Origin of the sequence: Aeromonas allosaccharophila (assembly GCF_000819685.1) — a bacterium.
Taxonomy (GTDB): domain Bacteria; phylum Pseudomonadota; class Gammaproteobacteria; order Enterobacterales; family Aeromonadaceae; genus Aeromonas; species Aeromonas allosaccharophila.
This window is the reverse complement of sequence record NZ_CDBR01000079.1, coordinates 1-57671: the sequence shown is the minus strand read 5'-3', so window position 1 is coordinate 57671 and position 57671 is coordinate 1. Positions and strand designations below refer to the sequence as shown.

Sequence of the window (57671 nt, the reverse complement as noted above, 5' to 3'; positions counted from 1 at the left end):
TAGATTTAAAATTACTACCGTTAGCACTGCCCCATAGACAGCATCATTTATTATTACCCTGGATGGACATATATTTTTCATCTAATTGTGCAGAGAATCCAACTATTAATGATTTCAGCCCGAAATGGAAGGCCGTTTCAGCAGTGGTTCTCGTCTGAACATTAAATGCCTCCTGTAATAATGGTGGCACAGCGTCCATCACTGTATTGTATTCTGTCGGGTTTGTGGCTTGCTCTTCCAATACTGCACCCAGCGTAAAATGGCTGATAGATTGCAGAATGAAAAGAGCCTCCTCGACCGAAAACCCTGCATCGCATAGACAGCGTAGTTGCGCCTCTGCTTGTTCAAACTGGGGGGGCGTAGGAGAGGTCCCTATGTGCAATCGGGCTCCATCACGATGGACCAATAATGCTTTACGGAAACTCAGAGCATTTTCCTGGAGAAACTGCTGCCAACTCTCAGTCGGTAACGGTACTGAACGGGTGTGATGCTTCGCCAGTATTGCCTCTGAAAGCATGTTCATAAGGGTCTGCTTGTTGCGCACGTGCCAATACAGAGTCGGTTGCTCAATTTTGAGGGACTGCGCCAGCTTACGCGTAGTCAGGCCCTCTAGCCCTTCTCTGTCCAGCAGGGTGAGCGCCATTGAAATTACGTCGTCCAAGCTTAGTCGTGCCATCACTATCTCCTTTCGCTGTTGACAATCTATCACTGATAGAGTTACTTTTCAAACCCTATCACCGATAGAGAGCGTTAACTATGAACCGCACTGTGATGATGGCACTGGTCATCATTTTTTTAGATGCCATAGGGATTGGCATAATTATGCCTGTCTTACCGGCGTTATTACGGGAGTTTGTTGGAAAGGCTAATGTTGCGGAGAACTACGGTGTTTTATTGGCGCTGTATGCAATGATGCAAGTGATTTTTGCCCCTCTTCTCGGCCGCTGGTCAGATCGCATAGGTCGTCGCCCTGTATTATTACTTTCACTTTTAGGTGCAACACTGGACTACGCATTAATGGCAACAGCCAGCGTAGTGTGGGTGTTGTATCTGGGACGCTTAATTGCTGGTATTACCGGTGCGACTGGAGCTGTTGCAGCCTCAACAATTGCCGATGTCACACCTGAGGAATCCAGGACACATTGGTTTGGTATGATGGGTGCCTGTTTTGGTGGCGGTATGATTGCTGGACCAGTCATTGGTGGTTTTGCAGGTCAACTTTCGGTACAGGCACCGTTTATGTTCGCTGCTGCCATTAACGGGCTGGCATTTCTGGTCTCCCTATTCATTTTACATGAGACCCATAATGCTAATCAGGTTAGTGACGAGATAAAGAATGAAACAATCAATGAAACCACATCCTCCATACGCGAGATGATCTCCCCATTATCGGGATTGCTAGTTGTCTTTTTCATCATTCAATTGATTGGCCAAATCCCTGCAACATTATGGGTTTTATTCGGAGAAGAGCGCTTCGCATGGGATGGCGTAATGGTCGGTGTTTCATTGGCTGTGTTTGGGCTTACACACGCTCTGTTTCAAGGACTTGCTGCTGGTTTTATCGCTAAACATTTGGGAGAACAGAGAGCTATCGTGGTTGGCATCTTGGCTGATGGCTGTGGCCTACTTTTATTGGCAGTCATTACGCAAAGCTGGATGGTTTGGCCAGTTGTGCTGTTACTCGCTTGTGGTGGCATAACTCTTCCCGCTTTGCAGGGAATTATATCTGTTCGTGTCGGTCAGGTAGCACAGGGACAATTGCAAGGGTTGCTGACCAGTTTGACACACCTCACGGGTGTAATCGGTCCACTTATTTTTGCATTTTTGTATAGTGCAACCCACGAATCTTGGAATGGTTGGGTGTGGATAGTTGGATGCGGATTGTATGTAGTTGCACTGACTATACTGAGGTTTTTCTATCCCGGCAGGGCAGTCCACCCGAAAAATCAGAGCAATTCACAGCCATTTCTTTAAATGGTAATGGTAACTGAATGCCCCCAATTCCTAGACGTGAAACCGACCGTTGCACAGCATCAGAAATTGTGAATGTAACACATTGGACTACTACGAGAACCTACAATGCAAGCCATATTATTTGAGTAGTATTAACGCTACTCCATAACGACTGTCGCCATACTGAAAGTATGGTAAACAGAATAAAGAACTGTCCTCCACAATTGCAAGCCACCATGCCAATCTGTCAGCGCATAATGCCCATTATGTTTAATTGCAGTGTTTGCTTAGCAAAATGGTCACTTCGCAGCCAAATAGTAAATTAGCGCCAGTTTTACACCCTCAGCCGAAGCTAGTCTGGGCCTGATTAGCGTGAAAGTTTATGACAAATCGCTGGTGAGTTTGACTCAGCGAGGAGGCCACTCTGATTTACTCCAAGAAAAGCCATCAAGCGGGTATTTTGATCGGTTTAACTCAATGACCCACCCGCTACCGGCAGACGCGAACGCCAGTTGATAGCCCTGCTCGGGCGAGATGCCAGACGGCAAAGCGGAGACTGAGCGAAAGCTTTCGTCATCAGATGACACCTCTCACCGGTTGACACACGCCTGCGTTGCCGATGCCAGAACCTAATCGGCTCAAAAAGGCCTAGATAATGAGCCGATTAACGTCACTAATCGGCTCATCGCCAAATCAGGTCCTGATTCGTCACAAAAGCGCCAACGCTTTCGTCGACGGCCAACGAAGTGCGCCAAACTAGGTGAGATCCCAATGAACTCTTGAGTGATGGATTACATTGGGCCCGACAACGTTCACGACCATCATCAACAGAGCCCATATGGAGACAACTGGCTACATGAATCGTGCTAACCACGCTCTCACCGCTAGCAGTTCATCTGTGACCGATGTTCTTGCATCCCTCGATATGCCTCGCAATAGGCTGGCGGCTCATCAGCACATTGTTGCCGGAGTCTCCCCTGAGGTCGTCATCAAGTTGGTTGCCCTGCTAGGGTCGGACACTCGTACTGTTTGTGCGATGATCGGCATTCACCGTGATGAGTTGAGTCGCCAAATCAGGCGGGGAGTTCACCTATCTCCCGCTCAGGGAGATCGCCTCTACTGGGTTGTACTAGCGCTGGAGGCTGTCATATCCCTGTACAACGGCGATATTACCAAGTCATTACGATGGCTCACTCGACCAGCCTGGGGATTTGGGGGTGAAAGGCCCGCTGAGGTGCTCACCTCACCGATGGGCGCTCAGGCGGTTATCGACCTTGCAGGAGGAATTGAACACGGCGTCCCTTATTGATTCACCCGTACATGTCATCGTTTATACCAGAACGACCCCTTTCAACCGCTTGCAGCGTGTCGAATCGCCCGCTTAAGCCCAAACGAATCCATTAACATGAATGGCCAGTATTTCCGAAGCTATTTTGACGCAATCAAAACTCAAGGTGACGAAGCTCTTCGTAGTCAAACTGCCCATCCCTGAGGAGATGAATGATGACCTCGCCTTGATCTAGTTCAAGCGCATTTAACATGTTCTCAAGGACCCCGCAGGTATAAAAAGTCATGCCATTTTCCCCATCAAATGGCAGCCAGTAATCATTACCAGATGACTGTTTCCATACTAGAAAGTCACCCTGTCTTGCTATCGTTGATAGGGTTCCAGTTCCGCTGGAAAGTCGCCATCTGTCATCTTGTCGCCAAGATGCAAATATTTTGAATACGCCAACTCGCTCCTCCTTTTCATCTGGTGGGATACGCAATACCACCCACCCCTCTGGTGTAACTTTCATACCACGGCTCCTTTCATAGCGCAGGATAAATTAGGTTCTTGGACAACCTGCTGTGACGGGCAGAATGCAATTATTCCCATGCAACACGAGAGTATCTGTTGTCTGATTGCCGTTGGGCGCAGGCTGGCACGCTCCTGCGTGAGCCGACGGGTCTCAATCGCTTCATCGTTAGATAAGCTCCTGATTTCCTTCAACTCGCCCAAAGTGGTCCGGATCGGCGGGTTGATAGTCTTCCGCGAACAGGTTTTGCAACCGATGAGCCTGCCTCAGGTTTGCCAACGCTTCGAAAAAACAGGTTTCGCAAAGATGCACCTGATATTGCGCACCATCGTGCTGCGAACCATACCCCCAGCGCGCTGCCAGCGTGCCGAACTCCTGCGTACCAATGGTGGTTGTCGTGCTACTGCCACAGACATCGCAGAGAATATCGACGACCTGCGTGGTGGGGACGATGGCTTCGACTTTCATGGCAATACTCCTCGTGTTGACCCCTGACAGCCGTGCCTATATCGACGGCAACCATCAGGGTTTGGCATGCTGGGCTGCGTAAGCAGCGACAAGTCGCACAGCCAGCGCATAGCTGAGCGGTAATCTAGCTTTGTATTTCCTGAGCCAATCCGGTTTGCCAAGCGCACGCTCCAGGGCTGACAATGATCTTGCCTGTGCGGCCAGCTGCCCAAGTCGTGCAGCCAGTTCCAGATCCCGTTGTGCCCAATCCACGCTGGGATGGTGAACAGCCCGTTTGGGAGCGGGCAACTGCTGATACAGCCAGACGCGATCATGCTGATAGAGCCAGCTGAATGCCGTTCGGCACGCCTGCTCGATGACACCGCGACTGGCATGGACATGCTGTGCCAGATATGTCGTCAATGTATCGCGGTGCTCACGCAGCTTGCGCACTCTGCCCAAATGCCGCCGCCAATCAGACAACCCCTGATGGCTCTGAATGATGGCTTCGACCGCACCGACTGAGACGCCATGGCAATGGGCGATCTGCTGTCGGCTTACCCCCATGAACGCCTGCCGCCATATCCCCTGCGCCACTGCCGCAGTGATGCGCTGGATTCGGTGTTCGACGGGGTGGTTGTGTCGCAACGCGAGTTGCTTGATATAACCGACACTGTAACCGGTGTGGCGGGCGATCTGGCGCATGGAGAGCGGCTCTGCCAACCACCTTAGCACTGCTCGCTCGGCGGCTTGCGCGTCACGCGCTGGCGGCACAGGCAACACCTGCTGCGCCTCGATGGAGAAGAACTCCGCTGGGCTGCGACTCACAAACGCCATCAGCATCACATGTTTCAGGTAGTGGTGACTGCGGTCACCGTGCACCAGCCCCGAGACGTATCGATAGTTGGCCAGTCCCGGCGGCACTATCGGCGTTATATCGGCAAACAACCCCTGCCAGAACTCCGTCATGGCCTGCAACAGGGCCTGGCTGCGCAGATGGCCTCGGGCCGTCAGATAGCCCTGTTGCCCGAGCCATCGCTGGTACAGCTCCGCTAGCGACTCCGTTGGTGACTGGACGCACAGATGCCGATGCAGAGCGGTGATATATGCAGAGAGATAGATTTCATGTGCGGATGGTCGTGATGGTTCACAGGGTATCGCGGGATCCGGCAGGAACAATCGGCGGTCGATGCCGCCTGCACCGGCCACCAGGGTATGCAGACGCAGCTGGTGCGTTTCACAGGCGGTGACCCCGTACAGTTGGTGCGCCGTATGCCAGTAGCCGCAACCCACGACCTGTTCATCCCCCCGCAGGCAGGCGGGACACCATTTAAGGCAGACACCGCCAAAATGTAGTTTGCTGGCGGCCTGCCCTGACAGGGCGATGATCCCCCTCCCCTCACCCAGCATGGCGGCCGCTAGGGCGTGGACTTGGGATTGCTCGTCCAGCGCGAAGGCATAGAGCGGGAAGCCCGTGCCATAGTGCAGCAGGTATTGCGGATCCACTCCAGCAGCCTGGGCAGTAACCTCAATATGGCCTGGCAATACCGGATGCAACCGAATGGCAGGACGATGGAACAATCGTTCACAGAAGCGGTTTCGGTCACTGTAGGCAGAATGTACGAAACACTGGCTAACCCAGCTGTAGGCTGATTCGCCAGGAATATAGGTTGGGCTCACTGAGGTCAACACCGCTCACCCCTCAGATCCCAGGAGCCCTACCAGATCGATACCTGCATGCTGCAATAGCAGAAGGTGGGCCAGAGGATGCAACGGATCTCGGGCTGACTGCTCATGATAGCCCCGTGCATTACGCAGTTGGGGGGGTAACTGCCAGCCCTGACCGATCCGTCCAGAGTTGATGAAATACGCAGCCAATGTCTGGGGATCGCTCTGCGCATCCATCTGCTTGAACCACATATTGATCGCTTTAATACTCTTGACCGTGCGCATCGCCTCGCCCGATATCCCCATCGAATCACTCACCAACTGGGTCAGCGAGCGTAGGGTAAGTGCGCTGGCGGAATGGGCCAATACCAGCGACGCTAACTCGATCTCGCGCATCGGCTCGGTAAAATGACCATCATATCCCCCCACCCAGTGGCCGCACTGTGAGCAGAGGTTATCGTAGGGAGGGATGGGTTGTTCCGACAACAGCGTGGCGGTAAAACCACAGCCTGCGCAGCACCCGGACAAGCCGAGTTGATGTCGATGACAATGAAACACCCCTGGCAACTGATGATCCCGGTGGTAATACGGCATGCCATGGATCTCGTGATCTTCTGCGATACAGCCTGCGCACCAGCGCCAGTGTCGGTGCTGTATATTATGTTGGCCGGTCACCCTCAGCCGGAGCGGCGTATGACCCGCCAACGCTGCCACCACGCTCCCTTGCTCGTGCGGAGTCAGGAAGGGGGCTAAATAATTGCCGACAGAGTGATCCTGCCACGCACGTTGAACGTCTCGTGCCCGAAACTGGGTATCGAGGGTAGGATCGTCGGGGTGACATAAACGGTGAGGGCGGATTTGTGGGCTGCTCAGCCCCAACGCCCGGGCCGTTGCTGTAAACGTTCCGTGCGTGCTCAACACATGCATCCGGCCTACCACCGCCCCCAGATGTTCGCCCGGTAGCAACTCCAATCGATGCAGGATCATTTCGGCTTACCTGTATCCAGGTGATACCCAAGCTGGCCTAACAATAATTCCGGCGATAACTGTTCCAATGTTTTCTGTTGTTTTACATCTATTTTCTGCGACTTATTGCTGAGCTTAACATCACCTTGCAGCAGATGAGTTCCAGACTGTGGTTGCACCTGCTGAGCGACCTCATGACCACTCGCCACCGATTCCAGTATGAGCATCGGTGAGAGATCCTCAAATTGGTAATAGGCACCATTACGCAATGCGGTCAGCGCAGGATTGAGTATTCTAAAATCGCGATTAAAGCAGCGATCCAATGCAGCTATCGAGAGATCTTGATCTTGAGGTTTCAAATGGGTCAGATACGAAAGCGTGACCCGCACTAGGCTAGTCGCAATAGCTGGAATACCTGCGCTTAAATAATGAATGTGCTGGCGCAACACGTCTTCCGAGGTTGTCTGGTTTTTCAGCAATCTAGTCTGGCAGATCAGGCGAATAAAGCGGTGCCAAAATGAGCTTTCGAGGTCACAACTCACCAATTGCATAGAACCATTTTTGGTCGCTCGGCGAGTGAGCGTCATCTCGCTTTCAAATAATTTCATCGTGGCCAGCGTCCCGACAAACATCAGTGGTATACCAACTCGATTGAATAATTCCTCCAGAAATTTCATGGTGGTTTTTTCGTTGTTGCTGATCACCTCACTCTTGGCCGACTTGGCCAGATTCTGTGCTTCGTCGAGGATCAACAAACCAACCCCATGGCTGATAAACGCCTTTTGCACCACCGAAATCAATTCATTGACAGATCTACCTCGATGCGCATGACTGTAATCCTCGCCAGTGACTGCATCCAGCGATTCCAACAAGTTCAGTAGTAATGCCTTTTGGCCACGGCGATCATGTACCTCGATATACAGATAGGTCACCTGTATTCTGTTAATAACAAACTCGTTGCCATGGTGATCCGTATAATCACCATGCTCTATCGTCTGTGGGATCTGCCTGCAAATCTGCTTTACCATCGTGGACTTTCCACGTCCACTCAGTCCCAGCAGTAACAGGCTGTATTGAACCGACAACTCCAGTTCCAATACATGTGCAGCCTTCCACGGTTCAGCCTTATCACGATCAATCGCAGCTAATATCCGACGTACATCAGCCCCAACTGGGTTGCGTCGAACATACCCGGCCTCGATCATCCGTCGCATCTGGTCGTATAAACGGTACGCCTCATCTGGAGATGTATAAACCGCCGCCAGTTGGTCAATGGCAGTACGGATAAAATATGAATGTAGCGATTCATCTACCCCGCTAAGATCTAATTCATAGTGAAAAGGAATCTCACAGTTCGCATAAAACTGTGCCGAAGAGAGTGGCATACCTAACCCCTCAATATAGGGATTACCACGATAACTCACATTGGGGTGTGCAAAATATTTCGGTTCCGCCATGGTTACTTTTCCTGAACTGTGAATATTGTTGGATCAGTGAGATCTTGCTGGCCTATCGCCGATAATGGTCGAGGATTTGTATCTAGCTGAGCGACAGGAACCAATTCGGCAACAATGGACTGCCCCTCCCGATGTCGTTGCATGGCAGCATCTATCATTTTGCGATCTTTCATGCCGCCTTGAATGCTTTTGGCATTGCTTTTTATATGCCGCCTGATACTGGCCTGTATTTGTTTATCCTGTTTATCGAACTTTTGTACAAGTGCGACTCGCTCACTGAACTCGCGCTCCTTCATATTTGCGAGACGTTCCTTAGTGATTTCCTGCTGTCGCATGACATTCTCCCAATTATGATTTTTATAGGCCTCACTCCGGTCATTAATATCCAACTGGATAACATCGCCCAATACCGCATCTTTAAGCCATATATAATTGGTGGTGACATCTGAGTAGCGAATTTTAATCTTAAACCTACCAAGATTCCTGGCTTTATCCAGATAGTTCCTACGAACAATTTCATTGCAACTATAGTACAAGCCTCTAAAATAAATGCCCTGTGACATAACCGTTGCCTCAGCCTCGGGCAATAATGCAAAACGCAGCTTATCTGCGGACACTCTGGAACCTATGACAGCTTGCTTTAGCCCCCAATTCCAGACATCACGAGGAGTAAAACCAACACCATCTCGTGACATTTCAAAGTTTTGAGAATTAATACTAGCGCGATTATTATTCAAAAAGAGAATAGTATTTATCAAGCGGTTCATAAAGTCGCTGTAACTATACAATGGTTTACGAGACGGATGTTGGTCCTCTTTTTTCGGCACTTTCATCACTTTTCCTGCATGAGGTGGTATTGCCATTTCTTGCAGTAAATGGAAGCTTTTTTCGACCGTGCCTTTCATATCGCCACGGTGGAGTGCATTTAAATTTGCGGCCTTGATGCCGATTTGGCCTTGCAATATTGCAGTAATATTGTTATCCGAATTTTCAGATCCCCGATCCATCGTTAACTCACGACATACTTCTTGGCAGGGCCATTCAGACTCCTTTATATCAACGCCATACTCCCGACAGAAATCAATTTTATTACTCATGGCATTAAAAAGAGCCTGACTGGCACCATGCCAGCAGGGATTGCCAAATCCCACATGAATTCCAACAATCATGGTACTATACGTATCAACAACCAAATATATTGTAGGTCGTCCAATACTCACTAATTCATCTTGTGAATATTCATCACGAATATAAATGTCGGCAATGGTACTATCTATTTCATACCGATAAGTTGGTCCGCGCAGCCCTTTTTTAGCCACACCAGGTTTAGCCGCATGATCTCGCGCATAATTAATGCTACCAACTCGCTTTTTGATAAATGTTAGTTTATCGATACATTTCATTAATTGTCGTTTGAATGAACGGGGAGAAATCAAGTGATCTTTTGGAAGTAATACTTTCACTGATTCTGATACTTCACCATCTCCAACACTTTTTGGACTCAATTCGACAGATGCATAGGTCATACAATAGTCTAAATATAATTTAGAGAGAACGACTTCCTCTCCAGAGCGAATCGACTTTGAGAATAAATCAATGTTTTTAATGTCCTGCTGGGTAATACCTCGATAAGGATTGCCGTAATTAGTTTCACGTCCTCTTTTTGAGGCCAGACAGATTTTCCCATCGTCCAACTTAATAGTTTTAGTTGGTAGTTGATGATTCAAACCACACTCGTAATATCGTGGCAATAGTGAATTTTTCATCCCTCCACATTTGAAATAGCGATTCAAACAACTGCTTACATATTTTTTACTACGACCTGACTGAATTATGAGTTGTTTCAATATGCCGTTTGATTCACCATATAGATAACGATGTTTAAGATCTGGATCTACTATCAGTGGTTTGATAGTAGCAAGACATTGATCTCTTTTATCAATCCATCTAGGATCAAAAGCTGAATCTGGTTGATAGAATATCTCTGGAAAATCATGATCTGCAATAGAAACCCTAGCAGAATTTATATCAGACTCGACATGTTCCAAAGAAATAAAAAATGGGCGCTTAGGTGAGTCAGTCAACAAATCTGATACAGCTATTAACCTGTTATCCAGACAGATATCAACAATAAGCAACTCGGATTTATTTTTTGTGTTAGATACAATTTTTTGGTTAATTCTCATGAGACCCTCGCAATGCGGGAAGAGGGTGGTATAACTCAATACGCTGTGTCAAATCCATATCAATACGACCGGTATATACTGCATGTTGGAATAAGCAAACAGCATGCCTCTCATCAATGTTCATCTCTTGAGCGACCAGCAAGGCTAACATCCTAAGTGTGGATAAGGGTGCCATAATCATGTGATTTTTAAATTTTAAAACTACATGATCATAAAGATCTGCTGAAACTTGGAGAAGATTTTTTGAATCAAAACACTCCCGCAAGAACTCTACATTGTAGATAAATGTAGCATCAAAATCTTTCTCAGTTACCATCACAAAATCGATATTTTCAGCACGCCAATATTCAAGGGCAATTTTCTCTTTTGCTCGTGTTCGATTAACGACTCGAGGATTGGTGATGGCAGGATCCAGAGCATCGGAATATTTATAGCTGTACGCTGTCAATCGCGCGTTGCCACTATCGGATTGCCTCAACACTAAAAAATCCTGAGTCATGGTTTTGGCTGGAATACGACCACCATGATTGCCCCTCTCTTTGTAATTACCTGGATGGACAATGTTCAGAGAGGCAGCAATTTCTAGAGTTTTATGCAGGGGCAGCGGGTACTGCTCCAGAATATCGATAACCGTTGGGTCATGTTCGAAGTAAAAAAATGGGCGTCGCTCACCACGGCTGAGCAGATGATGCTCACGTTTGGTCTTGTGACTATACACAATCTGACCCTGCCCATGGGTATGGGACTGTCGCACTGTGACCCAGGGCCGATACCCCCAAGCCTGGATGTCTCGGTTGTATCGCTCCGTTTTGGCGATTTCCGCATCTGTGATAATTGGCTGCTTAACCATCTTTTGTTTCATGACCGCTCCTATCTGACTTGCATACAACCTAGTCAGCAGGCAGGGGATCGTCAACAACAAGAATGAACGTAAGATGTTGTTTTATCTTATTTATTTTTATAAATATTAACTGATGATGCTGCTGTGGTGAAAACTCCACACGTATTGAATTTTTATATTTCCCCTTTAAAAACAAAAACTTACCTATATGCGCATAAATACACACAACAGTGCATATTTATTTTTATAAATAATAAGTACAAGTTTTTTATTCCAATTTAGATATAAGAGGACAACTGATATAGAGCATGATTCTGAGGCTATCGATTGTTCTGCACAGAAAAAATGGCCTTTTCGGCCATGAGAGGGATCCTTTGAGGATCAGTAGAAGGCATCAGTACCAAAGAAACAGCCCGGCAAGGGTAACCTGCCGGGCTGTGGGAGTGACTGACGATCAGATAACTCACGCCAACAATCGAGCCGCCATCCCATCCAATCGCTCTTTTGTCTTTTCCCAGCCTGGCATCACTTGGCTCATCAGCCGAAACGACTCGCTGTGGTTGTGCTCGGCAATGTAGCAGAGCTCGTGCAGGATGACGTAATCGATACACTCGCGAGACGCTTTGACGAGGTGTGGGTTAAGCGTGATCCGGCCATGGGGGGAACAGCGCCCCCACAGGGGGATGATGCGAATAAGCCACCAAACACAATGCCATGCCTTTATAACAAGTTGAATTTTAAGGACTAAAAATTTCAATTTTATTGTAGAGGACACTTATTCGCACCCTCCTTAGCTGGTCAGGGCACGGTGCTCAACCGATTAGAGGTATTACCCAAGTGAAACTGCGAAGTCATTCCATTTCAAATGTCCGATATTCACCTGATTCATGATCATATACTTCTACCTCTGCACCACTACCACTAGACTCTACGCTCTCAACATCCGCTGAACGATACTCTCCATAATCATGGTCATAATATTCAATTTCCTCCCCAGCTCTTACTAAATTACCGCTTTCAATCTCAATGTCACTCCCAGAATCATTGTCAACACCTTCCCATGCATAAATATTAGAAGACATTATTGCAGCAAAGAAAGCTAGAGTGATTGTTATTTTTTTCATCTGTAATCCTTTTTAAATTAAGTTAAGAATGCCCGGATGACTCACTGAATTTGAATACCCAAACTTGTGAGTAAGGAGGTCGTCAGTGTTCCCGTACTACTTAACCTGTTATCACTCTGATAGCGTTTTATCTGGGCGCGGGTTTTCGGGCCAATCTTGCCATCGATAATACCTACATCATAGCCTTTGGTGAACAGTGCTAATTGCACCCGCATGACCAGATCCATCATGGCGCTATCATTGGCTGTCAGCCGTCTGGCTGGTGAAGTGACTTCGAGAGGGGCCTGCAAGCTTTGGTTAAGGCTGTTTACACTGCTGCCATATGCTCGCGAAGGCACAGCGACAGGGGCCGAATAGGTCGAGGTGCCGTAGCCTGAGTAGTGAGAACGATGACTGGAGTGCGAGCGATGTGAACTGTGCGAGCGATGTGAACGGTGGCCTGCATAGAGGTTGTTCACATCCATGTTCAACGAGGCTTCCATGTTGGGCAAGTTGTCTAAGTTCAACTGATTGAAGGCGTCATCGGAGAGATGCGCTTCGCTAGCCGTGACCCCATGCCCACTTAGCACACCCAGACCCAGTACACCCCAACGCTGCAACGTGGACATTAGTTTTTTCATAACAAATTTATTACTCCAATATAAGAGTCATCATCAACACTACATAATGATTTAGTTAAAACACCCGACTTGTGATCAAGGTTCGACGCAAAGAAGCCACAGCAGACTGCCTTCGAAGCACAATCGTCACAACCTTGCGGGAATCCATTTTTCCAGTCGGAAATACTTTGCGCGGCAAAATCGCGCAAACTCAGCGGCAAGTGACAATGCGGAATATTGTAAAGGCAGTACTGCACATTATTCATTTTCAGGGTATTCATGGCAGAGCTTAACGCGGGCAAATGCTCAGCAATGGGAGAGTACACCGTAGCGTAATTTTGCTTGGCAAAGCCCGTAAATTCGATCCCCATAAGGGCAACAAAAGAGACAAACGATAAATTTCTGACAATAAACTCACACAGCGCTTCGATATTTCTGAGTACATCTTTCGTCAAGACGATCCGCAGTTCGATGGACTGTTCAATCGTTTTTAGGTGATAGAGGCCGTTGATGGTCTGATTGAATGCCCCGCGAGACTGCACATGGTAATCGTGATCGCGGGCCATTGCCCCATACAATGGGACACCCCATAGCACCCGCTCATGCCCAATCTGCTGAATCTCATCGATCAGCTCCCTATTACTCAGGTTTTTTCCATTGGTCAAAATATGAAGCTGGGTTTGCGGCAATTTCTGGTGGCAATGGGTCAGAATTTTCAAAAAATCCGCCCCTAACGTCGTCGGTTCACCGCCGCTGATCCCCAAAGTGCGCGGCTCATCGTCCAACAAATCAATGATGTCCAGTGCATCATTCACCCGCCACGCGTCATCCACATTTTTCGGCGGCTGCGAGCACATGATGCAGAAGTTATCGCACCGCTCTGTCAAGAACAGTGAGTTGGAGTCACTGCGCTGCTTGTAGGCGATATACACGGCATCCGTTAACGTCACAATGATGTCGCCATCGTCAAGGCGCTCACCTTCCTCGGTGACGTGAATGATTTGACCGTCAAAAAGCGGGGTTGCATGGTCATAAATGACAATAGCCCCCCACTTGATGGAAAGCAGGGCTTCGCCTCTATATTGCCCGTCGGGGTAGATCAGGCATAACTCGTCCGGTGATCTTCCTGTGGCGATGTAGCTATCAACTGTCGTTACCCGCAACGGGCGGCGAGTTGTAGAGGGATAATGAATGACCGCTCTTAATTTCAGTTTGAAGCTCATCGCTCACTTACCCCTTGTGACCCATGAAGTGAATACATCCTTGTTCTCTTCAAGGAGGCTGAACAAGTGGCGATACAACGGTTTCTGCTTATTGCAGAAGTCATTCTTAGCCCTGTGTCCACCCAAGTCGCCAGTACGGGAATAGTTCTGGATGGGGTTGGCACCACAGTAGGGTAAATAGGCGCAATAGGCGCAAGCCGGAAGGGATTCGGCCACCCCGCTCATCAATATCTCACCCATCACATCCGACGAAATCAGCTCCACATAGGGCGCCTCTACTGAGCCCAAACAGAATTTGTTATCGCCCATGTCATAGAGCATTCGGGCTTCATCGGACGGGTATACATAGCTGTTGTAGTGATAGACCAGCACCCCGGTGCCATCGCCACAGGGCGAGCGCAGATCCACATAGCCCACCGCACGTCCGGTCAGCATGTTGTTCAGTGCCAAGGACGCCGTGACTTCATCTAGGTAGTAGCCTGCTTTATTGATATCGATGATGTATTGCAGGCTCTTTTGATAAAACGCGAAATACTCGGCAGAGGTATAGCTGACCTTGCTTTCCCTTTTGACGGCAAAGCCATACATGTTGAGCGGCCGCAAGAATATCGAATGGAAGCCATGCTTCACATACTCATCTACGATCTCCTGGTGAAAAGGTAGACTGTCTTTGGTGATGGTGGTCATGGCGGCGATGGCCTCATCGCCAATGGCCTCTCTCACCTTTCGAATACCCGCAAGGGTACTTTGATAGCTATTACCACATGAGGATGGCCGATTTTTGTTGTGTAGCGCTTCTGGGCCATCCAGCGACGTTGAGATCTGAATACTGTGGAGCTTGATAAAATCCAGCATCTCATCGGTAATGTATTGCAGGCTAGTGGCAATGACAAACACGAGGCTCTTGCCATGCACACTGTTTTTTTCGTGAGCGTAGTCCACGATAAATTTAATTAAATCGAAGGCGAGCAAAGGCTCACCTCCCTGAAACTCAATGGTGATGCGCTGGTTGGGTGATTCGAACACCCGATCTACCGCATTTCTGGCCGTCTCTTGTGACATGTCGTGCTGTGACGATGTCACTGATTTGCGGCTCGCCTGACAATACTCGCAAGAATTTCCACAACGCAATGTGATCACAAAGATATGCAGTCCCGGCCCGCCACTGAGGAAAGATTTGCGCTGCCTGTATTTGGCTGATAAACAGCGCAGTGCATACGAATCCTCAGAACCTGCCAAGAAACTCTTTCGTTTTAACTCTTGATATAACTCAGTGTCAGTTGGCAGTTCGCCAGCCACCAATTCTTGCAATTCTCGATCCTGAATAAATGAAAATTCACCAACTGCATTGACGATGAGTACTTCATCTTGACTCAAGCGTTCAAAGTTAAAAGGAAACAGTGTATAGTCTTTATCTTTGTCAGCAAAATAGGCTTTATTCTTAAATTTATTTCGCATCAACCGGTTCGCTCCATGCTTCACGCAGCGCAGCACACACCAACGCCTCTTTCACTACCTTCGTTTTTTCCTCAATCACTACCCGCAACTCGTGGTCAATCAGCGCATTTTTAAATTCAGCCTCAAAGTCGCTGGCTATCGGAGTGGTATCCAATGCCGCAACAGTAATGAAATACATTCCACTTTTCATTTGAATTTCGAAATTAAAATTACCTGCAAACCCGTAACAAGTTCGCAATATGGCATCTTTACTGAAAAAAGGGTCGATAATTACGATCATGATTACACTCAGGAAATACATATGAGGAAAACAAAGAACTCTTCAACTATACCAAAAATGAGGTATCGAAGTGAATTTTCAAGTTAGGATTTTTTAGATTATCTAAGCTATGCTTGCGTTAGCTCAATGTTTAGGTGCAATGCCCACGACGGAACATCGCATACTTAGTGTTGTGAATGGCTGATGTTGTTACCATTATGTGTTGGTGAGTTGCTTTACCCCTTCATGTGCCTATCGTTGGCCCTCCTTCGGTACCCAGATTATCCTTTGGCACCATGCCGGTGCTTAGCCCGATAGGGAAATTTGAGTAATAACGCAAACTTTTGTATAAAGTATACCGCGCCCTTGATATATGAATGCTACTGATCTACTAACGACGGTCTAATAAATTCTTAATTTGTAATTTAATTACGTTTTATCAAACCAAGCATAAAAAAGGCCCTGCTATTGCAGGGCCTTTTAGTTTCCAACTTAAATGGTCGGTTTCCAACTTCAATGTCACGGTATCCAACTTAAATGGTCGTGATCAGCACGCCACTTACTTGGCGTAATCCTCGGTCGGGATACAGGCACAGAACAGGTTGCGATCGCCGTAGACGTCGTCGATGCGATTCACTGACGGCCAGAGCTTGGCTGCACGTACTGCGTCGGACGGGAAGACCGCCTCGGCGCGGCTGTAGCCACGAGCCCACTGCTCGTCCATCACGTCATCCTGGGTATGGGGCGCGTTGGCCAGCGGGTTGTCGGTCAGGCTCCACTGCCCCTCCTGCACCTTGGCAATCTCGGCGCGGATGGCGGTCATCGCCTCGACGAAGCGATCCAGCTCGCGCTTGGATTCGGATTCCGTCGGCTCGACCATCAGGGTGCCCGCTACCGGGAAGCTCATGGTCGGCGCGTGGAAGCCGTAATCCATCAACCGTTTGGCCACGTCCATCTCGCTGATGCCGGAAGCCTCCTTGAGCGGACGGATATCCAGAATGCACTCGTGGGCCACCCGACCGTTGCGCCCGGAATAGAGCACCGGGAAGGAGTCCCCCAGCTTCTTGGCCAGGTAGTTGGCGTTGAGGATCGCCACCTGAGTGGATTTCTTCAGCCCCTCGTCACCCAGCATGGCGATATACATCCAGCTGATGGGCAGGATGCTGGCCGAGCCGAACGGTGCGGCCGACACGGCGCCGTTGTTGCGGCTCTCCTTGTCGGTCTTGACCACGGCGTGACCGGCCACGAAGGGGGCCAGATGTTTCTTCACGCCGATGGGGCCCATGCCCGGGCCGCCACCGCCATGAGGAATGGCGAAGGTCTTGTGCAGGTTGAGGTGAGAGACGTCCGCCCCGATAAAGCCCGGCGCCGTCAGCCCAACTTGCGCGTTCATGTTGGCGCCGTCGAGGTAGACCTGACCACCGTGCTGGTGAACGATGTCGCACACCTCCTTGATGGTCTCCTCATACACCCCGTGGGTGGAGGGGTAGGTCACCATCAGACAGCTAAGCTTCTCCCCCGCCTCGGCGGCCTTGGCACGCAGGTCGTCGAGATCCACGTTGCCGGATTTGTCACAGGCGGTGACGATCACCTTGAGCCCCGCCATCTGGGCAGAGGCCGGGTTGGTGCCGTGGGCAGAAGCCGGAATGAGGCAGATGTCGCGATGCCCCTCGCCGCGGGACTCGTGGTACTTCTTGATGGCCAAGAGGCCCGCGTACTCGCCCTGCGCACCGGAGTTGGGCTGCATGCAGACCGCATCGTAACCGGTCACTTTCACCAGCCAGTTTTCGAGGTCGGCCAGCAGCAGCAGATAGCCCTTGGCCTGGGCCAGCGGAGCGAACGGGTGCAGCTTGCCAAACTCGGGCCAGGTGACCGGGATCATCTCGGCGGTGGCGTTGAGCTTCATGGTGCAGGAGCCGAGCGAAATCATGGCGTAGTTGAGCGCCAGATCTTTGGCTTCGAGACGGTGAATGTAGCGCAACATCTCGGTTTCGGAATGGTACTTGTTGAACACCTCGTGGGTCAGCACGGCGTCGGTGCGCAGCAGATCCTGCGGGATGGCATGATGGGCCTGAGCCGCCTTGTCGAGGGCCTCGATATCCAGTCCATGGCTTTGACCGAGGAACAGATCAAACAGTTCGGCCACATCGCCGCGGGTGGTGGTTTCAGAGAGCGACACACCTACAGCGCCGTCCAGATCCGCACGCAGGTTGATGCCATTGGCTTCAGCCTTGGCAATGAGTGCCGCTTTATCTGCCGTCAGCACGGTCAGGGTATCGAACCAGCTGGCGTGCTTGAGGGCGACACCCTTGGCCTTGAGGCCGAATGCCAGAATGGTGGTGAGACGGTGCACGCGGGAGGCGATGGTTTTCAGCCCCACCGGGCCGTGGTAAACGGCGTAGAAGCTCGCCATGTTGGCCAGCAGCACCTGGGCGGTACAGATGTTGGAGTTGGCCTTCTCGCGGCGAATATGCTGCTCGCGGGTCTGCATCGCCATACGCAGCGCGGCCTTGCCGCGGGCATCTTTGGAAACGCCTATGATGCGGCCCGGCATGGAGCGCTTGTAGGCATCGCGGGTGGCGAAGAAGGCGGCGTGGGGGCCACCGTAGCCCATGGGCACACCAAAGCGCTGGGCGGAGCCCAGCACCACGTCGGCACCCAGCTCACCCGGGGATTTGAGCAGCAGCAGGGAGAGCAAGTCGGCGCTGACGCAGGCCAGCCCTTTCTGGGCCTGTACGGCAGCAATCAGGGCGCGCAGATCTCTCACCTCACCTGTGGTGGTGGGGTACTGGAACAGGGCACCGAACACCTCTTCGCTCACCGCATCGCTCGCGGCGCCAACCGCCACGTCGAAACCGAAGTGAACCGCGCGCTCCTTGACCACGTCGATCACCTGCGGGTGCACGTCATCGGCCACGAAGAAGAGATTGGATTTGGACTTGGCCATCCGCTTGGCCAGCGCCATCGCCTCGGCGGCGGCGGTCGCTTCATCCAGCAGGGAGGCGCTTGCCAGATCCATGCCGGTCAGATCCAGCGTCAGCTGCTGGAAGTTGAGCAGGGCTTCGAGACGGCCCTGCGCCAGCTCGGGCTGGTACGGGGTGTAGGCGGTATACCAGCCCGGGTTTTCCAGCACGTTGCGCAAAATGACGTGGGGCACATGGGTATCGTGATAACCCATGCCGATATAGCTCTTGGCAATCTTGTTCTGGGCGGCATAGCCCCTGAGCTTGGCCAGCGCCTCCACTTCGGTCATGCCGGCACCGATGCCGAGCGGGCCCGGCAGGCGAATGGCGGCGGGCACGGTCTGGGCAATCAGATCGTCCAGACTCTCGGCCCCGACGGTCGCCAGCAGCTGGCGCAGCTCTTCCTCGCCCGGGCCGATATGGCGGCGGACAAAATCGTGTTTTTGTTCGAGTTCAAACAGTGACTGGGTCATTTCCCTATTTCCTAGTAAATAAGTCCTGGCATGACATCCTGATAACCAAGACCTGATGTTCCTGATGGTCGGCTGATACCGACTCCACTCATGTTCGCTATGCCGCAGCCAAGAGAGCACGGCACTGGATGCTCGCTGGCACCCCGGGGATCACCCTGTAAACCGAACGCTAGCTAACCCCCAACACGCCGGATACGAGTGACTTCACCCTGCTGTCGACTCCGTCGGCAGCCATACAAAAGGGCCCCGCACGTTGGTGCAGGGCCCGGGGTATTACTCTTCGTCCACCACGTTCTGGTAGCCTTCGGCATCCAGCAGGTTGGCAAGCTCGCTCTCGTCATCGAGCTTGATGCGGAACAGCCAGCCAGCGCCGTAGGGGTCGGAGTTGACCAGCTCGGGGCTCCCTTCCAGCTCTTCGTTGACGGCGATGATCTCGCCGCTCACCGGGCTGTAGATGTCGGAGGCCGCCTTGACCGACTCGGCCACGGCGCAGTCGTCACCGGCACTGACCTGCTTGCCCACTTCCGGCAGCTCGACAAACACCATGTCACCCAGCAGCTCCTGGGCGTGCTCGGTGATACCGACCACGGCCTCGCCGTTGGCTTCAACACGGATCCACTCGTGGGAAGTGGCATATTTCAGTTCGCTCGGGATATGGCTCATTTGTGCTTCCTTTGATCTTTGAGTCGCGTTTAAAAACGAATATGAAAAGCGATGGGGGAGGCACAGTCCTCCCCCAAGACGGTATTAAACCAGCTTCTGGCCGTTACGGACGAAAGCGGGCTTGGTGACCTTCACGGTGACCAGCTTCTTGCGGATCTCCACCTCGGCCAGTTCACCGATATCACGGGGCACCCGCGCCAAGGCAATACTGTAGCCGAGGGTGGGGGAGAAAGAGCCGGAGGTGATCACACCTTCCCGCTTCTCACCGTTTGCCGCGGTGAAGGTGACCGGCATACCGGCACGCAGCACCCCTTTCTCTTCCATCACCAGACCCACCAGCTTGGGCTGGTTGCCCGCCGCTCTCTGTGCTTCCAGCACGTCGCGGCCGATGAAGTGGCGATCGCTCGGCTCCCAGGCGATGGTCCAGGCCATGTTGGCGGCGAGCGGAGAGATTGACTCGTCCATATCCTGACCGTAGAGGTTCATCCCTGCTTCGAGGCGCAGGGTATCGCGGGCACCGAGGCCGCACGGGGCGACGCCGTTATCCAGCAGTGCCTGCCACAGCTCGCAGGCTTTCTCTTGCGGCACCACGATTTCATAACCATCCTCGCCGGTGTAGCCGGTAGTGGCGATAAAGAGATCGCCAGCCTGCACGCCGAAGAAAGGTTTCATCCCTACCACGGCGGTGCGCTGGGCGGCACTCAGCACAGCAGTAGCCTTGACCTTGGCGTTGGGGCCCTGCACCGCAATCATCGCAAGCTCGGGACGCTCGGTCACTGTGACATCGAAATCGATGGCGTGATGGCGGATCCAGGCCAGATCTTTCTCACGGGTAGCGGAGTTGACCACCAGCCGGTAGAAGGTATCGGTCAGGTAATAGGTGATGAGGTCATCGATCACGCCGCCTTCCGGATTGAGCATGCCACTGTAGAGGGCCTTGCCGGGGGCAGTGAGTTTGGCCACGTCGTTGGCCAGCAGGTGTTGCAGAAAGGCTTTAACCCGTTCGCCGGTCAAATCGACGATGGTCATGTGGGAGACATCGAACATACCGGCATCGCTGCGCACCGCGTGGTGCTCTTCCAGCTGGGAGCCGTAGTTGATAGGCATTTCCCAACCGTGGAAGTCCACCATCTTGGCGCCGGCTTCCAGGTGTTTGGGATGCAGTACAGTAGTCTGGATCATCGCATTCTTTCCTTAGCAAAAAGCCTTTTCGCTTTGGCGACCACCCTTGCGACCCGCGCCACCGCTCTGACTGCACTGTGCGCAGCAAATAGCGACCGGATCCAAAAGTGTGTGCTCGCTCCTGCCCTTGCCAGGCAAGAGGGATTCCTTGAACGGAGCGGATTATATGACAAGCAGGCGAGCGTGCCGCTCAAAAAAAACTAATCCCCTCCCGTAAAACTGACTCCAGACACTAAGATAAATGCAGTGATAAAAACAGCCATAAGCCGACTCAGGCGAGATTAAATTTTGATTTTTACCGTTTCGTCACAATTTGCAGAAAAACGTTTCGCTCCAGAGCAAAATTAAAGGCTGACACCCAAAACGGGTCATCAGCCTTGTCGGATTACTTTTGTTGTCAAAAACGGCGAGTAATATTAGTTTTTTTCACCCTTGGCCTGCATGGCACTGCCCTTGGTCGCCGCAACAGCCCAGTCAGGACGGGCCAATGCGGGTAGCTCGCCCTCCAGCCCCATGGCTGCCCGGATCACTCCCTCCTTGAACGGCGTCAGCAAATTCGCCGCGCGCAATCCGACGCCTCGCACCAGCTTCTTGAGCGGGTTGGCACCGCTGAACAGCCGCTTGATCCCTTCCATTGCCGCCAGCATGCGAGCCGCTTCGCTCTTGCGCCAGCGCTCGTAGCTGCGCAGGTTGGCGAGCAGGCCGATATCCTCGCCCGCGGCATGATTCTGCAAGATCTGCTCCGCCAGCGCGGCGGCATCCAGCAGGCCGAGGTTGACCCCCTGCCCCGCCAGCGGGTGGATGGTGTGGGCAGCATCCCCCACCAGCACCAGCCGCTCACGGGCAAAGTCGCGGGCATAGCGGGCGGTGAGCGGAATGGCGCTACGCGGCCCTTCCACCTTGCACAGACCGAGCCGGGCATCGAAGGCAGCGGTGAGCTGGCGATTGAACTGCTCGTCATCGCAAGCACAGAGCGCCTCGGCGCGAGCAGCGGGCAGCGACCAGACGATGGAGCAGAGGTTCTCCTGCCACAGCGGCAAAAAGGCGAGCGGGCCATCCGGGGTGAAGATCTGGCGAGCAACAGCTTCATGGGGTTCGGCGCAGCGCACCGTCGCCACCAGGGCGTGGTGACCGTAATCCCAGCTGGTAAGCGGAATATCGGCCTGACGGCGCACCCAGGAGTGGGCGCCATCGGCAGCCACCACCAGTTTGGCCGAGATGGCCTGACCATCTTCAAGGAGCAGCAAGGCACCCGCCGGGCCGCTCTGCAGGCTCTTCGCTCTGGCGGGGGTCTGCAGCTGGATATTGCTGGCACCTTCAATGGCATCAAGCAATGCCAGCTGGATCACCCGATTCTCAACGATATGGCCGAGGTTGGCCTGACGCAGGCTAGCGGCATCGAAGTCGATATGGCCGAAACTGTCTTGCTCCCACACCGCCATCTTGTCGTAGGCCTGCAGGCGGCGCGCTGCAATGCCATCCCAGGCGCCGACATGGCGCAGGATCTGCTGGCTGGCCAGGCTCAGGGCGCTGACCCGGTTGTCAGCCACCTCCCCCAGCTGCGGGTCGGGCAGTTGCCCCTCCACCACCAGCACCTTGAGGGCGCTATGTTTAAGGGCCGCAGCGAGCCCCAGCCCCACCATGCCGCCACCGACAATCACCACATCCACATTTTGCATCTGCATCATCTCATCCTTTCAGGGCTGACCGGCTGGCCAGCGAGGGGACGCCCGCAGGCATCGCCTCTTTATTCAATAGGTTTTGATCAACGAATGGCGGTCACCATCTTCCGGTCGACATGTTCCGCTCAACATGCGCTGGCTAGTTGCCGCACACATCGGCGACAAAGCCCAGGGTGCGCGAGGCAAGCGGTGCCTTGAGGCACGGGAGCCGCCCCATCAGGGTGAGCGCCAGATTGCGCCCTGCCACCAGCGGATCGTGACCATTGGAGAAGAACTGGGCCAGCGAGGAGGTAAGCCAGACGGTCTGCGCCTGATCGCGCTGGCGCTGCTTCCAGTAGCCGTTCAGCACCTTGAAGCTGCCGATATCCTCCCCCTCTGCCAACGCCTTGGCTACGGCGCCGGTAAGCAGATCCAGATCCCGCATCCCGAGGTTAAAGCCCTGTCCGGCAATCGGGTGCAGGGCGTGGGCGGCATTGCCCACCAGCACGGTACGCTGGGCCAGCGGGTAGTCGCAGGCGGTCAGAATGAGTGGATAGACGTTACGCACGCCGCATCGCTCGAAGCGACCGAGCCGCCAGCCAAAGGCCTGCTGCAGACGGGCAAGAAACGCCGCCTCATCTAGCGCCATCAGCTCATCCACCTCATGCTGCCCGACGCTCCATACCAGCGAGGAGAGCCCCTCCTGCATCGGCAACAGGGCCAGCGGGCCCCCTTCGGTAAAGCGCTCGAAGGCGCGTCCTGCAGGGTCTTGCGCCGTTTTGACGGTGGCGATGATGGCGTGCTGCTCAAAGTCGTGACGGGTCACCGGCAACTTGAAGTGCTGACGCACAAAGGAGTTACCGCCGTCTGCGGCCACCAGCAGGCGGGTCTCAATCTGTTCACCGCTCTCGAGAGTGAGGGTCACCTTCTCCTCATCGGGCGCAATCTCGCTCACCCGGGCCGGACAGCAGACCCGGATATTGGGAGAGGCCGCCATCGCCCGTTGCAGCTCATGACCGGCAGCTGCAAGCTCGATCACCTGGCCCAGCGCGGGCAAACCGTATTCAGTGGCCGACAGGCGAGCCTGGCCGAAGTGGCCCTGATCCGAGACATGAATCTGGGTAATGGGGGAGCAATGGGGGGCAAACAGCGGCCAGAGTCCGCGCCGCAACAGCGCATCACAGGTACCGGCCGAGAGCGCAATGGCGCGGGCGTCGAACCCTGAATGGGTGTGCTGTTCGGGGACGCTTGCCTCCAGCAGCAGGATCTCGAGGGGGGAGCCATCGGATCGAAGCAGGGCTGCCAGCGAAAGGGCCAGCACGGCACCGCTCATTCCACCGCCGACCAGGGTGACATCGACCTGTCGCACATCAGATTGAGACATAAGCAGAGAGGAAGAAGTGAAAAAGGTGGCCTCATGCTATCACAAAGCCGCTGGCCGAATGCGAGGTCAGCGGCAAAAAACCGGTTGCGCCTCACAGGGTTAGCCACCACAAGGGAATAAAAAAGAGCGCCATCAGGCGCTCTTGCAGATTCAGTAAGGGCCGCGTTGACCCGCATCTCAATGAAGGGTCGGCGGCGCGCTCGGGGTATCGGGGCGCTTACCAAACTCTTCGAAGGCCATCATGACCCCCAGTTTGACGTGTTCGTAGAGCACCAGGAAGGAGGCTTCGTTCTCGTCATCTTCCTGATCAAACTCGGCAGAGACCTGAGTGATGCTGGCAATATCCTGGATCATCTCCTGCAGCTCTTCCGATGCGCGGGAAAGCTCCTGCTGCACCACGCCGAAACCGGCCAGAAATGCCTGCGACCAGTCCACCAGTGAATCGATGCGCTCGTCGAGGGGAGCGTCATCGCTTGGCAGCAACAGCTCGACGCCCTTCTGGGCCATCAGGCTCTCGACCACATTGTGATAAAGATCGGTCATCACCTGGCGCACCGGGGCCGGCAGGCCGAAACCGTCGTTCACCAGATCGTTGAAATGGGGCAGCCAACTCTTGTCGTCCAGTGCCACGCCGCCACACACCAGACCGCAGATCACACCATGGGCCTCTACTGCGCTGGCCATCAGCTCATGTTGTTCCATGATGTCGGCCACTGCCGCATATTTAAGGGGGTTCGTTTTGCTCATCGAGGATCCGCTCAAAGTTCAGTCAAATTTGCAGAATTAATAGTCAGGATCCTAGCATTCTCCCTCTTGCAGAGCCAGCAAGGCCTTGAAACTTATGCATCTGCGCTATATAGTCCCGCCCAGTTGTCCACGTGGATAAAGGCGGAAATCAGCTCCGCCGTATTGAGGAAGGCATGAGCACAGAGGCCGTAGAAATCGTCATTTTGGGACGTCCCTACAAGGTATCCTGTCCCTTGGGACAGCAGGATGCCCTGCGCCAGGCCGCCGAGCAGCTGACCGACAAGTTGATCGACCTGCGTCAACGTTCCAAAGTCTCCAGCAACGAGCAATTGGCTATCATGGCGGCGCTCAATTTCTGTCATGAGCTCTGCCTTGAAAAAGAGAAGAACCACCAATACTCTGAGACTATGGACAAGCGGATCAAGATGCTGCAGCGCACCATCGAAGCGGCCCTGATCGAGCACGGACAATATGGTGATTCCAGCGAAGAGGGGCAACAGCCCTAATCGCAAACCGTTTTAAAATTCCCTGGGATGTTTGTCAGCCGGTTCAAGTCCCCGAGCCGATAATCATACCCAACAGGGGATCGGCCTTCTGGCTATTGCGCATGCTCGGCACGACCGAGAAGCCTGCGGTCAGATTCGATTCCCGCCTTGAACCTACGGTTCAAGGGCCCAAACCGGCAACGGCATCTCGGGGTACCAACAGTAAAAGCCCGTCACCTGCGTGACGGGCTTTTTCTTTTCTACCCGTTCAACATCCTGCGATGACACTGCCGCGATCACCACATCAAGCGAATGCGATCTCCCTGCCCGTTCTTCGGATAAAACAAAGCCCACCGCTGAGGGTGGGCTTGCTTCAGTCGCAAAAAGAACGGCTGATCAGATGGCCATCTGCTCGTGGGGGGAACCGTGGTGGCGCAACCAGACAAAGCTCAACGCCACGATCAGCACCATCAGGGTCATGATGGCCCCCAGGGTCACCTGACCGGTCATCGGGAAACCGGCGGCCAGCAGAGTCACGATACCGGCCCCCAGATTCTGCATCCCGCCGAGAATGGCACCAGCTGTGCCGGCCTGACCCGGGAAGGGCTCGATGGCACAGGAAGTAGCGGTCGGGTAGAGAATGCCACTACCGATGAAGTAGACGGCAGCACCCCCAACCAGCGAGGCGGCACTCACCACCCCGAACAGCCCCGGCACCAGAATGATCAGCGATCCCAGCGCCAGAAAGGCGATACCCAGACGCATCAGCTTGCCCTGGCTCAGGCGAAAGCTCAGCTTGGCAGAGAGCCAGGCACCGAACAGATAGCCGGGCAACGGCAGCACGAACAGCACGCTCACGGTGCGGGCGCTCAGTTGCAGCACATCACCGAGCAATACACCGGCCGCTGCTTCAAACACCGCCAAACCGGCAAAAGTCGCCATCAGGCAGAGCAGGTTGCCCTGAAAGCGCGGGTTACCGAGCACGTGGCGATAGGCAGCACCGACGCGCAGCGGCTGACGGGCTGCAACGGGCAAGGTCTCGCCAAACCAGGCCAGAATGGCCAGGGTCGCCACGGCGCCAAAGCCGAACAGGAACCAGTAACCGGCGCGCCAGTTGAACAGCTCGGTCAACCAGCCACCCAGCACCGGCGCCAGCAGCGGGGAGAAGATCACCCCCATACTCACCAGACTGTTGGCGCGGTTGAGCTCGGCGCCGTTGTAGCGATCGCGCATCACGGTACGGCTCATGGCACCACCGGCACCGGTCCCCAGCCCTTGAATAAAGCTGCCCACCAGCAAGGCGGTGAAGTGCGGGATGAGCTGGATGGTCAGGGTGCCCACCAGAAACACCATCATGCCGACGATCAGCACCGGGCGACGGCCGATACGATCAGACAGCGGCCCGTACACAAACTGGGAGAGGCCATAGGGGATCAGGTAACAGGCCATCACCGCCTGCAGCTGGCCCGAGGCCACATTGAAATCCCCCGCCATCATCGGAATGGAGGGAACATAAAGGGTCTGGGTCATCTGGCCCACAGCGACCATCAGAATGGTCAATAAAAACAACGGATAAAAACTGTGCCGATCCATATCAGTCCCAAAAAATCGAAAAAATGCTGCCGCCCCTCTGGCACAAAATAGCCCAGAGGAATCCGATCACAGATGCTGTGATGCAATCAAAAACAGTGTTGGAAACAATAGGCGGGGAGCCCGCCAGACCACCGCACAGGACGCTTGGTGGTATGGGGGCATCATAGTGACTCAGCTCACAAAAAACGAACCAATCTTTATAATCAGCTTGCCCTAGTTTTTCTAATATTACGGGGCGTGGCGCCCCGTCGGCAGTTAAAAATCAACGCGTTACCATCTGCTGCGCCTGCTTGATCAGCTCATCGGGCTGCTCCTTGCGCGGCGGTATGGTGATCCCCTTCTGGCAGGCAGGCTTCTCTGCCATGCGGGCCATCCAGGCTTGCAGATGGGGCAATCCCTCGATAGAGATGCCGCTCCAGTCATAAATGCGCACCCAGGGCCAGGTGGCAATGTCGGCGATGCTGTACTCATCCGCCAGATATTCGTGGTGGGCCAGATGGCTGTCGAGCACCTCGAACAGGCGACGCCCCTCCTTCTGATAACGCTCGATGGCGGCGGGGATCTTCTCCGGAAAGTAGCGATAGAAGACGTTGGCCTGCCCCATCATGGGCCCGACCCCGCCCATCTGGAACATCAGCCACTGGATGGCCTGAGAGCGGCGTTTGGGATCGGCGGGCAGCAACTTGCCCGCTTTCTCCGCCAGATAGATGAGGATGGCCCCCGACTCGAACACGGCGAAATCGTCGTTATCCCGGTCAACAATGGCTGGAATGCGGCCATTGGGGTTGATGGCGAGAAACTCAGGCTTTTTTGATCCAGCGCCGACAAATCGAGGGGAATGACCCGATAGGGCAACCCCAGCTCTTCGAGGGCGATTGCCACCTTGAAACCATTGGGGGTCGCGGCGGTGTAAAAGTCGATCATGATTCACTCCTTGTTGGTCATAGCCGGATAGTACGAATCGGAATAGTACGACTCGAAATAGTAGGGGTCGGTATAGATAGCTCGGCTCGATGGCAAGACCAAACCGTTGCCGCCTAATCTTGCAACAAGTCACCGACAACGAGCCATTAAAAAGCAACGCACCGCGAGCCGATCTGGCCTGCGGTGCGTTGTTTGTGTAATCAAAAAACAGGCGTGACTAGTTGAGCATGGCGACCGGCTTGCGCTGGCGCAGCATGATCAGGCGGGAAAGCAGCGGGAAGTAGGACTCCAGCTTGCTCAGCAACACCCGGCTGCAGGCAGGCTCGGCCAGCTCCGACTCATCCAGTACGATGCCGTTTGAGACAAAATAGAAACGGGGGTCCCGCACATCCGGCCCGCAGACCGTCAACTCCTTGTCCCCCTTTCGGATCAGCAGCGGCAAGACCGGCAAGCCGATAGTCTCGTCCTCTGCGCGGGCAAATCCGGCATCCTGCCAGGGGGCATCCCCGTCGATCAGCAAGATCGCCGCCTCCGTCTTGGCCGCTTGCCACTGGGCAAGGGGGGTCACGGCGATGTGGGCAAAGTGATCACCATACTCCGGTGATGACCGCAAAATGGCCAATAGACCTTCACTGGTCGCTGACACGTTCTGACTCACTAATGACAAATTCATGGCTCATATCCCTATGCTCATGACAGCCGGTATCAGGCTGCTGGGATAAGACTAGCGCAGATCTGGTCTATATTGGAGCCGTCAAATCTGGCAGTGCTAATCAATTGGTCGTAGGGGGATAACAGTTGCCATCGCACAAAATACTGGTATCATACCGCGTCCTTTTATCCCCCGTTCTTTAACATCCAGTGGTGAACCTATGCATCCGATGCTGAATATCGCCGTGCGCGCTGCGCGCAACGCCGGTCAAGTTGTAGTAAAAGCCTTCTCCCAGCCCGAGAACATTGAGGCTATCCAAAAAGGCAGCAATGACTTCGTGACCAACGTTGACCGTGAAGCCGAAGCGGCCATCATTCACACCATCAAAAAATCTTACCCGGAACACAGCATTGTTGCTGAAGAGTCTGGTGAGATTGCCGGTACCAATCCGGACTACCAATGGATCATTGACCCACTGGATGGCACGACCAACCTTGTCAAAGGCATTCCGCACTTTGCCGTTTCCGTCGCACTGCGCGTGAAAGGCAAAACCGAACAAGCCGTTGTTTATGATCCCATCCGTGACGAACTGTTCACTGCTACCCGTGGTAACGGCGCCCAGCTGAACGGCTATCGCATCCGTGTCGGCAAAGCCAAAGAGCTGGCTGGCACCGTGCTGGCGACCGGTTTCCCCTATAAGCAAAAGCATCACATCGAGCCGTATCTGAAGATGTTCCAGAGCATGTTCATCGAATGTGCCGACATCCGTCGTTCCGGTTCTGCCGCGCTGGATCTGGCCTATGTGGCCGCCGGTCGCGTCGACGGTTTCTGGGAAATTGGCCTGAAGCCGTGGGATACCGCTGCCGGTGAGCTGCTGGCCAAAGAAGCCGGTGCCATCGTCACCGACTTCGTCGGTGGTCACAACTACGAAAACTCCGGCAACATCGTGGTTGCCAACCCGCGCGTACTGAAAGAGATGCTCGGCAAGATCCGTGAAGAGCTGCCGGAGTCTCTGGCCAAATAAGCCAGCTTCCAGCATTCACCAATACAAAAAAACCGGCGCAAGCCGGTTTTTTTATCTCTGACGTCCGCACTCCAGGTCCCGACATTCGCCCTCTGTTTAAAAGCATGACGATGCATCCCCATTTGCCACTCAACACCCACTTCAACCATTTCCGACACTCCCTTTCACCGCCTGCCTTTGGCTGCTGATTAAGCTACCCATATTGCCTGGATAAACGTCTCCCTCGCTTTTCCGATAGCGGCAATCGTCTTGCAGACATGGACAAGGGGTGGCCGAGTCGATGTAATGTCACCATCCACTTTGCACACCCCGAGGTCATGTCATGGACCATCTTTCAGCCCTCCCCCCGTTATCCTGGTCACAGCAACTGCGCAGCCAGATGCAAAGTCGCCCGCTCACCGCTCTCGGCCTCTTTATCGCGCTGGTCGCGGTGCTGCTCCTGTTGCTGCAGAGCCTGATCATGCTGGCGACCGGCGAGGTGACCAGCGGCGTGCGCTACGGCCTGAACGGTGGCGCCGCAGGGTTTGCCGCCACCGCCATCGGCGCCCTGCCCGCCCTGTTCCTGCGCTCTGTGCCGCAAAAGGGTGAGGACACCATGTTGGGCTTTGCCGCTGGCATGATGCTGGCCGCCAGTGCCTTCTCGCTACTGTTGCCGGGGCTGGAAGCCGCCGAGGGGATCACCGGCAACGGCTTTAGTGCCGCCGCCGTGGTTGTAGTCGGCATGACCCTCGGGGTGCTGTTGATGCTGGGGCTGGATCAGTTCACCCCGCACGAGCATGACAAAACCGGCCCCTGCGGTCCTGGCCATGAGCAGTGCTCCCGGGTCTGGCTGTTCGTCTTTGCCATCGCCCTGCACAACCTGCCGGAGGGGATGGCCATCGGGGTAAGCTTCTCCCAGGGGGATATGTCGGTCGGGCTGCCGCTCACCACCGCCATCGCGCTGCAGGATATTCCGGAAGGACTTGCAGTGGCACTGGCCATGTGCGCCGCCGGTTTTCGCCCCTCGGTGGCCGTGCTGGTTGCCATTGCCAGCGGCCTGCTGGAACCTCTGGGCGCCCTGCTCGGGGTGGGGCTCTCAAGCGGTCTTGCCATTGCCTACCCGATAGGGCTTGGGCTCGCCGCTGGTGCCATGTTGTTCGTGGTCTCCCACGAGGTGATCCCGGAAACTCATCGCAACGGTCACCAGACCTATGCCACCCTCGGCCTGATGGCGGGTTTTGCCCTGATGATGACGCTAGACACCGCGCTCGGCTAAAGGCCCTCTCCCCTCCTCATCAATGCTTTTTGTCACCTGCGGCGCTCCCATATGGAGCGCCGCGCTTCATTTCTCCTTTCGCTTGTGCCTCTCGGCGCCGACGCCATCTTTTGTTATGATCTACAGCAACTTAAATTCAGCCACACGGCTATCAAGACGAGGTCAGCAATGAAAGTAGGTATTATCGGCGCCATGGAGCAAGAAGTGGCCCTGCTGCGCAGCCAGATGAGCAACCCCACCACCCTGCAACTGGGCGGCTGCGAGTTCTATCAAGGTGAGCTAGCAGGCAAAGAGGTGATCCTGACCCGTTCCGGCATCGGTAAGGTCGCCGCCAGCGTGGCCACCAGCCTGCTGCTGGAAAAGTTTTCCCCCGACTGCGTCATCAATACCGGCTCTGCGGGCGGCTTTGCTCAGGATCTGCACATCGGTGATGTGGTGATCGCCAGCGAGATGCGTTTCCACGATGTGGACGTGACCGCCTTTGGTTACGAGATGGGCCAGATGGCGCAGCAGCCGGCTTCCTTCCCCTGCGATGAGAAACTCATCGCGGTCGCTCAGGATTGCATCGCCGAGCAGGGCAAGCACCAGACCAAGGTCGGCCTTATCTGCACCGGCGATCAGTTCATGTGCAAACCCGACGCCATCGCCAAGGCCCGCGCCGACTTCCCGCAGATGCTGGCGGTCGAGATGGAAGGTGCCGCCATCGGCCAAGTATGCCACATGTTCAAGGTGCCCTATCTGGTGGTACGCGCCATGTCCGATATCGCCGGCAAGGAACAGGTTGAATCCTTCGATGCCTTTATCGAAGTAGCAGGCAAGCACTCTGCCGAAGTGATCATCAAGATGCTCGGCAAGCTGTGATCGAAATCGGCTCGCTCGAACTGATGGCCGACGCCCTCCTCTCGACGACTGCGGCCATTCTGGTGGGGGCGGCCTTGCTGGAGGCGGTGATCCCGTGGCCATCCCATCTGCGACTCTCGGCTGTCACACCCCTGCTGACCCGACTCGGTCACAAGGTGCACAGAGCTGATGGTGCGCCACGCCAGCAACTGCAAGCGGGCATGCTGGCAATGCTGGTGGTCTGGGTTCCCTGCGCTGCCGGGCTCTGGTCGTTGCGCAATCTGGCCCTGAGCGAGCCGCTGTTTGACCTGCTGTTCCTGCTCTTGATAATCGAATCCCGTCCGCTGCGCGAACTCGCCCATGCCACCCACTCGCTCGCCACGCAGGAAACCCTACCGCTAGCGAGATTGCAGGCGACGCCCTGGCTCAAACGTGAAACCGGCAAACTTTCTGCCATGGGCATTGCCAAAGCGGTGACGGAGAGCGGCGCCCTGCGTCTGGTGGGCCAATGGGCTGGCCCGCTGCTGGGGTACGCCCTCGCGGGAGTACAAGGCGCCTTGCTCTGGCGGCTGACCCAGTTGATGAGCCAGGGCTGGAGCATGAAAGATCCCGCATTTAGCTATTTTGGCCGGGCCGCCAGCGCCCTCTATCAGGGGCTCAATGCCCCCACTATTCTACTGCTGGGGCTGCCGCTCCTGCTACCACGCCTCAAGCAGGCCGCTCAACTGCTGCGAAGTGGTGCGATCTGGCCCTATCCCGCTATCGGGATGCTGTTGACACTACTGGCTGACAAGTGCCGGATCTGCCTTGGTGGTCCTCGCTACTATCAGGGAACCTTGCAACGCTGGCCGGTACTTGGCAGCGGTAATGACCCCGATAGCGAGTCACCGCGCAAGGTCCTCAACATTCTGCAAGCAATGGGCTGGGGCTGGTTGATGCTGGCGCTGCTTGTCACGGTGGCGGGGTTACTTCATGGTTAGATGGTTGCAATTGCCAAGCTGGCTGCCCTGCATACTGCTGGCCTGGTTGCCCGGTGCGCTGCTGGCTGCCACTCCGAGCCGGGTGGTGAGCGTGGTCCCCCATCTTACCGAGCTGCTTTATGACATCGGTGCCGGTGACACGCTGGTGGCCATCGATGATGCCTCCGACTATCCCGCCGAAGTGAAAACCAAGCCCAAGGTGGCCAATTATCGCAGCATCAATGTCGAGGCGCTGCTGGCACAAAAACCGGATCTGATCCTGGGCTGGCGCTCGGCCCAATCCCGAATGCTGGCACCGCTAGAACAGCTGGGTATCCCGGTTTTTTACTCGGAGCCCACCGATTTTGCCTCGCTGGCCACCGAGATGAGGGCGCTGGGCAAATTGCTGGGGGTTGAAAAGAGTGCCAACGAAGCCGCCGATCGCTATCTGGCGCGCCTGCATGACCTGCAACAGCGCTATGGCCAGCCAACCGGCGTCAAGGTGTTCTACCAGCTTTGGTATCCGCCGCTCACCAGCGTCAGTGGCAATGCCTGGCCTGCTCAAGCCATCGAGCTCTGCGGGGGGATCAACATCATGGCGAATGCCAAGACCCCCTACCCTCAAGTGGACATGGAACAGGTGATCAGAGCCAACCCCTCGCTGATCCTGGCGGGGAGTCAAGATCCTGACGCCCTGCGTCACTGGCAGAAGTGGCCCAATCTGGACGCCGTGCAGCATCAGCGACTCGATTTGATCAACTCGGATGAGCTGCACCGCTTCACCCCCAGAGCCCTCAATGCGGTGGAGCAGGTATGCCAGGCCATTGCCAGACACAACAACAAGTAGCCAAAAAACAGCCATTCAGATCACGCCTGCCAATATACGTCTGCAAATGGCATAAAAAGTGCTTTAGAATTCTATAGATACCAATCTTCATCATGGGACACCGTAATGTTTAATGGAAAAACAATCCTGGTTACCGGTGGCACGGGGTCATTTGGCAAAAAATTTATTGCTACCGTGCTATCCCGCTACCAACCCGCGCGACTGATCGTCTACTCCCGTGATGAGCTCAAGCAGTTTGAAATGCAGCAGCGTTTCAACCATCCCTGCATGCGCTACTTTATCGGCGATGTTCGCGATGCCGAGCGCCTCGACATGGCGATGCGCGATGTTGACTTCGTGGTGCATGCTGCGGCGCTCAAGCAGGTGCCAGCAGCCGAATACAACCCGATGGAGTGCATCAAGACCAACGTGGGAGGGGCCGAAAACGTCATCAAGGCCGCGCTCAACAATGGTGTACAGAAGGTCATTGCACTCTCGACCGACAAGGCAGCTAACCCGATCAACCTTTACGGGGCAACCAAGCTCTGTTCTGACAAGCTCTTTGTTGCCGCCAACAATATGGCAGGCAAGACCCCTGCCATCTTCTCGGTAGTGCGTTATGGCAACGTCGTCGGCTCACGGGGCTCGGTCGTGCCCTTCTTCGACAATCTGATCAAGAGCGGCGCCAATACGCTGCCAATAACCCATCCCGAGATGACACGCTTCTGGTTGACCTTGCAGAAAGGCGTCGATTTTGTTCTTAGCAATTTCCAGCGTATGCGCGGTGGTGAACTATTCGTGCCGAAAATTCCGTCGGTCAAGATCACCGATCTGGCGGCGGCCATGGCTCCGTCCCTTAAACAGGAAATCATCGGCATCCGCCCTGGGGAGAAGCTGCACGAGGTGATGTGTCCGGCTGACGACTCTTTCCACACCTACGAGTTCAACGATTACTATGTGATTGCCCCCAGCATCAGTTTCACCAGCCGCAACAATGATTTCAGCATTAATGCGCTGGGTGAGATGGCCAAGCTGGTCGCACCAGGCTTCGAATACAATTCCCTAAATAATCAGCACTTTCTGTCGATAGCCGAACTACAGAGCATGAACCAGCAGGTGTTGTCCGAATGATCCCTTATGGCCGCCAATCGATCAGCGATGCCGATATTGAGGCCGTCGTTGCCGTACTAAAATCTGATTATCTGACCCAAGGCCAGGCCGTCCCCACCTTTGAGCAGGCATTGGCCGATTACTGCCAAGTGCCGCATGTGGTTGCTTGCAGTAACGGCACCACTGCGCTTCATCTGGCCTGTGCAGTACTGGAGCTTGGCGCCGAAGATACGGTATGGGTCTCCGCAGTGAGTTTCGTCGCCTCGGCGAACTGCGTCCGCTACTGCAATGCCAACGTGGACTTTGTTGATGTTGACCCCGCTACCGGCAACCTCAATGTCATGGCGTTCAAAAGCAAGCTGCAACAGGCCGCGCTCACACATGTTCTGCCCAAAGCGCTGATTGCGATACATCTGGCGGGCCAACCCTGCGATCTCGAAGAAATTGGTGCGCTCTGCCGCCAATACGGCATCACCCTGATAGAAGATGCCTGCCATGCACTGGGAGCCCGATATCAGGAGTCACCAATCGGCAGTTGCCTTCACAGTGATATGACGGTCTTCAGCTTTCATCCGGTCAAGCCTATCACCACCGGAGAGGGTGGCGCCGTCACAACCCGGGATCCAGAGCTTGCAGCCCAATTACGGCTCTATCGCAGCCATGGGATCACTCGTGACCCGCAATCGCTGCTCATACCTTCCCCCGGGGAGTGGTACTACGAGCAGCAACTTCTGGGGTTTAACTACCGTCTGACCGACATTCAGGCAGCACTGGGGCTCAGTCAGCTGGGTCGGCTTGATCAGTTCATCACCCAGCGACGTGAACTTGCACGTCGCTATGACGAACTGTTGGCCCGCCTGCCAGTCCGACCGCTGCAACAACATAGTGACCGTCACAGCGGCTATCACCTCTATGTCATCCAGGTGACAGATCGCGATCAGGTATTTGCACGGCTACGCGCTGCCAGCATTGGCGTCAACGTTCACTATATTCCCATTCCTGCTCAGCCCTATTACCGTGGGCTGGGGCATGATCCGGCAGCCTATCCGGGGGCTCAAGCCTACTATCAGGGTGCCATATCTCTTCCGCTGTTTCCGACTCTCTCAAACTCAGACCAGAAACAGGTCGTAGATGCGCTGGAGCAGGCACTATGCGGTTAGCCCTCGGCACAGTGCAATTCGGCCTGGATTACGGTATTAGCAACCGGGACGGACAGGTCAGCGATGATGAGCTCAATGCCATCATTGCGCTAGCGCGCCAGGCAGGCATTGACACCCTGGATACGGCGCAAGCCTATGGCAATGCCGAGCAGAGGCTGGGGCAACGGGATACCAATGACTTCACCTTGATCGACAAACTCGCACCAGGACTCCCGCTGACCAATGTCCAGACTGAGCTCAATCACAGCATGCACTTGCTGGGGCGCAAACGGCTCGATGGCTTGCTGCTCCATCGAAGCCAGGATGCTTCTCCAGCCCTGTTCGAGTTGCTCGCTGAACTCCAACATCAGGGGAGTGTCGGCAAGCTAGGCGTCTCCGTTTACTCTCCAGAGGAGCTCGATACCTGGATCGTAGCTGGCTATCCCCTTGAACTGGTGCAATTGCCTGCCAATCTGCTCGATCAGCGCTTTCTGCGCACCGGCTGGCTCGACAAGCTGGCAGAGATGGGGTGTGAAATCCATGTACGCTCGCTCTTTTTGCAGGGACTCCTGCTGATGCAGCCGGCGCAGCGGCCAGACTATTTTCACCGCTTTGCGGCCGATCTGAAGCAATTTGACAACTGGTTCCCCTCGCTCGCCCCGCTAGGCAAAGCACTCTCCATCATGACTGCCCTGCCACAAGTAAGCCGCTTTGTCGTCGGTGTGTGCCATGAGCAAGAATTGGCCACTATCGTTGCGGCCAGCCAAGCATTACATACATGCAACGAGGCCGAGATTGCCTCGCTTGCCTCTATGAAACAGGGCCTTATCAACCCCGGACTCTGGAGAACATAATGATCCTAGGTATTCTGCAGGCCAGAACCAGCTCTACCCGTCTGCCCAACAAGGTACTGAAAGATCTGCTGGGCGAACCCATGCTGGCAAGGCAGATTGAACGTCTGCAGCAGAGCAAGCTACTGGACCAGCTACTGGTTGCCACCAGCGATCAGCCGGAAGATCACTCCATTGCGGCTTTGTGTGAAAGGCTGAATATTCCCTGTTTCTGCGGCCCACTTGACGATGTGCTGCTGCGTTTCTATCTGGCTGCTCAATCCTACAGTCCGACCCATGTTGTACGTCTCACCGGTGACTGCCCGCTGGCTGACCCAATGGTGATAGATGAGCTGATAGCCTTGCATCTCACAGGCCAATACGACTACAGCAGCAACTGCGGCAACCCCAGTTACCCAGATGGGTTGGATGCCGAGATCATAAGCGGATCAACTCTGGCAACCTTGCAGGAAAAAGCCACCACGCAGACCGAGCGGGAACATGTCACCTATTACGTTCGCAACCATTCCGAGCAATTTTCCATAGGCGAACTGCAGCGAACTCCTTCACTCGCTCACCTGCGTTGGACTGTCGATGAGCCTGCCGATTTTGAATTGGTAGCGCAAATTTACCAAGCTCTCTATCCCAGCAACCCGGCCTTCACCACTGACGATATCCTCGCCTTGCTGGCGCAGCAGCCTGAGTTGGCAATTCTCAATACCCAACACCAGCGCAATGAAGGGCTGGCTCGTTCCCTTGCCAAGGAAACACAATAATGAATTCACGTTATCAACAGTCACTAATACTCTCGGCCCGTGCTGAGCAGAGTATTCCTCTAGGCTCCCAGACCTTCTCCAAAAGCCGCCTCTGTTTCCCCTATGGGGCCGCCCCTCTCTTTATCGAACGGGGACAAGGAGCAAATGTATGGGATGTGGACGGAAATGAGTACATCGATTTCGCAAGCGGACTGCTGGCTATCAGCCTTGGATATTGCGATCCGGATGTGAATGCGGCGGTCATGGAGCAGCTCAATCTGGGCTCGATATTCTCCCTTCCTCACCGGTTGGAAACCGAGGTCGCCGAACAGCTTATCGAGCTTATTCCCTGTGCCGAGATGGTTCGCTTTGGCAAAAACGGGACGGATGCGACCTCCGCATGTATCCGGCTCTCCCGCGCCGTTACAGGGCGCGAGAGGGTAGCCGTTTGTGGCTATCACGGCTGGCAAGATTGGTACATTGGCTCAACCACTCGCCATTTGGGGGTCCCCGAGTGCGTGAGAGAGCTGACCCACAGATTTGACTACAACGATCTCGCCTCACTACAGCATCTACTGGAAACCCACCCGGATGAGTTTGCAGCCGTCATTCTGGAACCAATGAACGTAGCCTGGCCAAACCCCGATTTTCTGCCGGGCCTACGCCAGCTCTGTGATGCTCATGGTACGCTGCTCATCTTTGATGAAACAATCACCGGCTTTCGAAATCATCTTGGAGGAGCGCAAACTTTATTCGGAGTAACGCCGGACCTTGCAGCATTTGGCAAGGGTATGGCCAATGGATTCCCTATATCTGCCGTGGTCGGACGTAAAAAATATATGAAGCGTATGGAAGATATTTTTTTCTCTGGTACTTTTGGTGGGGATGTTATTGCATTAGCTGCCGCCAAGGCAGTCATCAAAAAAATGCGCCATTACAATATACCAGGTCGTTTAACTGAACGAGGACAATTTCTTCTTGATGGCTTAAATACCATCCTCGATGATATAAAAGCACCAGAATGGATAAAAACTGCCGGACATCCTACATGGTGTTTCCTGTTAGTCGCGGACTCCCACAATCACTCTAGCTGGCTATTGAAAAGCTATCTGATGCAGGAATTATGTAAACGAGGAATCCTGACACTAGGAAGTCATAACCTCAACTATTCTCATACCGATGCAGATATCATGAAAATATTGGAAATATATGCAGAGATATTACCAGCACTGATAGAACACGATAGTAAGTTGACAATACAAGAAAATCTTGACGGTGAACCTATTCAGCCTGTTTTTAAAGTACGCTGACTCACGAATAAAATCCATAAGTGCGTATATAATCTAAGGATAATTTTATTATCTGCGCACTCTCTAAGTATATAGACCACACCGTAAATTCGAATAATTATATTAACAACACCAATTGAACTTTCATATATAAATAGTAACCCACAAGCACGAATCACGAATCACGAATCACGAATCACGAATCACGAATCACCAAATAATGAAACCGTCAACTCTGATAAAGAACGAATATATTTAAAACCATCTTTTGTTTCCTGTTGACAACCGCCTAGATTATCAGTAAGCAAATAGGTAATGAGACCGGCTTGAAAAGCAGATGTAGCACCTTGGATGGAATCCTCCACCGCAACAACATCGCTAGGACATAATCGAGATTTTTTCAATGCGATCAGATATGGTTCAGGATGAGGCTTCCCAATATTAACATCGTCACCATCGACAATTAAATCAAAGCTATCTTGCAAATCATTAAAATCTAACCATGCTTCAACTCGACTTCTTTTATTAGATGTCACTATAACCAAGCGATATGAATGCTTCAAAGCCTCATGAATTAACTTTACCCCCCCTACACTTGGAGGTGAATTAATATACGTTTCATCTATCAAAAGATTATACTCAGCAAGCAATGATTGATTGCTTTCAGGTAAATGATGCCACTCTTTTAGACAACGAATGACCTCGATTAAAGGGGGGCCATTTAGCTTTTCAAATTCAATAATAGATGCCTGTATATTTCTTCTAGACAAAAACAAAGAATATATATTGAACATTGACTCCAAGCTTTGAACCAACGTCCCATCAAAGTCAAAAAAAATTCCTTTCATATAATTCCCTGACTAAACATCATTGCTTTTGATATAGATACAGTCTATTTTGGCCATAATCACCTAACATCTCAGACCCATCTTCAGTTAAGGCACTTGATAATTTTGCAGCGGCTTCAACGATAGGATTGTCATAGTCGACTTTGCCACCATTTATCATAGGCAGGAGAACATAAAGTACGATGTCATGCAGTGTTGAAAAACTGCTGTTTTTTACTTGGAAGAACCCCAATGATTCCAATTTATCATGAACTAACTCTTCATTCATAAAGTGATTAAATTCTGCTGGCTCTCTTTTTTCAAGGCCAACAAGCGTTCGCAAATAATTTTGCCTTGAGTAAGATCCTGTAGAATTCTCAAGCATTAAAATATACCCACCTGATTTTACTTTTTCTGCAATGTTAGCAATAGCTTTCATTTGTAGAATATCCGTATTTAAGTTTATTAGGCAACGGACAGTAAAAATCAAGTCGTATTGTTCAATCAGGCCTTCCAAATTAAGAACATTGCCCACGCTAAAACAAATTGATTCATTATTGATTAGTTTACTTTCCCTAAGTTGCTCCGCCGATGAAATCATTTCATCAATAAAATCCACCCCTTCATATTGATACTCAGGAAAGACTTCATGCAAAGAAAAAAGATTGTGACCGTTGCCACAACCTATTTCCAAAACTCGTGAATTAATCGGAAGTGATTCTTTCAAAGATGAGATGGTTTTTGCCAACTCAGCCAGCTCGATTAGTTTTGCTGTTCCTGTTTTCGTTGTGGCCCGTAGTTCTGTGCCATAGGTAATAGCCCAATTCTTCCAATGTTCATGAATTTGAATCAAATCCAGCTTATCTTTCATAAGTTTACCTCCTTACATACTTCTGTTAATATAGCATGAGTTTCTACTTTAAGGGAAGATATAACATGTTAAGTGTGCATGAGTTTTCAGAAAACGCCGTGCTTTCCATAGAAAAATATCGAATCAAACATGATGACTCCCTACTCCCCATCGTCGATGAAATTTGGAATATAGCGCAAAGTAAAAATAGTACCCTTTTCGATGGAAACATTCTCTCTTGTATATCAGACTCATCAAACAAAATTACATCTGTCATCGATAATTACAGGTTTTTCTTTTCAAAAAGAATCCAGCCGGGGCTTCTTGAAAAAATCCAAATAATGCCCATTGCAGTTTCTGGCATTATGGAATGTAGAGACGGTTTTGTTTTTGGAATGCGTGCTAAATTCACAACCCAAGATGCAGGACTCTTGGAGTTAGTGCCAAGTGGTGGGTTAGATGCCTCCACAATAAATAACAATGATAGATTCGACTTTAAGCAACAATTACTGACAGAGCTATATGAGGAAATTGGTGTAAACCAAAATATGGTCAGCACAATAACTCCCTTTTGCTATGTTATTGACAACGATGCTTTGGTTCTCGACATAGGTGTCTATATGTATAGTGATGTAAGCCAAGAGGTGATTCTTGATTGTTTTACAAAAGCTCACTCTTTCGAGTATGAATCAATTTTTTTTATCCCCAGAGAAAAAATTATTAATTTTATTACAATAGAAAGAAAAAACATATCTTCTATTTCCGTTGCAATAATGGAATTTTTCTTAAAAATAAGTTAAATTAACAAGCACATATTAACAGTCCAAGTGAGTGTTTACCTATGATCCCTTTCTCTATTAATGGCCGTCTCATTGACCAGAGTTCACCACCTTACATTATTGCTGAACTATCTGGTAATCATAACGGTGAGCTGGACAGAGCATTAGCACTGGTAGATGCTGCAGCTGATGCTGGTGCTGATGCTATAAAATTGCAGACCTATACTGCCGATACTATGACGCTCAACTGTGATTTGCCTGATTTTCACATCGAGGGAGGGTTATGGGATGGCTATACACTTTACGATCTCTATCATAAAGCCCACACCCCATGGGAATGGCATAAGCCGATCTTTGAACGGGCACACTCTCGTGGATTAACTATTTTCTCTACCCCATTTGACGAGAGCGCAGTTGATTTTCTAGAGAGCATAGGCACTCCAGCTTATAAAGTTGCTTCTTTTGAACTGACCGATATACCTTTACTTCAATATATTGCTCGACTAGGAAAGCCTGTTATCATTTCATCTGGGATGTCCACTGAAAATGAAATATCTCAGGCGCTAATAACATTACGTGAACATGGCTGTACACAAATACTGCTCCTTCATTGTGTCAGTGGCTACCCAACTCCTCTTTCCGATATAAACCTCAAGCGCATTACTCGCTTGGCTGATACATTTTCAGTACCAGTAGGTTTATCCGACCATACCTTAGGTAATACTGCAGCGCAGCTCGCAATAGTTTTAGGTGCTGTCGCTATTGAAAAGCATCTAACTCTGGATCGCTCGGATGGTGGAACAGATGCAGCGTTTTCTTTAGAACCGCACGAGTTAAAAGAACTATGTAGTCAGACTAAACTATGCTGGCAAGCCTTGGGAACAGGGGATAGTGGTAGTAACCAAGCTGAGCAGGCAAATCTACGATTTCGTCGTTCTCTATATTTTGTCACTGACATTCCAGCTGGCACCATAATACAACCGCAACACATTCGACGGATCCGACCTGGCTATGGGTTGCCTCCAGAGGCTCTCCCCATAGTTATCGGGAAAATAACCAGAACAGATATCAGGCGAGGCAAAGCAGTCAGACTTGATGATTTCATTAGTAAATAGCGATGATACAACACTATTTACTAAGAGTGACTTAAAAAACTATCGAGATAGCTCAAGTTAAATACCCACTATTCATCAATCAATTGGAAATAAAAACAGGGATGCAAATGAGCGCAGAGATTGGACAGCAAATGCACAAATGGATGCATGACCTTTTTCCTATTCATCGTAGCCTCACTGGTAATGGTGTCCGTCAAACTCTTGGCTATATAAAAAAAGAGTTGTCAGAACTTAACATCCACACCATTGCATCTGGCTCATCCGTTTTTGACTGGACCGTTCCAGATGAATGGAATATTAGAGAGGCTTGGATCGCCAACAGCAAAAATGAAAAAATTATTGATATAAAAAACCATAATCTTCATGTGATGGGATACTCTATCCCTATCGATACATGGATGACCAAAGAACAATTACAACCAAATTTGTTTTCACTACCAAACCAACCTGATGCAATTCCCTATGTGACATCTTACTACAGAAAAAACTGGGGATTTTGTCTAACCCAAAATCAATACAATGAAATACCACCTAATGAACCGCTTCATGTAAAGATAGATAGTGAGTTAGAACCCGGTCAGTTAAATTATGCCGACCTTATTATTCCAGGTGAGACCGAAGAAGAGATTCTTTTATCTACTTATATCTGCCACCCGTCAATGGCTAACAATGAATTATCTGGTCCAGTTGTCGCTTTAGCATTAGCTAAATGGTTAAAGTCTTTACATCGTAGACGTTATACATATAGATTTGTCTTTGTACCAGAAACGATTGGAGCAATTGTATACCTAAGTAAACATATAGAACATTTAAAAAAGAAGGTTGTTGCAGGGTATGTATTGACATGTTTAGGTGATGAAGGCACATTTTCATTCTTACCATCCAGGAAAGGGAACTCGATTTCTGACAGGGCTGCATTATCAGTGCTCCGAGACGTTACACCTGACTTTATAAAGTATTCATACTTACAGCGAGGCAGTGACGAGCGTCAATACTGTAGTCCGGGTGTCGACTTGCCAATTGCATCTGTGATGAGAAGCAAATATGGCTGCTATCCAGAATATCATACTTCATTAGATGACCTTAACCTCGTGACTCCAACAGGACTTGCAGGAGGATTCGGTGTCCTGCAACAATGCCTCTTGGCAATAGAAGGCAATGATACATATAGAATGATTCAACCCTGTGAGCCCCAACTAGGCAAACGTGGCCTTTATCCACAAACAAGCACAGCAAACACCCAAAAAATCGTTGAGAACATGATGAATATTATTGGTTACTCTGATGGAGAGAATGATTGCATTTCAATTTCAGACATTACCGGAGTGCCATTACAAGAATGCATAGATTGGTGTCGTAAATTAACTACTCATGGCGTTATGGAGAAAATTTCATGACTACACCATATATTCCCAGCGCTACATTTTTAGGAAGTGCAAATTGGACTTTAGCTGCTGAATACTTAAAAAGAAGAACCTCTGAGCTTTATTGCTCTTCATGGAAGATAATTGACATTCCATTTGGGCAATATCGGATACAACTGACAGATGAAGAGTCATATTTAAGAAAAAGCAATCCCAATATATGCATTTTTTGTGAGCGCATTGAAGACTTTCTGCCGGAACCCAATAGTCAATATGATGAGACTCTGGAGACAGAAATATATCAACGCATAGAGGATTATATACTTTCTATTCGTGAGGCGAGATCTCACTTAGACGGAGTTTTTTTTATCTTTGACTTTTCGCCAGTAAAGGTGTTCGTTCAAAGCTTAACAGATACTGCATATAGGGATCACTCGTCTTTAGCAAAGCTAGTTTTTAATGCAAACCAAAAACTTGTACAGCTATCTAGTGAAATCGCTGATGGCCATCTTTTACCACTATCTGCTTGTTTGCATTTTAAAGGGAGTGAAAATGCTTGGTCCCTAAAATATTGGTCTCTTGGACGCTTCCCATATACTCCAGAGTTTTCCGACATGTTGATAGATTGCATGATTAGCGCTCATCAAGCACTGCTAGGGAAAACAGCTAGAGTACTAATTCTTGATTTAGATAACACTCTTTGGGGAGGAATCATTGGGGATGATGGAATTGTAGGTATCAAACTGGGTTCGGATTATCCTGGTAATGTATTTGTTGCAGTGCAGCATGTAATTAAAACATTAGCAAAGCGTGGGGTAATGTTGGCAATATGTAGTAAAAATACTGAAAATATAGCTTTGCAAGCCATAAATTGTCATCCTGATATGATTTTAAGGGAGGATGACTTTCTTATAAAGAAAATAAACTGGCAGTCTAAATCAGATAATATTCGTGAGATCGCACTGGAGATTGGGGTTGGTCTTTCTTCATTATGTTTCATTGATGATAGCCTTTATGAGCGTGAGGAAGTCCGCAGCTCATTACCTGAGGTCATCGTACCTGAGCTGCCCGATGACATTACAGAATATGCTGATTTTATTGCTTCTCTTCCCTGTTTTGCTAGCATATCCCTTACTGAGGAAGATAAAGTCAGAGGTACAAAATACAAGTCACGCCAACTAGCTATCTCAGACAAAAATAAATTCACCTCCAAGTTAGACTACTTAAAAAGTTTACAGATGAAGTTGTCTTTTTCCCCCATGTCAGATTCAAGTAAGCAAAGAACACTTCAATTAATAGCAAAGACAAACCAATTCAATACGACAACTAGACGACATAGTGAAGTAGAACTTGAGCGCCTGCAGTCGCATGGATCACATATAGCCACAATAAGTTTAAGTGATCGATATAGCAGTAATGAAATCATTGGCGTACTGATTCTGCAACCACAAGATAACGATGTACTAGACATTGAAACTTTCATTTTATCTTGCAGAGTTCTTGGTCGTGGCATTGAGACAGGAGCCCTTGTATGGGCAATGAACTATGCCAAAGCCAATGGTTTTAATGCTCTGCATGGTTTATTTATACCCACAGAGCGTAATAAACCAGCTGCAGATATCTACTCTAAGCATGGTTTCACTTTGTCTTGTAACAATGAATATTACTATAACTTGAAAACTAATGATGCCACCACACCAGAATGGCTAGAGGTTTCAAACAATGACTAATTGTCACAAAAAAAACAGCACATTATTGTCACATATAGGTGTTCTATATATTGATCATATTGCTGTAACAACAACCAATCTAGAAAAAACACTCGCAGATTATATTTCATTGCCCGGAGCTAGATTATGGAAAGGACCGAGTATAAATACGTCTCAAGATGTGAGGTATGCATTCGTTCAAGTCTCTGGAGGTGTAACTTTTGAGATCCTTGCCCCATTGAGCGAGAAGAGCCCTATTCGTGGCCATTTATCAAGAGGTGGTGGGGTATATCACATTTGTTATGCCGTAGATGATATGGATATAGCACTAGATATAGCCAAAAAAATGGGGGCAACATGCATGATTGCTCCAACCCCAGACCCTGCATTCGATGATCGCAGGATAGCATTTATCTTACACCAAGCTCATGGATTAATAGAGCTGGTAGAAGCTTATCCAAAAACATATAAGACATCATTTTCCAATGCCTTCGATGATTCAGATGATTCAGATGATTCAGATGATTCAGATGATTCAGATGATTCAGCAAAAAAATCTAATAATTCAAGCTCACTGGCCAATACAGAAAGACTTGAGCGTGTATTTCATCATCTAATGCCAATGCTTACACCTGATGAGATTTTTAATGCCACTATAGCAAGTACTCCCCAGTGGGATTCACTCATGCAAATAAGATTAATCATGGCATTAGAGTTAGAGTTAGACTGTAATATACCATCAACTATATTTGATAAACTAACATCTTTTAAGGAACTATCTAACTGGCTAAAAACGAAAATTGATAGACAAAATGCTAATTTTTATATTGAAAAAAACAGTCTATCAAATACAAAAATGCTAAAAAAAGATAAGAGTGATGCTCGGATATTACAGAATTTAATGAAATCCAGCTTGAGTAATTATGAGGGGAAACCGGCATTAGTTCATAGTGATATAGTATATACACAGCCTCTTATCTTAAAAACAGAAAAACAAGACGTACTTGGCGCTCATAGAGAGTTGCTTAATACATTGCCAATTAATTGCTTGATTCCAGCCTTTAACTATCAATTTCCAAAATTGAAAAAGCTAGACCTGCGAACAGCACCGATAGAGGTTGGTTCACTTAATCAGTATCTACATAAATGTAACTGGGCCGATTATAGATCATTTGATCCAATGTTTTCTGTTTTAGGCCGTGGGAGTGCTCCATTCCAGCCAACTAAAAACTTAAATGCGTTTGGGAGGGGATCTATATTCTCTTACTTGGAGAAAGAATCAGGTGTTATAGTAATGTATGGGGCAAAAATAAGTTCTCTAACATATTTACATTATATAGAAAGCAAGATTGGAGGCATTCCTTATCGCTATCAAAAGTCATTCTCCGGAGAACTCATTGATGATCACGGCATCCTCCATACAATAGAATGGACCACACATGTAAGGCCATGGGGATGTGACCTTGATTACGACTGGGAAAAGATAGAAAATACATTACGAAAAGCAGAAGCACTCCAACCACTTGTAAATGGATATCCTAAGCTGGGCTTTTATGTAGATGCAAAAACTTGTGTGGAAGTACTTAAAGCTGAATTACATAAAGACCCATTGATTTTTCTAGATTCAGCATCCCGAGCTTGGGTTGAACCTAAATTAAATGTGCTTGGCCGATCTTTTGTTCTCTCTGACTTTGAAAATGAGGAATAATATGTCTATAAAAAATGTTGGAACTACTGCCTGCCCCGTATGTTTATCAACCAGAGTACAGCCGTTTCTTTCAATACCTGCTTTTCCCATTTATTTGCATGCGGTAGGCGATGAAGTTGAACAAATGTATCGTGACCTATATTATTCTTGCTGCATGGAGTGTGGTCATGCATTTATACCTAATTATGATATAAATATTTTGAAAGATATATATCGGCATCACTATTGGGGCGCTGACTCCGTCAATATTGCATACTCACAACGAAATGACTTTGTTAATTTATATAGCAAAGTTAGAAGGCTAATCTATCGTAATAAGCTTGCTATCTTAGAAATAGGATGTTCCTCTGGGCAAATGCTGAAGGATTTACGAAATATTTTCCCTCAAGATTTATACTTTGGATGCGAACCAAACATTGAGAATTCAGCTATATGCATAAATCATGGCCTTAAAGTATTCAACGGTTTTTTTACTAATGAAAACACTAGAGATCTCTTGTCTCTAAGTGATAACAAGATGTTTGACATAATATATCATCGACATGTGATAGAACATATTTTTGATTTTAATGACTTCTTTAAAGGCATGTCTAACATTGCAAATCCTGAGTCTTACCTCTTAATTGAGACACCTTCTTTAGAAAATAATTTAGATGGTAACTCATTAGATCCTTTTCACCATGAACATGTTCATGTATTTTCTCTCTCTTCTTTACTTAAACTGGCATCCACATTTAACTGGAATTATCAACAGTCCATATCAACCGAGTTAGGAAATATGATTGTAGTTTTTGAGCGTACTATTAAAAATAGATATGTACTCAATAATAACATCACGAAAAATGTCATTTCTGTTCCAGATACTACAAGGTATTCACAGTGTATTACCGCATGGCAAGAGCAACTGTCACATCATGTCGATGGCAAAAACTTGATCTTTTGGGGAGCTGGCTCATATTGCACTCTAATCATGTCAGTATGCAAACTAGAGCCAAGCAGAATAATAGATGGGAACATGAGCAAGGTTGGAAGCCGAATGCCAGGCTCATCCATTACTATTGAGTATGCACCTGATGTCGTATCATCATTGATTGCTCAAAACAATTCAAACGCATTGATAGTAATAACATCTAGCTTTCATAAGGAAATTTCATCGGAGCTCATTGATTTAGGTTGGAAAGGCGAAACGCTAATTCCCTCTTTATTATTGGGGCAACAAAATCATCCTTTTTATGTAGATATGGATAAATCATGAATCAGAAAGATATATTTATAAAACAAGAGGGTAACTGTTGGTTTGAACGGAATAAACATGGTTATATACATAGAAAAATACAAGGTGACCTTGTTTTCAAAGCTCTTCAACAACTAAACTGCACCCCGAAAAGAATTCTAGAAATTGGGTGTGCTAATGGATGGAGAGTATCAGCTTTATCTGAACATTTTAATGCCAGCGGATATGGCATCGATCCATCACTCGCAGCAATAATGGATGGCTTGAAAACATATCCGAATTTGCATCTTACTCAAGGTACGGCCGATAATTTACCAGCAATAGAGCCTGTTGATTTAATTATATTTGGATTCTGTCTATATCTCTGTGAACCCAATGATCTATTCAAAATAGCAACCCAATGCCATGAATTACTTCAAGATAAAGGAATCGTTGCTATCGTGGACTTTCACCCACCTCATAGTTACTATAGGAAGAAATATAAGCATCAAAATGGAGTTTATAGTTATAAAATGAACTACAGTAAGATGTTTTGCTGGCACCCTGCATATCATCGTATTTTTGAGCTGGTTCAGCATCATGATGAACACTCTGAGGTTATGCCTGACTCACTCGTCTCAGTGCAAATTATCAAAAAAAATGAACAACTTCTTATAGCGAACAATCCATACGAACTATAAATAAATGCCGACATATCGTCGGCATTTATTTTTATTTTCTAAAGAAATTCATCCATTCATTATCAACTAAATCAACACTATCAATAGCCATAGGATACATATCCCGAGCCTTCTCTAAAAACTCTAACCATAAATTAATTGCTGGTTTCATCAGTGCGATAGTCTTTTCTTCACCTTCAAAGGAGTAAAGAATAGAACTTAAAATCGCGAATGCATAATTCATTGATCCTATCATAACTTGAGATATATGTTTTTGGCGAGTCGCAGCGATCTGTGAGAGATACCCAAAGTTACATAGCATTAGTTGATTCAGCTCATTTCTGGAAGAAAAGTTCTGCCTCCATTCACCCAACATTCTGTCAACAAACAACTCAAAATAATCAACCCCTAAATATGGCTTAAAATCCTTTTTAGACAATGGAATAGGTGCAGATAATTGTGCAATATGAGTGAGCAATTCTTTTTTATTTATTATTTCAAAAAGTTTAATTTCACCACAAGGTAATGGCCTTGCGTTGGTAATTTTTGCTCCATCACTACAGTTGAAACATCGAACATCGTCATTAGCAGCCAACACCTGCTCTACAATGACACGTGATGAATTAAACATTGCATCGGTCGTAACAAAACCACCAAAGTTACCCTCATGGTGCCATTGATTATCACCATACATCAGATCAGCAAGTACTTCCGCCCCCGCCTCACTATTATAATAGGCACTAAATTTTGAGTGATGATGCTCTTTATTTTTATAGCCATTATCAAGACCAAATAAATATATGTTTTTAAAGCCAAGGTGAATAGGTGCACGAACTCCAATATTACCAACCAAAGGATTTAAACCACCTAGAGCTGCATATTTTGGCAAGTTAGAAAAATTAGCATGATAAAGTGTTACACCTGGTTCATATAGCTTAAAAATTAACACTGATGTATCAAATAATGTAGAGCAATAAGGATGGATCACATCTGTGCTCAGAAAAAGAATGTCATGCAAATAATCATTTGCATTCAAATTCACTAAAAAATCATAAACTATTTTAGTTCGCTCAGTTTCAACATGGATGTCAGGTTTAATACCTAATTTATGCAAGGCTGAAATAGCACTTCCACAAGATATTAAGATTGCTTTATCTCTATTTTTTTCAATAAAGGAAATAGATGCATCTAAAGATGGACCATTTGCAATAACAAAAACTGGTGTTCTGGAATATCTTTCCGGTATTTTTTTGTCTTTGAGAAAAAATGGCACTCCCCGTTCTATATTATCAACGGTATGAGATAGTGCAATCAAGTTATCATCAAAAAAACCCCATCCCATAACCAGAAGGTAATATTCACGCTGAACTTTCTCAATTAACATATTTATTTTTTCGCTCTGATAGCCCCACATAATAAATGCATTGGCAATCAGAAAAGATCCTCGACTGTGAATAGCTGAAGCAAAATCATTAAATATTGTTTCTTCATCTTGGCCTAACAAAATATGAATGCCTAGATTTTCTTGGTGCAAATAATCGAGTAGTGGAGCCCAATCAAAACAATATAGTGATGCATAAAATAGATCCAAGTCTGGTTCAAAAAGGAATAACGTACCAATCTTACAGCGCTCATATAGATAACCAAGATGGTAACCCAGTCCAACCCCAAAAACGAGGGCGGTAGGTACTTCATTTGGTACTTTCTTTAACAATTTTTCTTGTAAAGATATCTCTTCTAAATATGCATTCAGTTTATTTAGATAATCTACATGCATAAATCCTAGAGGATTTGATTCTTGGCTAAATGAGAACTTTGAAAGCCCTCCTTTATCCATAAACTCCTTAACTAAAGTCTCACAAATAAGATATGGTTCGTCACCATAAACCGCAATATTATCATCCAGCCAAGCCATGTTTGGCTGACCATTATCGTTGCAAAAAAATCGGAATGGGCGAGCTGGCTGGAATGACTCAAACGTGTCGGCAATATGTGGAATATACTTACGAAATGCTGCAATATTCTGAGAAAAGCGGATCGGTAACGCTATTGACATAGCGGATTCCTGCTCTGCTTGTTTTTGAATCCGTAATGCATCTTTCTCTGCCTTTATTAAGGCATCATCAATCTTTACCGACATTAAAACTCCTTGCTGTTCAAGCGATACGCCAGCTTAACTTTTTCCCCACGTCCAATATTGAATAGCTTTCGGAAAATTATCTGATGATGCTGAGAAGCCAACGCTATCAGGTCCTCTTCCTGTTCATGTAGACCTGCAGATAATTTTTTAGCATCAGGTAATTGAGCTGGGTCATCCTCTACCAATTTTAATAAGCACTTTATCAATTCAAGACGGCGATCCATGCTAACCAACGCCTCATCATAGTTTGCGTTATGTAATAGGGAGGTAATCGAGTGATAACTATCCTCTAAGTCCTGCTGTAAAGAGAGCAGATAGCTCATTATAAATCACCTAACTGCTGTCTCATTTGGTAACCTTGTTGTTTTGCTTCCTCAGACAATTGATCCCAACCAGATTTAATAGTCACCATCAACGCCATAACTTCATCGATTGGTGTCGAATCCAAGGCCAAACTGGCATCCCATATTCGTTCATCCATATAAGAGTAAAGTCGATATAAATCTTCAGCCACTTCTCCTTGGCTCATATCAAGCACATCTTGCAACCCATGCAATAAACCCTGAGCTTTAGAAACCGCGACAGCTTTCGCCTCCATATCACGTCGTTCTATGGCACCCTTGGCTTGAGCCAATCTTTCGAGAAATCCTTGCATCATTAACTGAATGACTCGATGAGGATCGGCAACGGCCAAATCAGCGGTTATACTGGTCGTTTTATATGCCTTTAAATTACGTTGATACATCACATACAACCTCTAAAAAGATAATCATCAGTTACTATTGCTTTTAACTTGAAGCGACTTCAAAGCTGACGCAGAATTATTCATTTTTACCAGTAAAGCATCCAAACTACCATACTGCGCACGAAGTGATGCCTCATACTTAACAAGCTGAGCATTTGAAGTTGACTGCTTCTGGTTCAAACTACGCAAGTCGGCATTCAGTGTATCAGTACGCTCAGCAAGCATCCCTCCAGACTTGGTATACTCTTTTAGCCCTTTATTCAAAGTACCAGCAAGACCATCATCCCCACCAAATAATGCTACAACCTGATCAAAGTTTTTATCAACGGCTTGGCCAAACTTATCTTTATCAAGAGATAGCTTACCCTTATTATCCATTTTTATCCCAATTTCGAAGATGCTGGAGTACGTTGTACTTGTACCTGTTTTACCAGTAATTGTATTAGCCATAAAGCTACTGATTGTCCGAGTACTTGCATCACCAGCTAGAGCGCCACCATCATCCTGCCTGACCCCACCAACAATACTGTTACGCTTACCTAGCACATCCATTTTATCCTGCAGTGCGTTGTATCCATCAACAAACTGCTTAACCATATCCTGAATCGATGTTTTATCTGTCGTGATATCTACTTTATTAGATTTGAGATTACCATTGCTATCTTTATCGGAAACACGTAATATCGTAAGTTTCAGGTCTTGAATCGTATCATCAAAAACATTTGTATCACTTTTCAGCGCATTACCATCGACTATGATTTCGGCACTACTGGCAGCCTGTTTCTGACTCATAACGCTGCCAGGGGTCCCAATAGAAAACATCCCAAGCTCTGATGTGCTTCCAGTGATAGTCAAATCCTTGCCATCTCCTGAAATGCCGGAATCAATAATTAACTGAGCTTTACCATCAGCCGTATTAACAATATTGGCGCTTAGCCCAAAATTGTCCCCACTGCTATTAATGGTCTTACGAATATTTTGTAAGGTATCACCAGCTTTAACATCGACCTTAAACTCTTTGTCACCAGCCTTAAAGGTCAGTTGGCCGTCTTGAGTAATGAGTGGGGTTGTAGAACTGTCAAATATTCCTTCTTGGCGACTCGTCATAGCCAATTTATTGACAGTAATATTGTACTGACCATTAGACCCCCCACTCTTACTCTCAACTTTCATAACAGGATTATCTTTATCTTGTGTGATATTGATTGTCCGCTTGTTGAAGGCACCAGGTTTACTCAATGTATCGAGAATATCGGTGAAGGTAGTGAGGGATGACTTGAGCTGACCGATGCCAGAAAGCGCGATCTGGGTGCTGTTTTGTTTTTTGACGATCGGTTGTTGCAGTTGTGCCTTTTTAGCCGCCACACTAGCCGCAATCACACTTTCGAGATCGAGCCCTGAACCTGCACCGGCAGAGGTAATAGCCATGATATCTTCTCCTCATTTCTTCGATTTATATCTCGCGATCAAGCAATAAACCAAGTTTAGGGTTCGCCCCCGCCTCACCTTGACGCAACGCCTGAATCCGTTTGTGAATGGCGAGCAGCTCTTCGCTGGGGATTTGACGTATCACTGACCGAGTATCAGTATCCATCACCTTAATCACTACTTGGTCCACGTCTTGCTCCAAACTAAAATTAACAGTCCATCCTTGTAGCTGCCCAAACTCCTGCAAGCTTTGTACCTGTTTTTCAAGTTCTGCCTTGTTCTGCGTCTGCTGGATCTCATTATCATCCTTTAACTCCGGCTCTTTCTGCCCCGTGAGTTTCGCTTCTTCCATCGAACCTGAAAGCAGCTGAGCGGCCACTTGGCCGCTCTTGTCACGTAGCTGTAAGGAAGCGCCATTGGCAGATGACAGATTACCGAGTTCAGTTGTCATCTCATCTCTCCCATCTTAATCAGCCTGGTCTACTCACTACCCAAGCAGGGAAAGAGCGGACTGCGGTCTCTGGTTAGCCTGTGCCAGAATACTCGAAGCTGCCTGTTGCAGAATATTCTGCTTGGTCATATTGGCAGTCTCGGTCGCAAAGTCTGCATCACGAATCCGTGAACGCGCTGCACTGACGTTTTCCGAAATATTGGCTTGGTTGCGGATGGTGGAATCCAGTCGATTCTGAATAGCACCAAGCTCCGCACGCTTACCATCAACCACTTCCAACATAGAATCAACTGCGGATAACACATCTTGAGCATTGCTCTGACTGCTGATGCTGATGCCTCCCGCAGTTGAACCACTAATAAAGGTTGTAGCTTTCCCTGCAACAGCTGCAATACCGGAGATGCTAAATCCACCAGCCTGACTCAAGCTGAAACCGATAGTCTGGTTAGCATCCGCTCCGACTTGAAAGGTACCACCATAATTTCCATCAAGTAATTTAGTGCCTGCAAACGTAGTATCTTTTGAGATTCGGTTGACTTCAGCACCAAGCTGATCAACTTCCTTTTGCAGTGCTTCACGATCCTTGGCGGAGTTGGAGCCGTTGGCAGATTGCTGGGCCAAGGTACGCATGCGCTGCAGCATGCCGGTCACTTCATCCATCGCCCCTTCTGCGGTCTGCGCCAAAGAGATGCCGTCGTTTGCGTTACGGTTGCCCTGATCCAAGCCATTGATCTGGGAGGTCAGACGGTTGGATATCTGCAGACCGGCCGCATCATCTTTTGCACTGTTAATGCGCAAGCCAGATGCCAAGCGGGTATACGAAGTATCAAGTGATTTTGTGGTATTCATCAAATTACGCTGGGCGTTCAGTGATGAGGTATTGGTATTAATGAACATGGCCATAATAAATTCTCCCGAAGAACATGCGACTGCGGGTTGCGTCGTCCAACTTCACGACGGCCCACCGTTTGAAGAGCAGTTTGAACATGCCTGACTCTTCAGGCGGGTGCCTGTTTGAACTAGCAGGTCACCCGCAGTAGTGCAAACGTTGGATTCCGAACACCCCTCGATTGCTTCACTTTATTTAACGGCCGCGCAGAGACAAGCTTTAGGAAAATTGTTGCCCATAGCGGCAAGATTTCTCCGACAAGCGGCAACAATGCAAGGGCAGAGCCAGTCGAACAAGCCGCCAGCAACTGGCAATAGCTCATTTTGTGGAGTGAAGTGTATTGGCATGGTTCATGCTTTAAACTGACAGAGTGACGTCAAATTGACGACACAATAAAAAGAGGCCGGAAAACCGGCCTAAAGATGAGCATATGCTCAGGAGAATATGACCAAGCGTGACAGAACTGAACAGCTGGACAACACTTGGCATTACTAGTAGAGAATTATACTTCTCCCGATAGAACAAGGTGCAAACCCGAACACCCCTTTGTTCCATCTCTTGACCAGGGCGGCCTGAACAACCGCCCTGTTTTCTTTTGTTAGCCCTGCAGCAAAGAGAGTGCGGACTGCGGCCGCTGGTTGGCTTGTGACAGGATGCTGGAAGCAGCCTGTTGCAAAATATTCTGTTTGGTCATGTTTGCTGTTTCGATGGCAAAGTCTGCATCACGGATACGCGAACGAGCTGCGCTGACGTTTTCCGAGATGTTAGCCTGGTTACGGATGGTCGAATCCATTCGGTTTTGCACTGCACCAAGCTCGGCGCGCTTGCCATCAACCACTTCCAACATAGAATCGACAGCGGCTAACACATCCTGTGCATTGCTCTGGCTACTGATGCTGATTCCACCAGCAGTTGAACCACTAATAAAAGTTGTCGCTTTACCCGCGGCGGCTGCAATACCAGAGATGCTGAATCCACCAGCTTGACTCAAGCTGAAACCGATAGTCTGGTTGGCATCCGCACCAACCTGGAAAGTACCACCAAACGAACCATCAAGAAGCTTGGTTCCTGCAAAAGTCGTTGCATTAGAAATCCTGTTTACTTCAGCTCCAAGCTGATCCACCTCTTTTTGCAGCGCTTCACGATCCTTGGCGGAGTTGGAGCCGTTAGCTGACTGTTGTGCCAGAGTCCGCATACGCTGCAGCATGCCAGTCACTTCATCCATAGCCCCTTCGGCCGTTTGTGCCAGAGAGATACCATCGTTAGCATTACGGTTACCTTGGTCCAGACCATTAATCTGGGAGGTCAAACGATTGGAGATTTGCAGACCCGCGGCATCATCTTTGGCGCTGTTGATTCGCAAGCCAGATGCCAGTCGGGTGTAGGATGTATCCAGTGATTTGGTCGAATTCATCATATTACGCTGAGCGTTGAGTGATGAAACGTTAGTGTTGATAAAAAGGCCCATGACTATTCTCCTAAGCTATTAAAATTACTCTTCTATTTGCTCAGGCTTTATTATTTTCTGTGCCCGATGCGTCTTATTTAACGGCTCGTTTTTGGATGTCTTTAGCATTTTTTTCAACGCTTCATCGCATTAACGCCGCTTACCTTATGTATCGGCGGGTCAGGGGGAAACTTAAGGAAAAAAACGGGCCAAAACACGCGATAGCAGCAACGTCCTGAACCCCGCCAACGGCAGGGGCAAGCAGGCACACACGAGACTCTCCCGGTTCGGGCAGCGAGAAAAAATCACGGCCGACTCTCAATTTTGTCGAGCACAGTTGGCGATTGGGCTCGCCAGCCCCTAAAATCGCGGCCCCATCAACAATTTGACGTGAGTTGTTCTCCATGCAGACACTGGTTGAGCAGATTGTTTACATCAGCGACATGTTTGGTACTGCGGTATTCGCGTTTTCAGGGGTTTTGGTGGCTGGCCGACTCAGAATGGACGGGTTTGGCGTCATGGTTTTGGCGGCGGTCACCGCCATTGGCGGCGGCACCATCCGTGACATGATCCTGGGGGCAACCCCCGTGTTCTGGGTACGCGATCCGCTCTATATCTGGGTCGTCATCGCGACGGCGCTGATCGGCATGTGGATGGTCAAACTGCCCCGCAGGATGCCCTGGTATGTGCTGCCGGTGGCCGATGCCTTCGGACTGGCCCTCTTTACCGTGATTGGCGCCCAGAAGGCCCTCAACTTCGGCACCCCGGGGCTGATTGCCGTGATCATGGGCACCATGACTGGGGTAGCCGGCGGCATGATCCGCGATGTACTGGCGCGGGAAGTGCCCATGGTGCTGCAAAAAGAGATCTATGCCACCGCCTGTATTCTCGGCGGCATTCTCTATACCCTGGCGCTGGAGGCGAACATGGACAGGGTAACCGCCATGCTCATCTGCATGACGGCGGTGTTTGGCCTGCGGGTTGCGGCTATCTACTGGCATCTGTCACTGCCCACCTTCTCGCTGCAACGCAATTGAGAGCAGGCCCACAGCGCCATCATGTCGCAGTGGGCCTTGCGTTGAACCAAATCGGCTTTTCTGTTGTCATAGAAGCAGTCGTTGTTAGCCGGAACTTCTCATGCGCAAAATCGGTATGCTTACCACTCTCATCCTGGCGAACGTGACGGCAGCCCACGCCGAAGCACAAGCGGTATTTGGACGCCTGGCCTCAGCGCCGGTGCAGCAGTTCAACCAGCAGATACGTCAGGCAAGCCATCAACAGCAGCACTGGGTCAATGACTACCGTGAGGTAGCACTGCGATTCGTTGGCCATGGCGACATACCCAGTCGCATCCACGCCCAGCAGCTGGACAATGATCTGGTGCTCTCGGTCGCCCTCGATGGCAGCAAGAGCGACATGATCTACATCCTGACCCTCTATCGCAACGACAACCTGTGGCAGATGCGGGAGGCGGAAATGGGCTGGCGTTGCCAGGGGCAAGACTCCTTCACCCCGGTCCCCTGCCCCTGATGGTCATGGCTGACTCTGTGAAATAAAAAAATCCGGCACAGTGGCCTAATGCCAGTCAGTTA

At 49.9% G+C, this 57671-nt stretch carries 54 protein-coding genes, 1 other RNA gene and 1 pseudogene; 24 read left to right on the top strand and 32 right to left on the bottom strand.

The window, feature by feature from the left end:
• Positions 1-43: 43 nt before the first annotated feature.
• Positions 44-676 carry a tetracycline resistance transcriptional repressor TetR(E) gene (locus tag BN1115_RS13665; RefSeq protein ID WP_011899269.1) on the bottom strand — a complete coding sequence of 211 codons (633 nt, stop codon included), beginning with the start codon at positions 674-676 and terminating at the stop codon, positions 44-46.
• Positions 677-756: 80 nt separating this feature from the next.
• Between BN1115_RS13665 and tet(E) the strand changes: the two genes are divergently transcribed.
• On the top strand, positions 757-1974 hold the full coding sequence (tet(E), locus tag BN1115_RS13660) for a tetracycline efflux MFS transporter Tet(E) (protein ID WP_011899270.1): 1218 nt from the start codon (positions 757-759) through the stop codon (positions 1972-1974).
• 817 nt (positions 1975-2791) lie between these two features.
• The gene (locus tag BN1115_RS22965; protein WP_011899271.1) at positions 2792-3262 is read left to right on the top strand and encodes an antitoxin Xre/MbcA/ParS toxin-binding domain-containing protein; all 471 of its coding nucleotides are present in this window, start codon (positions 2792-2794) and stop codon (positions 3260-3262) included.
• Between the two features lie 133 nt (positions 3263-3395).
• Here the strand turns inward: BN1115_RS22965 and BN1115_RS13650 are convergent, their stop codons facing one another.
• The 16 genes from BN1115_RS13650 to gcvT form a co-directional block, all read right to left on the bottom strand.
• The gene (locus BN1115_RS13650; RefSeq protein ID WP_011899272.1) at positions 3396-3752 is read right to left on the bottom strand and encodes a hypothetical protein; all 357 of its coding nucleotides are present in this window, start codon (positions 3750-3752) and stop codon (positions 3396-3398) included.
• Between the two features lie 168 nt (positions 3753-3920).
• The gene (locus BN1115_RS13645; protein ID WP_011899273.1) at positions 3921-4220 is read right to left on the bottom strand and encodes a hypothetical protein; all 300 of its coding nucleotides are present in this window, start codon (positions 4218-4220) and stop codon (positions 3921-3923) included.
• A gap of 54 nt (positions 4221-4274) precedes the next feature.
• Positions 4275-5879: a TnsD family transposase gene (locus BN1115_RS13640; protein ID WP_223945899.1), complete on the bottom strand. Its 1605-nt coding sequence runs from the start codon at positions 5877-5879 to the stop codon at positions 4275-4277.
• A 15-nt stretch (positions 5880-5894) separates the two neighbouring features.
• Positions 5895-6854, bottom strand: coding sequence for a TniQ family protein (locus tag BN1115_RS13635; RefSeq protein WP_042657575.1), 960 nt, complete (start codon positions 6852-6854; stop codon positions 5895-5897).
• Positions 6851-8290, bottom strand: coding sequence for an AAA family ATPase (locus BN1115_RS13630; protein WP_011899277.1), 1440 nt, complete (start codon positions 8288-8290; stop codon positions 6851-6853). Before BN1115_RS13630 ends, BN1115_RS13635 begins: the two co-directional genes overlap by 4 nt.
• A 2-nt stretch (positions 8291-8292) precedes the next feature.
• Complete coding sequence (locus BN1115_RS21755) at positions 8293-10476, bottom strand: hypothetical protein (protein WP_011899278.1); 2184 nt, start codon at positions 10474-10476, stop codon at positions 8293-8295.
• Positions 10466-11338 carry a TnsA endonuclease N-terminal domain-containing protein gene (locus tag BN1115_RS13620; RefSeq protein ID WP_011899279.1) on the bottom strand — a complete coding sequence of 291 codons (873 nt, stop codon included), beginning with the start codon at positions 11336-11338 and terminating at the stop codon, positions 10466-10468. Before BN1115_RS13620 ends, BN1115_RS21755 begins: the two co-directional genes overlap by 11 nt.
• Positions 11339-11780: 442 nt before the next feature.
• Positions 11781-12092, bottom strand: a complete 312-nt coding sequence (locus tag BN1115_RS13615) for a M48 metallopeptidase family protein (protein ID WP_011899280.1) — start codon at positions 12090-12092, stop codon at positions 11781-11783.
• Positions 12093-12168: 76 nt separating this feature from the next.
• The gene (locus tag BN1115_RS13610; protein ID WP_042657574.1) at positions 12169-12441 is read right to left on the bottom strand and encodes a DUF5334 family protein; all 273 of its coding nucleotides are present in this window, start codon (positions 12439-12441) and stop codon (positions 12169-12171) included.
• Between the two features lie 41 nt (positions 12442-12482).
• Positions 12483-13061: a His-Xaa-Ser repeat protein HxsA gene (gene hxsA, locus BN1115_RS21750; RefSeq protein ID WP_011899282.1), complete on the bottom strand. Its 579-nt coding sequence runs from the start codon at positions 13059-13061 to the stop codon at positions 12483-12485.
• On the bottom strand, positions 13058-14263 hold the full coding sequence (gene hxsC, locus BN1115_RS13600) for a His-Xaa-Ser system radical SAM maturase HxsC (RefSeq protein ID WP_011899283.1): 1206 nt from the start codon (positions 14261-14263) through the stop codon (positions 13058-13060). The genes hxsA and hxsC overlap by 4 nt, the downstream gene beginning before the upstream one ends.
• Positions 14264-14266: 3 nt before the next feature.
• Positions 14267-15721 carry a His-Xaa-Ser system radical SAM maturase HxsB gene (gene hxsB / locus BN1115_RS13595; RefSeq protein WP_011899284.1) on the bottom strand — a complete coding sequence of 485 codons (1455 nt, stop codon included), beginning with the start codon at positions 15719-15721 and terminating at the stop codon, positions 14267-14269.
• A complete protein-coding gene (hxsD, locus tag BN1115_RS13590; protein ID WP_157868080.1) occupies positions 15711-16001 on the bottom strand; it encodes a His-Xaa-Ser system protein HxsD in 291 nt (96 codons plus the stop codon). Before hxsD ends, hxsB begins: the two co-directional genes overlap by 11 nt.
• Before the next feature lie 538 nt (positions 16002-16539).
• The gene (gene gcvP / locus BN1115_RS13585) at positions 16540-19416 is read right to left on the bottom strand and encodes an aminomethyl-transferring glycine dehydrogenase (protein WP_042657572.1); all 2877 of its coding nucleotides are present in this window, start codon (positions 19414-19416) and stop codon (positions 16540-16542) included.
• 273 nt (positions 19417-19689) lie between these two features.
• Complete coding sequence (gene gcvH, locus BN1115_RS13580; RefSeq protein ID WP_042657571.1) at positions 19690-20079, bottom strand: glycine cleavage system protein GcvH; 390 nt, start codon at positions 20077-20079, stop codon at positions 19690-19692.
• A gap of 84 nt (positions 20080-20163) precedes the next feature.
• A complete protein-coding gene (gene gcvT / locus BN1115_RS13575; protein ID WP_042657570.1) occupies positions 20164-21261 on the bottom strand; it encodes a glycine cleavage system aminomethyltransferase GcvT in 1098 nt (365 codons plus the stop codon).
• Between gcvT and BN1115_RS13570 the strand changes: the two genes are divergently transcribed.
• The gene (locus BN1115_RS13570) at positions 21238-21465 is read left to right on the top strand and encodes a hypothetical protein (RefSeq protein WP_042657569.1); all 228 of its coding nucleotides are present in this window, start codon (positions 21238-21240) and stop codon (positions 21463-21465) included. The two genes, gcvT and BN1115_RS13570, sit on opposite strands and share 24 nt — an antisense overlap.
• 212 nt (positions 21466-21677) lie before the next feature.
• Here BN1115_RS13570 and BN1115_RS13565 read toward each other — a convergent pair whose 3' ends face one another.
• The 3 genes from BN1115_RS13565 to BN1115_RS13555 form a co-directional block, all read right to left on the bottom strand.
• The gene (locus BN1115_RS13565; protein ID WP_042657568.1) at positions 21678-22946 is read right to left on the bottom strand and encodes an FAD-dependent 2-octaprenylphenol hydroxylase; all 1269 of its coding nucleotides are present in this window, start codon (positions 22944-22946) and stop codon (positions 21678-21680) included.
• 136 nt (positions 22947-23082) lie between these two features.
• The gene (gene ubiH, locus BN1115_RS13560) at positions 23083-24306 is read right to left on the bottom strand and encodes a 2-octaprenyl-6-methoxyphenyl hydroxylase (RefSeq protein WP_042657567.1); all 1224 of its coding nucleotides are present in this window, start codon (positions 24304-24306) and stop codon (positions 23083-23085) included.
• A gap of 177 nt (positions 24307-24483) precedes the next feature.
• Complete coding sequence (locus BN1115_RS13555; protein WP_005333908.1) at positions 24484-25053, bottom strand: UPF0149 family protein; 570 nt, start codon at positions 25051-25053, stop codon at positions 24484-24486.
• A 173-nt stretch (positions 25054-25226) separates the two neighbouring features.
• On the opposite strand from BN1115_RS13555, the gene zapA reads away from it, so the two are divergent.
• Entirely contained in the window at positions 25227-25559 is a 333-nt protein-coding gene (gene zapA / locus BN1115_RS13550) for a cell division protein ZapA (protein ID WP_005333910.1), read from the top strand.
• A 16-nt stretch (positions 25560-25575) separates the two neighbouring features.
• Positions 25576-25757, top strand: a non-coding RNA gene (ssrS, locus tag BN1115_RS21745) — 6S RNA.
• A 177-nt stretch (positions 25758-25934) separates the two neighbouring features.
• On the opposite strand, the gene emrD is transcribed toward ssrS, so the two are convergent.
• The 3 genes and pseudogenes from emrD to BN1115_RS13535 all read right to left on the bottom strand — a co-directional run bounded on the left by emrD (position 25935) and on the right by BN1115_RS13535 (position 28728).
• Complete coding sequence (emrD, locus tag BN1115_RS13545; RefSeq protein WP_042657566.1) at positions 25935-27131, bottom strand: multidrug efflux MFS transporter EmrD; 1197 nt, start codon at positions 27129-27131, stop codon at positions 25935-25937.
• A 262-nt stretch (positions 27132-27393) separates the two neighbouring features.
• Positions 27394-28055 (bottom strand): annotated as a pseudogene (locus tag BN1115_RS13540) (glutathione S-transferase family protein).
• Positions 28056-28272: 217 nt separating this feature from the next.
• Entirely contained in the window at positions 28273-28728 is a 456-nt protein-coding gene (locus tag BN1115_RS13535; RefSeq protein WP_042657565.1) for a hypothetical protein, read from the bottom strand.
• 199 nt (positions 28729-28927) lie between these two features.
• Here BN1115_RS13535 and suhB point away from each other — a divergent pair, with 199 nt between their 5' ends.
• The 10 genes from suhB (at position 28928) to BN1115_RS13485 (ending at position 38755) form a co-directional block, all read left to right on the top strand.
• On the top strand, positions 28928-29731 hold the full coding sequence (gene suhB / locus BN1115_RS13530) for an inositol-1-monophosphatase (protein ID WP_042060219.1): 804 nt from the start codon (positions 28928-28930) through the stop codon (positions 29729-29731).
• A 322-nt stretch (positions 29732-30053) separates the two neighbouring features.
• Positions 30054-30986: a ZIP family metal transporter gene (locus tag BN1115_RS13525; protein ID WP_042657564.1), complete on the top strand. Its 933-nt coding sequence runs from the start codon at positions 30054-30056 to the stop codon at positions 30984-30986.
• Between the two features lie 168 nt (positions 30987-31154).
• On the top strand, positions 31155-31847 hold the full coding sequence (gene mtnN, locus BN1115_RS13520; protein ID WP_042657563.1) for a 5'-methylthioadenosine/S-adenosylhomocysteine nucleosidase: 693 nt from the start codon (positions 31155-31157) through the stop codon (positions 31845-31847).
• Positions 31844-32806 (top strand): cobalamin biosynthesis protein CobD/CbiB, encoded by a 963-nt coding sequence (locus BN1115_RS13515; RefSeq protein WP_042657562.1) that lies wholly within the window; start codon positions 31844-31846, stop codon positions 32804-32806. Before mtnN ends, BN1115_RS13515 begins: the two co-directional genes overlap by 4 nt.
• Entirely contained in the window at positions 32799-33632 is an 834-nt protein-coding gene (locus BN1115_RS13510; protein WP_042657561.1) for a cobalamin-binding protein, read from the top strand. Before BN1115_RS13515 ends, BN1115_RS13510 begins: the two co-directional genes overlap by 8 nt.
• Positions 33633-33737: 105 nt before the next feature.
• The gene (gene pseB / locus BN1115_RS13505) at positions 33738-34742 is read left to right on the top strand and encodes a UDP-N-acetylglucosamine 4,6-dehydratase (inverting) (RefSeq protein WP_042657560.1); all 1005 of its coding nucleotides are present in this window, start codon (positions 33738-33740) and stop codon (positions 34740-34742) included.
• Complete coding sequence (pseC, locus tag BN1115_RS13500; protein WP_042657559.1) at positions 34739-35881, top strand: UDP-4-amino-4,6-dideoxy-N-acetyl-beta-L-altrosamine transaminase; 1143 nt, start codon at positions 34739-34741, stop codon at positions 35879-35881. Before pseB ends, pseC begins: the two co-directional genes overlap by 4 nt.
• Positions 35872-36714 (top strand): aldo/keto reductase, encoded by an 843-nt coding sequence (locus tag BN1115_RS13495; protein WP_042657558.1) that lies wholly within the window; start codon positions 35872-35874, stop codon positions 36712-36714. The genes pseC and BN1115_RS13495 overlap by 10 nt, the downstream gene beginning before the upstream one ends.
• Positions 36714-37466 (top strand): cytidylyltransferase domain-containing protein, encoded by a 753-nt coding sequence (locus BN1115_RS13490; RefSeq protein WP_042657557.1) that lies wholly within the window; start codon positions 36714-36716, stop codon positions 37464-37466. The genes BN1115_RS13495 and BN1115_RS13490 overlap by 1 nt, the downstream gene beginning before the upstream one ends.
• Complete coding sequence (locus BN1115_RS13485) at positions 37466-38755, top strand: aminotransferase class III-fold pyridoxal phosphate-dependent enzyme (RefSeq protein ID WP_042657556.1); 1290 nt, start codon at positions 37466-37468, stop codon at positions 38753-38755. The genes BN1115_RS13490 and BN1115_RS13485 overlap by 1 nt, the downstream gene beginning before the upstream one ends.
• Before the next feature lie 182 nt (positions 38756-38937).
• Here BN1115_RS13485 and BN1115_RS21740 read toward each other — a convergent pair whose 3' ends face one another.
• Positions 38938-39582: an HAD family hydrolase gene (locus tag BN1115_RS21740; RefSeq protein WP_082034856.1), complete on the bottom strand. Its 645-nt coding sequence runs from the start codon at positions 39580-39582 to the stop codon at positions 38938-38940.
• Positions 39583-39601: 19 nt separating this feature from the next.
• On the bottom strand, positions 39602-40432 hold the full coding sequence (locus BN1115_RS13480) for a class I SAM-dependent methyltransferase (protein WP_050070512.1): 831 nt from the start codon (positions 40430-40432) through the stop codon (positions 39602-39604).
• A 65-nt stretch (positions 40433-40497) separates the two neighbouring features.
• On the opposite strand from BN1115_RS13480, the gene BN1115_RS13475 reads away from it, so the two are divergent.
• The 7 genes from BN1115_RS13475 (at position 40498) to BN1115_RS13445 (ending at position 49000) form a co-directional block, all read left to right on the top strand.
• Positions 40498-41211: a hypothetical protein gene (locus BN1115_RS13475; RefSeq protein ID WP_042657555.1), complete on the top strand. Its 714-nt coding sequence runs from the start codon at positions 40498-40500 to the stop codon at positions 41209-41211.
• 41 nt (positions 41212-41252) lie between these two features.
• On the top strand, positions 41253-42305 hold the full coding sequence (pseI, locus tag BN1115_RS13470) for a pseudaminic acid synthase (protein ID WP_042657554.1): 1053 nt from the start codon (positions 41253-41255) through the stop codon (positions 42303-42305).
• A gap of 107 nt (positions 42306-42412) precedes the next feature.
• On the top strand, positions 42413-43702 hold the full coding sequence (locus BN1115_RS13465) for a DUF4910 domain-containing protein (protein ID WP_208597764.1): 1290 nt from the start codon (positions 42413-42415) through the stop codon (positions 43700-43702).
• Positions 43699-45399: an HAD-IIIC family phosphatase gene (locus BN1115_RS21735; protein ID WP_082034855.1), complete on the top strand. Its 1701-nt coding sequence runs from the start codon at positions 43699-43701 to the stop codon at positions 45397-45399. The genes BN1115_RS13465 and BN1115_RS21735 overlap by 4 nt, the downstream gene beginning before the upstream one ends.
• A complete protein-coding gene (locus tag BN1115_RS21730) occupies positions 45392-47086 on the top strand; it encodes a VOC family protein (RefSeq protein ID WP_082034854.1) in 1695 nt (564 codons plus the stop codon). The genes BN1115_RS21735 and BN1115_RS21730 overlap by 8 nt, the downstream gene beginning before the upstream one ends.
• A gap of 1 nt (position 47087) precedes the next feature.
• The gene (locus BN1115_RS21725; protein ID WP_167335557.1) at positions 47088-48341 is read left to right on the top strand and encodes a class I SAM-dependent methyltransferase; all 1254 of its coding nucleotides are present in this window, start codon (positions 47088-47090) and stop codon (positions 48339-48341) included.
• A complete protein-coding gene (locus tag BN1115_RS13445; RefSeq protein WP_042657552.1) occupies positions 48338-49000 on the top strand; it encodes a class I SAM-dependent methyltransferase in 663 nt (220 codons plus the stop codon). The genes BN1115_RS21725 and BN1115_RS13445 overlap by 4 nt, the downstream gene beginning before the upstream one ends.
• 31 nt (positions 49001-49031) lie before the next feature.
• On the opposite strand, the gene BN1115_RS13440 is transcribed toward BN1115_RS13445, so the two are convergent.
• The 7 genes from BN1115_RS13440 to BN1115_RS13410 all read right to left on the bottom strand — a co-directional run bounded on the left by BN1115_RS13440 (position 49032) and on the right by BN1115_RS13410 (position 56100).
• Positions 49032-51119: a motility associated factor glycosyltransferase family protein gene (locus BN1115_RS13440; RefSeq protein ID WP_042657551.1), complete on the bottom strand. Its 2088-nt coding sequence runs from the start codon at positions 51117-51119 to the stop codon at positions 49032-49034.
• Positions 51119-51442, bottom strand: coding sequence for a hypothetical protein (locus tag BN1115_RS13435; RefSeq protein ID WP_042657550.1), 324 nt, complete (start codon positions 51440-51442; stop codon positions 51119-51121). Before BN1115_RS13435 ends, BN1115_RS13440 begins: the two co-directional genes overlap by 1 nt.
• Positions 51442-51864: a flagellar export chaperone FliS gene (fliS, locus tag BN1115_RS13430; protein ID WP_042657549.1), complete on the bottom strand. Its 423-nt coding sequence runs from the start codon at positions 51862-51864 to the stop codon at positions 51442-51444. The genes BN1115_RS13435 and fliS overlap by 1 nt, the downstream gene beginning before the upstream one ends.
• Before the next feature lie 27 nt (positions 51865-51891).
• Positions 51892-53295, bottom strand: coding sequence for a flagellar filament capping protein FliD (fliD, locus tag BN1115_RS13425; protein WP_167335558.1), 1404 nt, complete (start codon positions 53293-53295; stop codon positions 51892-51894).
• 22 nt (positions 53296-53317) lie between these two features.
• Positions 53318-53743 (bottom strand): flagellar protein FlaG, encoded by a 426-nt coding sequence (locus BN1115_RS13420; protein ID WP_042657547.1) that lies wholly within the window; start codon positions 53741-53743, stop codon positions 53318-53320.
• Between the two features lie 36 nt (positions 53744-53779).
• Positions 53780-54646, bottom strand: a complete 867-nt coding sequence (locus tag BN1115_RS13415; RefSeq protein ID WP_042657546.1) for a flagellin N-terminal helical domain-containing protein — start codon at positions 54644-54646, stop codon at positions 53780-53782.
• A gap of 584 nt (positions 54647-55230) precedes the next feature.
• Positions 55231-56100 (bottom strand): flagellin N-terminal helical domain-containing protein, encoded by an 870-nt coding sequence (locus tag BN1115_RS13410; RefSeq protein ID WP_042657545.1) that lies wholly within the window; start codon positions 56098-56100, stop codon positions 55231-55233.
• A gap of 383 nt (positions 56101-56483) precedes the next feature.
• Between BN1115_RS13410 and BN1115_RS13405 the strand changes: the two genes are divergently transcribed.
• Complete coding sequence (locus BN1115_RS13405) at positions 56484-57116, top strand: trimeric intracellular cation channel family protein (RefSeq protein ID WP_005333975.1); 633 nt, start codon at positions 56484-56486, stop codon at positions 57114-57116.
• Between the two features lie 100 nt (positions 57117-57216).
• Positions 57217-57609: a hypothetical protein gene (locus tag BN1115_RS13400; protein WP_042657544.1), complete on the top strand. Its 393-nt coding sequence runs from the start codon at positions 57217-57219 to the stop codon at positions 57607-57609.
• Positions 57610-57671: the final 62 nt, after the last annotated feature.

Coding starts and splice junctions, on each gene's coding strand:
- BN1115_RS13665 (WP_011899269.1), bottom strand. CDS start 676: ATGGCACGACTAAGCTTGGACGACGTAATTTCAATGGCGCTCACCCTG.
- BN1115_RS22965 (WP_011899271.1), top strand. CDS start 2,792: ATGGAGACAACTGGCTACATGAATCGTGCTAACCACGCTCTCACCGCT.
- BN1115_RS13650 (WP_011899272.1), bottom strand. CDS start 3,752: ATGAAAGTTACACCAGAGGGGTGGGTGGTATTGCGTATCCCACCAGAT.
- BN1115_RS13645 (WP_011899273.1), bottom strand. CDS start 4,220: ATGAAAGTCGAAGCCATCGTCCCCACCACGCAGGTCGTCGATATTCTC.
- BN1115_RS13635 (WP_042657575.1), bottom strand. CDS start 6,854: ATGATCCTGCATCGATTGGAGTTGCTACCGGGCGAACATCTGGGGGCG.
- BN1115_RS13630 (WP_011899277.1), bottom strand. CDS start 8,290: ATGGCGGAACCGAAATATTTTGCACACCCCAATGTGAGTTATCGTGGT.
- BN1115_RS21755 (WP_011899278.1), bottom strand. CDS start 10,476: ATGAGAATTAACCAAAAAATTGTATCTAACACAAAAAATAAATCCGAG.
- BN1115_RS13620 (WP_011899279.1), bottom strand. CDS start 11,338: ATGAAACAAAAGATGGTTAAGCAGCCAATTATCACAGATGCGGAAATC.
- BN1115_RS13610 (WP_042657574.1), bottom strand. CDS start 12,441: ATGAAAAAAATAACAATCACTCTAGCTTTCTTTGCTGCAATAATGTCT.
- hxsA (WP_011899282.1), bottom strand. CDS start 13,061: ATGAAAAAACTAATGTCCACGTTGCAGCGTTGGGGTGTACTGGGTCTG.
- hxsC (WP_011899283.1), bottom strand. CDS start 14,263: ATGAGCTTCAAACTGAAATTAAGAGCGGTCATTCATTATCCCTCTACA.
- hxsB (WP_011899284.1), bottom strand. CDS start 15,721: ATGCGAAATAAATTTAAGAATAAAGCCTATTTTGCTGACAAAGATAAA.
- hxsD (WP_157868080.1), bottom strand. CDS start 16,001: ATGATCGTAATTATCGACCCTTTTTTCAGTAAAGATGCCATATTGCGA.
- gcvP (WP_042657572.1), bottom strand. CDS start 19,416: ATGACCCAGTCACTGTTTGAACTCGAACAAAAACACGATTTTGTCCGC.
- gcvH (WP_042657571.1), bottom strand. CDS start 20,079: ATGAGCCATATCCCGAGCGAACTGAAATATGCCACTTCCCACGAGTGG.
- BN1115_RS13570 (WP_042657569.1), top strand. CDS start 21,238: ATGCAGTACAGTAGTCTGGATCATCGCATTCTTTCCTTAGCAAAAAGC.
- gcvT (WP_042657570.1), bottom strand. CDS start 21,261: ATGATCCAGACTACTGTACTGCATCCCAAACACCTGGAAGCCGGCGCC.
- BN1115_RS13565 (WP_042657568.1), bottom strand. CDS start 22,946: ATGCAGATGCAAAATGTGGATGTGGTGATTGTCGGTGGCGGCATGGTG.
- ubiH (WP_042657567.1), bottom strand. CDS start 24,306: ATGTCTCAATCTGATGTGCGACAGGTCGATGTCACCCTGGTCGGCGGT.
- BN1115_RS13555 (WP_005333908.1), bottom strand. CDS start 25,053: ATGAGCAAAACGAACCCCCTTAAATATGCGGCAGTGGCCGACATCATG.
- zapA (WP_005333910.1), top strand. CDS start 25,227: ATGAGCACAGAGGCCGTAGAAATCGTCATTTTGGGACGTCCCTACAAG.
- emrD (WP_042657566.1), bottom strand. CDS start 27,131: ATGGATCGGCACAGTTTTTATCCGTTGTTTTTATTGACCATTCTGATG.
- BN1115_RS13535 (WP_042657565.1), bottom strand. CDS start 28,728: ATGAATTTGTCATTAGTGAGTCAGAACGTGTCAGCGACCAGTGAAGGT.
- suhB (WP_042060219.1), top strand. CDS start 28,928: ATGCATCCGATGCTGAATATCGCCGTGCGCGCTGCGCGCAACGCCGGT.
- BN1115_RS13525 (WP_042657564.1), top strand. CDS start 30,054: ATGGACCATCTTTCAGCCCTCCCCCCGTTATCCTGGTCACAGCAACTG.
- mtnN (WP_042657563.1), top strand. CDS start 31,155: ATGAAAGTAGGTATTATCGGCGCCATGGAGCAAGAAGTGGCCCTGCTG.
- BN1115_RS13510 (WP_042657561.1), top strand. CDS start 32,799: ATGGTTAGATGGTTGCAATTGCCAAGCTGGCTGCCCTGCATACTGCTG.
- pseB (WP_042657560.1), top strand. CDS start 33,738: ATGTTTAATGGAAAAACAATCCTGGTTACCGGTGGCACGGGGTCATTT.
- pseC (WP_042657559.1), top strand. CDS start 34,739: ATGATCCCTTATGGCCGCCAATCGATCAGCGATGCCGATATTGAGGCC.
- BN1115_RS13495 (WP_042657558.1), top strand. CDS start 35,872: ATGCGGTTAGCCCTCGGCACAGTGCAATTCGGCCTGGATTACGGTATT.
- BN1115_RS13490 (WP_042657557.1), top strand. CDS start 36,714: ATGATCCTAGGTATTCTGCAGGCCAGAACCAGCTCTACCCGTCTGCCC.
- BN1115_RS13485 (WP_042657556.1), top strand. CDS start 37,466: ATGAATTCACGTTATCAACAGTCACTAATACTCTCGGCCCGTGCTGAG.
- BN1115_RS21740 (WP_082034856.1), bottom strand. CDS start 39,582: ATGAAAGGAATTTTTTTTGACTTTGATGGGACGTTGGTTCAAAGCTTG.
- BN1115_RS13480 (WP_050070512.1), bottom strand. CDS start 40,432: ATGAAAGATAAGCTGGATTTGATTCAAATTCATGAACATTGGAAGAAT.
- BN1115_RS13475 (WP_042657555.1), top strand. CDS start 40,498: ATGTTAAGTGTGCATGAGTTTTCAGAAAACGCCGTGCTTTCCATAGAA.
- pseI (WP_042657554.1), top strand. CDS start 41,253: ATGATCCCTTTCTCTATTAATGGCCGTCTCATTGACCAGAGTTCACCA.
- BN1115_RS13465 (WP_208597764.1), top strand. CDS start 42,413: ATGAGCGCAGAGATTGGACAGCAAATGCACAAATGGATGCATGACCTT.
- BN1115_RS21735 (WP_082034855.1), top strand. CDS start 43,699: ATGACTACACCATATATTCCCAGCGCTACATTTTTAGGAAGTGCAAAT.
- BN1115_RS21730 (WP_082034854.1), top strand. CDS start 45,392: ATGACTAATTGTCACAAAAAAAACAGCACATTATTGTCACATATAGGT.
- BN1115_RS21725 (WP_167335557.1), top strand. CDS start 47,088: ATGTCTATAAAAAATGTTGGAACTACTGCCTGCCCCGTATGTTTATCA.
- BN1115_RS13445 (WP_042657552.1), top strand. CDS start 48,338: ATGAATCAGAAAGATATATTTATAAAACAAGAGGGTAACTGTTGGTTT.
- BN1115_RS13440 (WP_042657551.1), bottom strand. CDS start 51,119: ATGTCGGTAAAGATTGATGATGCCTTAATAAAGGCAGAGAAAGATGCA.
- BN1115_RS13435 (WP_042657550.1), bottom strand. CDS start 51,442: ATGAGCTATCTGCTCTCTTTACAGCAGGACTTAGAGGATAGTTATCAC.
- fliS (WP_042657549.1), bottom strand. CDS start 51,864: ATGTATCAACGTAATTTAAAGGCATATAAAACGACCAGTATAACCGCT.
- BN1115_RS13420 (WP_042657547.1), bottom strand. CDS start 53,743: ATGACAACTGAACTCGGTAATCTGTCATCTGCCAATGGCGCTTCCTTA.
- BN1115_RS13415 (WP_042657546.1), bottom strand. CDS start 54,646: ATGGCCATGTTCATTAATACCAATACCTCATCACTGAACGCCCAGCGT.
- BN1115_RS13410 (WP_042657545.1), bottom strand. CDS start 56,100: ATGGGCCTTTTTATCAACACTAACGTTTCATCACTCAACGCTCAGCGT.
- BN1115_RS13405 (WP_005333975.1), top strand. CDS start 56,484: ATGCAGACACTGGTTGAGCAGATTGTTTACATCAGCGACATGTTTGGT.
- BN1115_RS13400 (WP_042657544.1), top strand. CDS start 57,217: ATGCGCAAAATCGGTATGCTTACCACTCTCATCCTGGCGAACGTGACG.